Origin of the sequence: Sphingomonas sp. 7/4-4 (assembly GCF_027941955.1) — a bacterium.
GTDB lineage: Bacteria > Pseudomonadota > Alphaproteobacteria > Sphingomonadales > Sphingomonadaceae > Sphingomonas.
Window position 1 is genome coordinate 1,947,692 of record NZ_CP115960.1, and the last position, 57,281, is coordinate 2,004,972.

A 57,281-nucleotide genomic window follows, 5' to 3' on the forward strand; every position below is an offset into this window, starting at 1 on the left:
AACACGAACACGTTCGGCGGCGCGCCGCCGCCGACATTGAAGGTGTCGGTGTCGCGGAAGCTGAGCAAGGATTGGTTGTTCGCCAGCGTCAGCGTGCCCGAGATCGTGTCGAAGCTGCCGGCCCCCGCCTGCGTGTCGAGCAGGACGATGAAACTGGCCGTCGACGCGTCTGCGGCGGCGAGGCTTCCCGGATCCGACCTGCTGCCCACGCCGGTGGCGCCGGCACGGACGAAGAAGGCGCTGACCTCGAGCGGGCTGGTGTCGCCCACCAGCGTCGCGTCGCGGAAGTCGTAGGTCCCCGTGGCGCCGTTGAGCCCCGCGATGACGATCGGCGTGGCGGCGTTGATCGTCGACGCGGCCAGATCGAAGTCGATGTTCGAACCGTCGCCGTAACGGAAGGTGCCGGTGCGCGACGCGTTGGTGAGATCGACGCCGATGCCAACACCGATGATGGTGCTGCTCTCGTTGACGGTGAAATTGCCGAGCCCGGTATTGCCGGTGAGATCAATGCCGCGCGTTCCGGTGGCCGAGGCCCCGCTGATGTCGAGCGTCTCGAAGAAGACGTTGCCGCCGCCCGTCAAACGCGCATCGACACCACGCGCGCCGGTCTGCAGCGCAGTGATGTCGATATTGCCGAAGTCGAGCAACACGGTGTTGCCCGCCCCGATCAGGATACCCGCCGTGGTCGCGCCGTCGATCGTGCCGTCGCCGACAGTCAATGTACTCGTGAGACCGCTCGCTCCGATCCCGATTGCACTCGAACTGATGTCGATGGTGCCGATGGTGATGGCGCCGCTGTTCGCGGTCAGCGCGATGCCCGTGCCGAGCGCGCCCGACACCGTGACGTTGCCAAGGTTCACCGTGGCACTCGAATCGTGGAGCGCCACCGCCGACCCGGAAGCGCCCGAGACGTTGATGCTGCCGAAGCTGAGCGTGCCGAGGCCGGCCACCGAGTCGAGGTCGATACCGGCGGCCGACGTGGCCGACGCAACGGTACCGAAGCTCAGATTGGCGCCGCCGACGACGATGTCGTCGATCGCGAGCAGCGCACCCAGGCCGCTGTGCGACACGTTGATGCCCGATCCGGCGACCGTAAGCGTGCCGGCGCCGTTTCCGGCCAGCCCCAGCGCGGTGCCGCTGCCCGAGGAGGAAACGGTCAAATTGGTCAGCGTCGCCGAAGCGGCGCCGCCGCCGTCCAGAAGCAAGAGACCGTGCCCGGGGCCTGAGATCGTCGCATTGGAGATCGTGACGCCGGACCTGCCGGAGCCGAACACCGCCGCGCTGCCGTTCACGCCCTGCACGAACACGCCGTCGACGAGACTGTTGTTGGCGAGGGTGACGGTGTTGTCGGCACCGGTAGTGGTGAGGATCGGTGCACGGTCGGTCGCGGTGAGCGCCGAAGCGGCATAGGGGTTGACCACCTGCCCGGTCGTCACCCCGGTCAGGATAATGTTCGCGGGGGCACCGCCGGGTAGCGTGATCGTGTTGCCGTCGCGGAAGCTGCGCAGGATCTGGCTGACATCGAGCGCCAGCGTATCGTTGCCGTTGGTGCCGGCGGCGTCGAGCACGTCCTGCCCGCCGGTCGGGTCGTTCAGCAGGATGATGATGTCGACCGCCGCCGCCTCGGCGCCGGCAAGGCTGCCCGGATCGCCGAGCGTGCCAGCACCGCTCGCACCGGCGAGCACGTAATAGACCGTCGCAGTGGTCGCGAGCGCGCTGTTGTCGCCGACGAGATTCACGTCGGCGAAATTGTAGGTCCCCGTTCCGCCGTTGAGGCCGGTGATGACGAGCGGCGTGGTGGCGGTGATCGTCGACGCCACGTCGATCGCGCTCTCGCCGTCGCCATATTGGAAGAGGCCGGTGCGCGACGCGTTGGTCAGGTCGACGCCGACGCCGACGCCGGTGATCGTGCTGCTGTTCGTGACGACGATGTCGCCGGTGCCGGTATTGCCGGTGAGATCGATGCCCTTGCTGCCGACGGTCGAGGTGCCGGTGATGTCGAGCGTGTTGAAGGTGACGGTGCCGGTAGCGCCGGTGAGACTCACGGCGGTCTGGTTGGCGCGCAGTCCGGTAAGGTTGACGTCGCCGAAGGTGAAGCTGCCCGCCGATCCATTGACGATCGCGATGCCGGTCGCGGGCCCGGCCAGCGCGGTATCGAGCTGGACCGCGTCGAACTGATAGGTTCCGTCGGCATTGTCGAAACGCATGCCCCCGCCGCCGCTGACCAGCACCGTAGCGGTCGAGAAATTGAGCGTGCCGGCGCTGTGATTGATCACTTCGATCGCCGGCGTGAGCAGGCCCATCACGTCGATCGTGCCCGAATAGGTCACCGACGCGGTCGAGTTGGCGATGGCGAATGCCGGCGCGCCATCCGCGCGCACGAGCGTGTTCGCCCCGAAGGTGAAGCTGCCCGCAGAGCCATTGGTGATCGCGATCCCGCTATCGAGACCGTCGAGCGTCGTGAAGCCGGTGAAGCTGTAGGTGCCGTCGGCGTTGTCGAACGTGAAGCCGGGGCTGCCGGTGCCGCTGTTGAGACCGATGAAGCCGGTGAAGTTGATCGTACCGGCGCTGTGGTTGGTGACGCTGATCGCCGCCACTGCCGGGCCGACGCCATAGTTGAGGCTTCCGCCATAGGCGACGGAGGCGGTCGAATCCTGCACGTTAAACCCGATGCCGCTGGGCTTGGTGATCGACGTGCCACCGTTGAACGAGAAGGTGCCTGCCGAACCGTTGACGATGTCGATACCGGCATCGCCGCCGTTAAGTGTCGTGGTGCCGGCAAAAACATAGGTGCCGTCGGCATTGTTGAACTGCAGCCCGGTCCCGTTGGTGATGTTCAGCGTACCGGTCTGGAACAGGATCGTGCCGACGCTGTGATTGACGATGTTCACCGCTGGCTGACCGCCGGTCGCGTAGGTCAGGTTACCGCTATACGTCACCGCCGCGCTCGAATCGGCGACATTGATCCCGGCGCCGCTCGTGCTGGTGATCGACGTGCCCGTGCCGAAGCTGAAGGTGCCGGCCGAGCCATTGACGATGCTGATGCCCCCAGCGCCGCCAAGCGTGGTGGTGCCCGTGAAATTATAGGTGCCATCCGCATTTTCGAACACCAGCCCCTGGCCGCCCGTCCCGCTCAGCGTTCCGCTGAAGGTCGCGGTCGTGATGTTGCCGTTGCTGACCCGCACCAGGGGAACCCCGGCGCGGCGCCGGAAAGGTCGCCGGCATAATTGAAGCTGCCGGCACCGGTGTTGGCCAGCCAGATGCCCAAGCCCCCGGGCACCGCGATCGACGAGCCGCTGCCGAAGTCGAAATTGCCGCTGGTAGTGCCGCGGAGCCAGATGCCGTAGCTCGGGCTGCCGGTGATCGTCAGCGTGCCGATATCGAGCGCCCGCCCGCCCGCCCCGACGCCGGTCACGTTTTCGACGAATACACCGCCATAGGCACCCGCATAATCGACGCTGGCCAGTTGAATATCGGCCGAGAGATTGGACAGGTTGAGCGCGGCTTTCGTGATGGAAGCCGGACCGGTATCGACCGTGCCGCCGGTGATGGTGAGCCTGAAGCCGGGCGCGCCGCTGGCATAGATGCCGTCGCCATTGGTGTTGAAGACCGTCGTGGCGAGGCTCAGCGCGCCGCCCGCACCGTCGAGCACCAGCCCCGACGCGCCGACCCGGCTCGATGCGCCGCCGATGTCGAGCGTGCCGGTCACGGTCTGGGCCCCGGCCGTTACCAGATCGGCATCGAACGTCACGTCCTCGCTCCACAGGCCGCTGCCCATGTTGCCGCCGCGGAGGGTGATGCCGTTGAGCGCGGTGACGGTAAGCTGGCCGCCGCCGCTGCCGATCAGCGAGAGCACGTGATTGGTGCTGCTCGAAAGATCGAGGTTGCTCAGCGCGACGTCCGCGGTGCCGCCATTGTCGATGATCTGGATCGCGTTGACGCCGCCATGGATCACGCTGTTGCGGATCATGACGCCGGTGACGCCGGCGCCGAATACGCCCTTCCAGTCGAGATTGCCGATCTGGACGCCGTCGATCAACGCGCCCGAGGCGAGGTTGACCGTGGTTGCGCCGGCCTGGCTGGTGGTGAGCAGCGGCGCGCCCGATCCCGCATAGGGATTGGCGACCGATCCGCCGACGATACCGTACAGCAGCAGATTGGCCGGCGCGCCTCCGCCGATGCTGAGCGTATCGCCGTTGAGGAAGCTCAGCAGGCTCTGATTGGCAGCGAGATCGAGCTCGCCTCCGGCCGAGGCGCCGTCGATCACGTCCTGTCCGGCACCCGCCGCATCGAGCAGGATAATGACGTCGACACCCGAGGCCTCGGCAGCCGCGAGGCTGCCCGGATCGGTGCGCGTGCCGGCGCCTGTCGCGCCCGCTTGTACCCAGAAGACAGTCTTGTTGGTCTGGAGAGTGCTGGTGTCGCCGGTGAGGACGACATCGGCAAAATCATAGGTACCGCCGGGGTTGAGCCCGGCAATGACCAGTGGCGTTACCGCGTTGATCGAGGAAGCCGCGCCGTCCGCATCCGTGCTCGAGCCGTCGCCATAGCGGAAATTGCCGGTGATCGCCGCATTGGTGAGGTCGACGCCCACGTCGACGCCGCTGATCGCGCTGCTCTCGTTGATGATGATGTCGGCGGCCGTGGTCGAGCCGGTGAGATCGATGCCGGTGCCGCCGGTGCCGGTGATGTCGAGCGTCTGGAAGGTGACGTTGCCGGTCGCGCCGGTGAGATCCACCGCGGTCTGGCCGGCGCCGAGATCGGCAATGTCGATGTCGCCGAAGGTAAATCCGCCGGCCGATCCGTTGAGGATCGCGATCCCCGAGCCGCCGGCCGTCGCGAAGCTGCCGAAGCTGTAGGTGCCGTCGGCATTGTCGAAGCGGACGGTCGTGCCGCCGTTCAGATCGAGCGTCGCGCCCGAGAAATCGATCGTGCCGACGCTGTGATCGGTGATGCTGATCCCGTTGCCGCCGAGTGCATAGGCATAGCCCAGATAGTCGATCGTCGCAGTCGAGCTGGACACGGCGAGGGCGGAGCCCCCGTTGGCGATGACTGTGGTGTTGGCGCCGAAGGTGAAGTCGCCGGCCGAACCATTGGCGATCACGATACCCGCGCTGCCCGCGTCGAGCCCGGTGGTGCCAGTGAAATTATAGGTGCCGTCGGCGTTGTCGAAATTGATGCCGGTCCCGGTGGTGATGTCGATCAGCCCGGTGAAGTCGATCGTCCCGCCCGAATGATTGACGACGTTGATCGCCGCTAATCCGGCGCTCCCATAGCTGATCGTGCCCGCATAGCCGACCGATGCCGTCGAATCCTGTATGTCGACCGCGATCCCGCCTGGGCTGACGATCGTCGTGTCGGCACCGAAGCTGAAGCTGCCCGCCGATCCGTTGAAGATGCCGATGCCGGCGGCCATGTTGGCGCTGCCGGTGAAGTTGTAAGTGCCGTCGGCGTCGTCGAAGACGAGCCCGGTGCCGCTGGTCGCGTCGATCGCTCCGGTGAAGTTCACCGTTCCGCTATGGCCACCGCTGACGCTGAGGACCGCGTCGACACCGGCATAATTGACGCTGCCGGCATAATTGAATGTGCTCGCGCCCGTATTGGACAGTGAGATCGCGGCACCCGTGGTCGTGCCGATCGATGAACCCACACCGAAGCTGAAGCTGCCGGCGGCGCTCCCGGACATCGCTATGGCGCTGGCGGCGCCGTCGGCAACGGTCAGAGTCGCCACGTCGATTGCCCGGCCTAGCGGACCCGCGCCCGTTACGTTCTGGGTCGAGACCGCCGTACCGGCTCCCGCATAGGTGATCGACGCAAGCACCACGTCCGCCGAGGCATTCGCCAAATACAGTCCGTATCCGGTGGAATTCAGCGCATCGATCGTGCCGCCGGTGATGTCGAAACGGAGCGCGCCCGGCGTCCCCTGGACCAGGACGCCCGAACCGCCGTCCGTGGCCACGTCCATATCGAAGGCCGCGGCGCCCTCGGTGTCGATCAGGAAGATGCCGGTGCTGGTCACGCGTGACCCGACCGAACCGATATCGAGCGTTCCCGAAACCGTCTGGAAACCTGCGGTGGTCAGATCGGCGTCGAAGGTCACGCCGCTGCCGTAAATACCGAAGAGCTCGCCATTGCCGCCGGCGATGGTGATCTGGTCGAGCGCAGTGAGAGTCAGGGCGCCGAGACCGGTGCCGTCAAGCTCGAGCACGGCGCCGCTGCTCGCCGCGAGTTGCAGGTTGCGCAGCGAGGCGCTGGTACCGGCGGCACCATCCGCCAGCATGATGGCGTTGCTGCCGGCGCTGATATTGCTGTTGCGGATCGTGACGTTCGCCGCGTCGGAAGCGAAGATGCCCCGTCCGTTCGGCGCATTGATGAGGATGCCGTCGACAAGGGTGTTCGACGCGAGGATGAGCGTATCGGCACCGGTCGAATTGGTGAGGACCGGCGCGCCCGAAGCCGCGAACGGATTGACGATCTGTCCCGGCGTGAGCCCGAACAGCACCAGATTGGCGGGGCCGCCTCCCGGCAGCGTGAGCGTGTCGCCGTTGAGGAAGCCGAGCAGCGATTGGCCCGCGGCGAGATCGAAGCTGCCGCCTGCGCTCGCCGCGTCGAGCGTGTCCGACCCGCCGCTCGGATCGTTGAGCAGAATGATGAACTGCGCGCCGGATGCCTCGGCGCCGGCAAGGCTGCCGGGATCGGCCATGGTCCCCACGCCGGCGGCGCCGTCGGCGACGAAATAGGTCGTCGCCGAGGTGGTCAGCCGGCTGGTGTCGCCGATCAGGTTCACGTCGGCGAAGTCATAGGTTCCCGTCGCGCCGTTGAGCCCGGTGATCTCGATCGGCACCCCGGCGCTGATCGTCGAGGCGGCGCCGTCCGCGTCAGTGTTCGAGCCGTCGCCATAGCGGAAATTGCCGGTGATCGCGGCATTGGTCAGGTCGACGCCGATCCCGACCCCGGTGATGCTGCTGCTCTCGATGACGGTGATGTTCGCCGCGGTGGTCGAGCCGCTGAGATCGATGCCCTTGCTGCCGACGGTCGAGGCGCCGGCGATATCGAGCGTCAGGAAAGTGACGTTGCCGAGCGCCCCGGTCAGATCGACTGCGGTCTGGTTGGCACCAACTCCGGTGATGTCGACATTGTCGAAGCTGATCGCCCCCGAACCCGTGATCACGATGCCCGCGCCGCCGGAAAGCTGGACGTCGCCCAGCATGCTGGTGCCGTCCGCGCCGAAGAACAGCAGTCCCGTGCCCGCGCTGGCGCTGATCGTCGCCTGCGAGAAGTCGACGACGCCGCCGGTCTGGCCGAAGACCACGAAATTGTCGGTGTTCAGCCCCTGGGCGAGGCTGCCCAGATAGGTGACGTTGGCGTCCGAATTCTGCAGCACGAAATTGGCGACCGCGCCGTTGGTGACGCTGGTATCGGCGCCGAAGAAGAAACTGCCCGAGGAGCCGCTCGCGATGTTGATCCCGGCGTCGCCGCCGTGGAGCGTGGTGGTGCCAGTGAACGAATAGGTCCCGTCGGCGTCGATGAACTGGAGGCCGGCGCCGTCGGTCACGTCGATCGTGCCGTCGTGGAAGCTGGCGGTGCCGGTATGCGATTGGAACCCCAGCGTAACCGCCGCACCGGCATTGCTGGTGATGTCGCCCGAATAATCGAGATTGACCGAATCGGCCAGGAAGACCGCAACGCCGGCGCTGTCGGTGATCGACGCGTTGGTGAACACATAATTGCCGCTGCCGGTGAGGATCAGGCCGCCGTCGGTGAGATTGAGCGAAGCCACGTTGAGCACCGCTTTGGCCGGATCGGCGGCGACGGTGTCGATCATGCCGATTCCGCCGCCGGTGGCGACGATGCTCCCGAAGTTGAGCGTCAGCGCGGCGTCGGCGCCTATCAGCGCGTAGCCTCCCGACGTATCGATCGAGCCCGCGCGGACGATCGCCGTCAGGGCGAGATTTCCACTGAGCCCGACGCCGACATCATTGGCATTCACTACGTTGAGGCTGACGAAATCGAGGCTGCCGTCGCTGGCATTGACGATCAGGCCGGTGCCGTCGACCCGTGCGCCCGCCGCGCCGATGGTCATCGAACCGATCACTGCCTGCGCGCCCGCCGTGGCGAGATCGGCGTCGAATAGCACGCCGTCGGCATAGAGGCCGCCCGTCTCGCCATTGCCGCCCTGGATGGTGATGCCGCTCAACTGCGTGACGGCCAGCGTCCCCCACCGGTCCCGTCGAGCAAGGCGACCATCCCGCCGGTCGACGAGAGCGTCAGGTTGCTCAGCGCGACGCTCGCGCTCAGGCCGGCGTCGGAAAGCGCGATCGCGCCGCCGGGCCCGGAGATATGGCTGTTGCGGATCGTGACATTGGCGACGCCGTTGCCGACCACGCCGATCCCGTTGACGCCGCTGCCGATGATCAGGCCGTCGAGAAGGTTGCTGCCGCCCAGGTTTACGGTGTTCGCGCCTGCCATCGTGGTGGTCAGGACCGGGGCGCCCGATCCGGCAAAGGGATTGCCGATCTGGCCCGACGGAATGCCGAACAGCAGCAGGTTCGCCGGAGCGCCGCCCGGCAGCATCAGCGTGTCGCCGTTCAGGAAGCTGAGCAGAGAGCGCCCGGCCGCCAGATCGAACGATCCGCCCGCGCCCGCCGCGTCGAGAACGTCCTGCCCGCCCGTCGGATCGTTGAGCAGGATGATCGTATCGGCCGCAGAGGCTTCGGCGCCCGCGAGGCTGCCCGGATCGGCGATCGTACCCACGCCGGTGGCGCCCGCCTTGACGAAATAAAGCGTGGCCGAGGTCGTCAGCGTGCTGGTGTCGCCGGTGAGCGCGACGTCGAGGAAATTGTAGCTGCCCGCCCCGACATTGATCCCGGTGATCACGATCGGCGTCACCGCGTTGATCGACGAGGCCGCGCCGTCGGCGTCGGTGTTCGAACCGTCGCCATAGCGGAAGCTGCCGGTGATCGCCGCATTGGTCAGATCGACGCCAATGCCGACGCCGGTGATGCTGCCGCTCTCGGTGGTGGTGAAATTGGTGGCGAAGGTCGCGCCGGTCAGATCGATGCCGCGCGTGCCCGCGGTCGAGCTGCCGGTGATGTCGAGCGTGTTGAACTTGACCGTGCCCGATGCATTGCGCGCGTCGACGCCGGTGGTGCCCGCGCCCAGCCCGGTAATATCGACATCGCCGAAGCTGATCGTGCCGGCGCTGCCCGCGCCGATCACGATGCCCGATGTGCCGGGATTGGAGATGCTTGTCGTGCCGGTGAACGATACCGCGCCGTCGACATCGGCGAGCGTCACGCCCGTGCCGCTGCCGGTGACCGCGAGACCGGCGATCGTCACCGCGCCGCCCGTGCCCACGCCGTTGATCGATACGCCGCTTACGCCGCCGCTGATCGACGCGCTGGCGACCGTGACATTGCCCAGAATGTTCTGGAGGTTCAGCCCCGCCCCGGCCGCGCCGCTCGAGCTGAGCGCGCCGAACGCGACCGTACCGCTATTGCCGCTCAACTCGACGGAGTCGCCGCCGCTGGCCGAGGCACTGACCGCACCCACGGAGACAGCACCGCTGTTATTGGTGATTTGCACCGCGTCGCCGGCGCTGCCCGCCACGCTGACGGCGCCGATGGAAACCGCTGCGCTGTTGCCGCTGATCGCGACGCCCGCTCCGGCACCGGTGCCGCCCACCGCGACACTGCCGATCGCGACGCCGCCGCCGGTCACGCCCTGCACGGTAAGCGCAGTGCTCGCTGAAGTTCCCGTCGAGATCGTGCCGAACGCGATCCCGCCCGAGCTCAGATCGGTCAGCGATGCCGCGGCGCTCGTCCCCGTCGCCGCGATATCGACGTCCGATGCCGAGACCGTCAGCGTTCCCGCGCCCGCTCCACTCAGGCTCAGCGTCGTGCCGGACGAGGAGGAGAGGTCGAGATGCATGAGCGTCACCGAGGCGGCCGCTCCGCCATCGCTGATCGCGATCGCGCCGGCGCTTCCGCCGATATCCGAATTGGCGATCGTCACGCCGCTGACGCCGATGCCCTCGACGCCGACATCATTGCCCGCATTGCGGATGACGAGGCCGTCGATCCGCGAATTGTTCGACAGGTTGACCGTCGCCGAACCGGCGGTGGTCGTCGTCAACACCGCGCCGCCCGAGCCGGCATAGACGTTGGTGATCCCCGCGGGCCCGATCCCGCTGACGATGAGGTTGGCCGGCAAGCCGGCACCGCTGACCGCGATGAAATCGCCGTTCAGGAAGCTGACCAGCGATTGCCCGGCAGCGAGATCGAACGATCCGCCCGCGCTCGCAGCGTCGAACACGTCCTGCCCGCCAGCCGGATCGTTGAGCAGCACGATATATTGCGCGGCGGAGGCATCGGCCCCGGCAAGGCTGCCCGGGTCGCTGCGCGTGCCCGCGCCCGTCGCCCCGACACGCGCATAATAAGCCGTGAAGCCGGCGCCGGTCAGGTTGGAGGTGTCGCCCACCAGATTGACATCGGCGAAATTATAGCTTCCGTTGGAAGCGTTCATCAGCGCGATGACGATCGGAATGTTGGCGGCGATCGTGCTGTTCAGCGGCACCGGATTGCCGTCGCCGAAGCGGAACTGGCCGGTCATGTTGGCCTGCGTCAGGTCGACGCCGATGTTCACGCCCTGGATGATGCTGCCGTTGAGGACGATCACATTGCCGGCATTGGTCGATCCGGTGACGTCGATGCCCTTGCCGCCGCCCGTGCCGGTGATGTCGAGCGTCGTGAACAGCACATTGCCGTGCGCGCCGGTCACGTCGAGACCGGTGAAGTTACCGAGCCCGGTGATATCGACATTGCCGAACGTGACGCCGCCCGGCACGTTGCCGATGACGATGCCGTTGGCGCCCGGATTGGCGATCGTCACCAGCCCGGCGAAGTTGATCGATCCCGCAAGGTTACCCAGCGTGATCGCATTGCCCGCAGTGCCGGTGAGCGTGATCGCGCCGAACGTGATCGCCGATCCGGCCAGCGTGTCCTGCACCAGAATCGGCCCGCGGCCACTGATCGGGCCAGTGAAGTTGAGCGTGCCCGACGTGTTGAAGATCGCGACGATGGCAGCGGTGCCGGTTGGATCGGTGATCGATGCGCCGAATGCCAGATTGGTGCTGCCGCCGCTGCCCGCGACGCCCTGCGTGCCGATCCGGACCGAGCTGCCGCCGCTGTTGGTGATCGCGCCGCCATTGACGCGCACCAGGCCGGTCGAGTTGAGGATGACCAGCCCGTCGCCGCCGCTGTTCGAGATCGTCAGCGTGCCGATGGTGAGCGCGTTGCCGCCGGTCCCGCCGCCCTGAACGGTGTTGAGGATCACGCCCGGCCCGGCCGCGCCGACCGAGCTGATGCTGGCGAAGTTGAGGTCGATCACCAGCGGATCGAGATCCGCCGCGGTGCCGCCGACAGTGTCGATCGTGCCGTCCAGCGTCGCCAGCGTGAAGCCGTTGACCTTGGAATTGACGACGCGCAGGCCGGTGGCGCCGCTGTTGGCGATATCGAGATCGGTGAAGCTCAGGCTGCCGATGACGTCGGTGAGGAACACACCCTGCCCGTTCACGCGCGCGGCGGTGGTGCCGACTTCCATCCGGCCCGCATTGACCGTCTGGATGCCCGCCGTGGTGGTGTTGGCGTCGAAGGTCGCCGAACGCACGCTGAGGCCGCCGGTCTCGCCGGTGCCGCCGCGGATCGTGATTCCGGAAAGTCCGGTGACGGTGACGGTGCCCGCGCCCGATCCGTCGATGTCGAGCACGTTGGCGCCGGTCGCCGAGAGCGTCAGGCCCGACAACGAGACTGCGAGGTTCGCGCCGCCGTCGTTGATGTCGACTGCGCCCGCACCGCCCGAAATCGTCGAATTGGCAAGGCTGACGCTGCTGCCGCCGTTGACCAGCACGCCCGCGCCCGCGCCGCCGCGGACGGTAAGGCCGGTGAGCGCCACCGAACCCAGGGTATTGGTCAGCGAAATGCCCGCGCCGCCGGTATTCTCGACGATCACCCGGTCGATCGCGAACCCGCCGACGCCGTTCGCGGCAATGCCCGTGCCCGCGCCGCGGACGGTAACGTCGCGAACCACGGATCCCTGGCCCAGCGTCACCGTCGCGCCCGCGGCATTGCTGCCGACGATCACGCCGTTGGTGCCGCCCAGCGCGAACTGCGCGGTGCCGCCGTTGAGCAGGCGCACATCGACTGCGCCCGCGCCGCCGAGCAGATATTGGTTGGTGGCGAGCGTCACGCCTGGCGTGGTGATGTTGCCGCCACTGCCGAGCGCCACGACCACGCCATTGGCGCCCGCGCGAGTCACGGCATCGCTGATCGTCGTCGGCGTGGCCAGCGTTCCCGCCGCCCCGGCGACGCCCGTACCGCTCGCATAATAGAAGCCGCCGAACTCGTTGCCCGTGCGCGCGTCGACTGCGAAGCGGCTGCTCGTCAGGTCCCGATAGCGGCTGCCCGAACGCGCGACATAATCGCGGCGCACGCGGTCGCCCATCTGCCGATCGAGACCGGTCGGCACGGCGCCGCGATCGCCCGAGCGGCCGCCGAACGGAACCGACAGCCGCACCGTCGCCCGCGCGTCGGTGCCGAAGCGATTGTCGTGCTCGACCGTGCCGCCGAACGTGAAGCGCGCTCCGCTGTTCCGGTCCTCGATATCCATCTCGAGCCCGCCGCGGATCCCGCGGTAGTTCCGGTCGGCATCCTTGTCCCAATAATCGAAGCCGCCCACCGAGCCGCGGATGCTGGCATTGCTGCCGACCGGCAGGCGCACGCCCGCCTCGCCGTTGAAACCCTGGAGCGGAATCGCCTCGAGCCGGAAGCCGCTGTGCCGTTCGATCAGCCGGTTGTTCTCGAGCACCAGAGCGGCCGAACTCGTGGCAGCGGGATCGATATAGCCGATCGTCCGTATCTTGCTGAGCGGCAACCGGTAATTGACCCGGACGTCGAATACCGAAGTGAAGCCCTCGAGCCCCATCGACACCGCCGCCTGATCGCGCGAGCCGATGTCCGAACGGTAGAAATCGGCACCGGCATTGACGCCGATGGCGACGTCCTCGCCCACGCGGACGCGCGCGCCGATAGTGGCCGAGCCGTTGCGGTCGAAGCGCTGGTCATAGCCGATCCGGCCGTCGACATAGACGAGGCTCGAATCGTTCTGCGCGATCGGCGCGAACAACGAGGTCGAGACGCCGATGTCCTTGCCGACCTGGGCATCGACTTCCGCGCGCGGCTTCCAGGTCGGGGCATCGCTGGTCTGTCCCCAGGCGGGCGCCGCCGCCGCGAGGATAGCTCCGGTCAGGCACGTCGAAAATAGCCGTGCCTTGCTGGACTTGCGCATCGATGTTCCCCGTCCGCCCGCTGCGATCAGCAGCAGGCGCTCCCATTAAGCGTGCGCGCTCGCACGTCCGTCTTTGCGGACGTTGTCGAACCCCTAGGCGACACCTGCATGGGAGATTAGCACAGCGGTAAATCTGCAACAAGCAAGAGGTATCAATGATTACCAAGGGGTAGAGACAAGTTCGATTACACCTGCCCTCTTTCGGGACATGCTATTGTCGAGGTTCTAGCGGGCTGGGGTGTTTATAGGATGTCGACTTGTAACCGCGTTGACACATTCATTCCTATATCAAATCTTGGCTTGCGCCCGTGGATCCCTAATAGACATCGCGAAGCAATAACCTGATCCGGTCAATTGGCATTGTTGCCAAACACTTGCTCCGAATTGAGAACACACACAGTCCGTCATCCCCGCGAAAGCGGGGACCTAGAGCCAGACAGGAACGTCGCTCTTCCCCCTCCCTGCAAGGGAGGGGTTAGGTCGTATCGACGTTCGAGATCCTCCCCCGCCAGGGGAGGTGGCGCCGAAGGCGTCGGAGGGGAGGTAAGCAGCACACTCTGCCAATTGAGTGCAGTGCGTCCGCCCCTCCGTCACGCTGCGCGTGCCACCTCCCCCTGGCGGGGGAGGATTGAAAACCCTCGCTCGCCTGAATGTCGATACGTCCCAGTGTCAGGGAAGCAGCACCGTCGATCCAATCGTCTCGCCGGCCTCCAGCGCCCGGTGCGCGGCAGCGACATCCTCGAGCGCGAAACGCTGACCGATAGCGACGCGCACCGCTTTGCTCTCCAGCATCGCGAACAGCCGCCCCGCGCCCGCCGCGCGTTCCTCGGGCGTCACATAATAATCGAACGATGTCGGGCGGCTGACGAACAGCGACCCGTGGCTCGCGAGCGTGCGGAGTTGCACGCCCTCCACTGCGCCGCTGGCATTGCCATAGCTCACGATCAGCCCGCGCCGCCTGGTCGCCGCCAGCGACGCTTCCCAGGTCGCCTTGCCGACGCCGTCGAACACCACCGCCACGCCCGCACCGCCGGTGATCTCGCGCACCCGCGCGGCGATGTCGTCCGATCGCGACAGCAGCACGTGATCCGCACCCGCGCCACGCGCCGCCGCGACCTTCGCTTCGCTGCCGACGGTGCCGATCACCTCGGCGCCGATCGCCTTGAGCCATTGGACGAGGATCTGGCCGACTCCGCCGGCCGCGGCGTGGACGAGCACCGGCCAGCCCGGCTGCACCCGCGCACAACGCTCGATCAGGAATTCGGCAGTGCATCCCTTGAGCAACGCCGCCGCCGCAGTCTCGTCGTCCACCGTATCGGGCAGCTTGAACAAGGACGACGCCGGCAGGTTGCGCTCGGTTGCATAGGCGCCGATCGGCGGCCCGAAGGTTGCCACGCGGTCGCCCGGCGCGAACCCGGTGACACCCTCGCCCACCGTCTCGATCACGCCCGCCGCTTCCTGCCCGAGCCCGCTCGGCAGCGGCACGGGGTACAGCCCCGAGCGGAAATAGGTGTCGATGAAATTGAGGCCTATCACCGTGTTGCGCATCCGCACTTCGCCCGGGCCCGGCGACGGCAGTTCGACATCGGCCCAGCCGATCACTTCGGGCCCGCCCGTCGTCTCGATTCTCGCAACCCGTGCCATGCTCGCCTCCGCTCAGTGCACCGGCCACATAGGGTCGCGCCCCGCGCGCCGCCAGCACCCACAAAGGCGGATGCGACCGGCTGCCCGGGCGCGCGTTCAACCGGCGGGCGCAAGCACCGCGAAATCGGCGCTCACGCCGCCGCCGCCGCTGATGCGGGCCGTGGACGGCACCGCCGCCACTGCGTTGCTGCGCAGGAAGAAGAAGCGCGAACTCTCGCCGGGCTTGATCGGCGCTCCGAAAGCGAAGCCGTACAGCCAGGATTTGAAGTCGGACGAGAGCCCGCCCTGAACCTTGGTCGGCGCGACGCTGCCCAGCCCGTCCTTGCGCCAGTTTGCGTCATAGACCGCCTTCGGGAAGCCGGAGATATGAAGCGCACTCACCTGCCCCTTGGACGCCGCGGCGTTGTTGATCTTCCAGTAGAAGCTGAGCTTGCCATCGGCCCCGCGCACGGTTCTGACCTGAACCGTTCCGCTGACTGGCGCCGTTGCGCTCGCGACCGAGAAGGGCACGAGCGTGTCGTTGACGACCACTCCCGCCAGCCCCGGCTCGGCGGCCGCGCTGGTGCCGGGAAGCGCAATCTCGAACGGCGTGACGCTGGTCGGTATGGCAAATACGGGCGCGGCGATCGATATTCCCGCGAGCAAGAGCATTCCACGCATGATCCGTCTCCCCCGCCTTGACCTGTACGCCGAATTACACTCCCGCGCCATTGCGGGTCAGTGCACCGCACTCAAGGGGCACGGTCGCCGATCGGCCGCCTAGTGCACCGTCCCCACGGCGCGGGGGATCGACATCAGCAGCACCAGCCGCTCTATCTGGCGCCAGCGGCAGAAATGGATGTGGTTGCCCAGATCGCGGCTGCGGTCGGCGCGTGCCGCCGCTTCGGAACCGGCATCCTGTCCGAACGAACGGATCAGTTCGTCCGCGTCGGCGACTTCGCGCGCATCTCCGAGATAGGGCAGATATTCCATGGATACTCCGGCTGCACGCGTCCTGGGACTCGATGCGCTCCTTTACATCAGCGATTCTAAAGCTTTCGCGGCTCAGCAAGGTGAAGCGCCGCTAACCATTAAGTCCGGCAGTGGCGCCGCGCCGTATGACCCGCTAAGGCCCGCCCATGGCAAATCCTCCTTCCCGCACGCCGATGGCCGGCGGTTTCCTGCTCGCGGTCAGCCTGCTCGCCGGCACCATCATCGGCGCCGGCCGGGGCGAGGCATCGATCGGCTTCGTCGCGGGGCTCGGCGTCGGGCTGGTGCTGCTGCTCGTCGTGTGGCTGATCGATCGGACGCGGACCCGCTAGGCTAAGCGCCAGCCTCCCGCCATTCCCCCGGCGCGACTCCGTCGAGCGTCCAGTCGCCGATGCTCCAGCGCACCAACCGCAGGGTCGGGTGACCGATCGCGGCGGTCATCCTGCGCACCTGCCGGTTGCGCCCTTCGCGGATCGTCAGCCTGATCCAGCAATCGGGCACGGTCTTGCGGAACCGCACCGGCGGATCGCGGGGCCAGAGCGCGGGCGGAGCGATGCGCTCGGCATCGGCGGGGCGCGTCATGCCGTCCTTCAGCCGGACGCCCTGCCGTAGCGATGCGAGCGCAGCCTCGGCCACATCGCCCTCGACCTGCACGAGATAGGATTTGGGCAATTTGAACCTGGGATCGGCGATCCGCGCCTGCAGCCTGCCGTCGTCGGTGAGCAGGAGCAGCCCCTCGCTGTCGCGATCGAGCCGCCCCGCCGGATAGACTCCCGGCACCTGGATGAAATCCGCCAGAGTCGGCCGCCCCGAGCCTTCATCGGTGAACTGGCACAGCACATCATAGGGCTTGTTGAACAGGATCAGCGTCATCGCCCGTGCAGCCTTGCGAGCGCGATCCCGGCGAGGTTCTGCGAGCGTTTGATGTAGCGCACGCGTGGCGGCGGGCCTGCCGATGCCAGCACGCGAAACCGCTCTAGATGGGCAAGCGCGGCGCCGCGACATTTCACTGCCCCATTGGCCTTGGCGACGACGTCCGCGGCGTCGCCCAGCAGGACGAAACCCGGCATGGCAAGCGATTGCGCGATCGTCAGCGCATGGATCAATGCCAGCCACTCGGCATCCGCGCTGGTGCCCTCGCCAAGGTCGCGCAGGATAGTCGTCCGCCCGCCCGCGACGACCGCGACTTCGATCGCACCCGGATTGGGCCGGCATCCCCCGTCGAAGAATATCTTCATGCCGGGCGGCTGTAGCGCGCGGCGATCCCCTGCGCCAACCGTCCTCGACACCTAGACCAGCGCCCTCCCCAGCCACGCCACTCGCCCGACGATCTCCACTTCGCTCCCGGCGCAAATCCGCACCGGCCAGACCGGGTTGTCGCTGATCACTTCGATGCCGCCCACCGCCGCGCGCAGCCGCTTGACCATCAGCACCCCGTCGAGCCGGATCACGAAGATCCCGCCTTTTCCCCGCACTTCCCGGCGGTCGCGGTCGACGAGGATCTCGTCGCCGTCGGACAAAGTCGGCTCCATCGAATCGCCCTCGACCCGGATCATCGACGCCGCGGCGGGGCGCACCCCCAATTGCCGCAGCAATGCTTGCGACAGCGCGCCCGGGGCCGCGCCGCCTCGTCCTCGGCCAGCCGTCCGGGCCCCGCCGAGGCGCTCACGTCGAGCCGCGCGATCTCCGCCAGCCCCTCCGCCTCGCGCCCGCCCAGCCGCGCCTCGGGCACGCCGAAGAAGCGCGCGAGCAATGCCCGGTCGCGCTCGGCCAGTTCGCGCGGAGATCCGCGGCGCACATATTGCTGCAGATAGGCGGCGTTGCGCCCGATCACGCGCGACAGTTCGGCGAAGCTGACGCCCTGCTCCGCCATCAGCGCCTCCAGCGCCGCCCGTTGCGCACCCGGTTCCATGCTCGTTCTCATAGCCGTAGGAATTTTCCTAGACAAGTAGGATTTGAAGAACAAAACAGGATCATAGTTCAGCGACTCGCGTAGGAGAAGGGCCCGATGTCGGTGCATCGCAAAATCGAGAAATTCCTTCGGCGGACCAACATGCCCGCCACCAAATTCGGCCGGCTGGCGATCGGCGACCCGCGGCTGGTGCGCGATCTGCGCAACGGCCGCGAGCTGCGCCCGCTCACGGAAGCGCGGCTCGAAGCGTTCCTCGCCACGCAGGGAGCCGGACGATGAGCCGCGGCCCCGACGCAGCGACCCTGCTCGAGCGCGCATTGCTCACCGCCGCCGATACCGCCGGCTGCCCCGTGGCCGTCGTCGCGAGCGACTGGACCCGCTGGGCGAGCGCAACCTTCACCGGCGCCCGGCACAGCCTGACGCTCACCGCCGCGGCGAGCCCCGGCTCGATCGCTGGCTGGTGGGTCTGGGGAAGCCGAATTCGCCCTGCGCAATTACCTGCTGGCGGACCTGGTGGTCACGCGCATGTGTCGTGACGGGGATCGAGTGACGGTCGCGCTCGAAGCGCTGACCGTGGAGGAGCGTTAGGATGGATCGGCATCCAGACAAACTTCCCTCGCCCCCTGCAAGGGGAGAGGGTTGCGCAGACTTAGGTTTTGCGAAGCAAAGCCTTAGTCGGAGCTGGGTGAGGTGCGGCTGCGCAGCAGCCGCGCGGAGCTTCGCTCCGCTCTACCCCTCACCAACCTTCGCTAGGCAGCAAGCTGCCAAGCTGCGGTATCCTCTCCCCTATCAAGGGGAGAGGGAGTTTTAGGTCGAACGGCGATCCGCCCTAAGCCCGGCGGGCCATGTTGCGCAGCGTGACCAGCGCGTCTTCGAGCCCGCGTTCCCGCGCGCGGCGCTCGACGCGGGGCGAAGGCGCTGGCGCAGGGGCCAAGCTCCTGCGGAGCACCCCGCGCTCGAGCCGTTCGAGCAGCGCGTGCACCGAAGCTTCGGTCTCGGGGCGGGTGATCGCGTCCTCGCGCGATACCAGGGATATCGGCCGGGGCTCAGGGCGGACCGGAGTCGGCAATTCGAACACTTCGAAGCGCTCGGTCTCCTCGAACACCGGCGGTTTCGGGCTGCGGCTGAGCGGCGGCAGCGCGACCGGCGCGGCGAGCGGCACTTCGGGCATCGCATCGGGATCGAATGCGGCGAGCGGCTGATCGAGGTCAACCGGCAGCGGCTGCTCGATCGGCGCGGCGGGAATCGGCTCGATGACCGGCGCCGCGATTTCCTCCGCCATTTCCACTTCGACGATTTGCACCACGTCTGCCGGCGTACGGAATGCGTCGAACGGCCGTCCCAGATCGCGCGTCGCGAGCAAGGGCGGCCTCGGCGGCGCATCGGGATGCGCGTCGGCGCGGCGGAGCACCGGGGTCGGCACTGCGTCGTAATCCAGTTCCTCGGCGTCGCCGATCGTCACGGCGCGTCCGCCGATCAGCACGAACAAGGCGAACCAGCTGAACAAGGCGACCGCGCCGCCCGCGCCCAGCGCGACGATGGCGCGCGCCGTGAAGCCGAGCGGCGGTTCGGCGGCGGAGAGGATTGCGGGCAGCCCGCTGTCCATCACCAGCGCCTCGAACACCGGCATCGGCACCGCGAGCACGCCCACCGCCACGGCACCGCCGAGCAATCCTGCGATCACGGGTGCGATCGGCAGGTTCATGCGTTCACCGTAGATGCGTGCGACCGCGAGTCCTTCATGGGATTCGACTCTGCAAGATTTTGGTAAACAGATTGATACCGGGCCACGTTGACAGCCCAGTTACGCTCCTCCTCGACGAACGCCCGCCCCCGCGCCCGCCGCGCCTCCCATTGGTCGCGATCGGCGAAAAGGCGTGACAAGGCAGTCGCGATCGCCGCCGGATCGTCGGGCTTGAACAGCGTTCCGGTGTCGCCGTCGCGGATCAGCTCGCGGTGCCCGCCCACGTCCGACGCTGCCACCAGCCGACGCTGCGCCATCGCCTCGAGCGGCTTGAGCGGCGTCACCAATTCGGTCAGCCGCATGGCCTTGCGGGGATACACCAGGATATCGACCACGCTGTAATAACGCTCGACTTCGTGGTGCGGCACGCGCCCGACGAAGCGGATTCGCTCCGCCACTGGCGAAGCCGCGGCCTGCGCCCGCAGCGCTTCCTCCATGGGTCCCCCGCCCACCAGGATCAGATGCATCCCCGGCCGCTCCGCGACCAAAGCCGGCATCGCCTCGATCAGCACGTCGAGCCCTTCATAATCGTAGAAGCTGCCGATGAACCCGATCGTCTCGCCCCCCGCCACGCCCAGCTGCTCCGCCAGCGCGGCATCATAAGGCAACGGCTCGCCGAACAAATTGAGATCAACGCCATTGGGCGAGACGAGGATCTTGCCCGGATCGATTCCGCGCGCGACGAGGTCGTCCTTCAATCCCTCGCAGATCACCGCCACTGCATCGGCCTTGCGCACCGCCCGCGTCTCCAGAGCGCGAGTAGCGCGATATTTCAGGCTGCCCTCGCGCCCGGTGCCGTTGCCGACCGCGGCATCCTCCCAGAACGCGCGAATCTCATAGACCAGAGGCAGGCCGAGCCGATCGGCGACGCGCTGCGCCGCCATCGCATCGAGCACCGGCGAATGGGCATGGAGCACGTCCGGCCGCCACGCACGCGCCACTGCCTCGATCCGCCGCGCGAACGCCGCGACTTCGCGCAGCTCGCCGATCACCGGCCGGCCCGCGGCGACCGGCGGGGTACGGTGGAACCGGATCCCGTCGACCGTCTCTTCGTCGGCATCGAACTTGCCGTGCCGCGGCCCGGTGACCGCCATTACGTCCCACCCGCGCGCGATCTGCGCCTTCAGGATCGCCCGGGTACGGAAGGTATAGCCGCTCTGGAGCGGCAGCCCGTGATCGAGGATATGGAGAATCCGCATGCGCCCGCTCTGCCACGAGAGCACTTAACGGTGCGTCAACCGGGACTCATGTCCGAGCGAAGACCGAGGCCAAAAGCGGACTGGCGGCTTCCGCCCCAAAGTCGGTCATTCGGCATCGCCGCGGCACTGCCCGAAAGCGGACGTTGGTGCAGCTTCAGAAAGAACGGCAGCAAACGCCCCAATTCCGGGCGTTTGGCGTGCGTTGTGCGCTTCTCAGAACGAGACGTCCTTGAGACTGCGGCTTTGAACGAAAGTGGAAGGTTACACCAGCAAGTACGCTGACAAAGCGTTCACTGCGAACCCCACAATCCCTGCAAGAACTACACCTGCACCGAGCAGCCGAATCATCATCTTCTTACGTTTTCGCATTCGCAGAAGGTTGGCCTTGTGACATTCGTCGCCCTTGGTCAGTAGAATTGCGCTGCGCGAACCGAGAATCCGCGCACCTTCCGAAACACTATCCGATATGATTGCCCCTACGATAGCAGCACCAATCACTAGTGCAATAACAACTAGTAGGTATCTCATGGGCGTTGTGAGCGATTTCACCGGAACTTCTAAGAAAATACCAGAAACAACAGCAGTTATCATCAATAATGGTATAATGTACCAAGACTTATCCACCAACGCATCGACAATACTGTCAGAAATTGCCTCTACATCCTGCACAGAAATGCGGCCAACCCAATCATCTATGGCTACTGAATGCTTCTAGCAACAGAAATATCAGAATATTCTATGGACGATTTTAACCAAAATTGCGTCGGAAATTTATGGATCGGACCGACTACAATGAAACTGTTGCGAACAGGTACCCTATCTGTTGATATCGATACCTTAAATCTCTGCGCCGTGTCAGACGCCACGCCATCAGAAGGGAGCATAATCAGGAAATCATACTCTAGACTTACATGACTGCATCTCGCCATCTTAGATGACCAGTTTACAGAAGAGAACATTTCCACCGAGGATAATTTATGAACTTCCCCGTTGGATAACGCGACAACCACTGCAGAGCGACTCGCCTTGACCTGATACTGCGAGACCAATTGTTGAAAATGATAGTGAAAGTCTTGGATCGCAGCCACGTCGATCTGGAATTTTGTCTCGAAATTCCGGTCTAAGACCTCGGTCTTTTTTGTAAGATTATGATAGATCGCCTGGAAGGCCGCCACCGGAACGTTCTCAATCGGGATTATGAGATCTCCTTGTGGAGCACCCTCGTCCATACTGCTGCCGCTTCCAACGCGTTTCATGTTAGTCTCCCTTTTTGAGAGCTTGGGGCAGCGCATCACGTTCATCAAGGTGTCTCAAGCAATTTGTCGTGACATTCGGAATGGCAGGTGAGACGCCTTCAGTCCCCATAAGCTGCCGGTCCGCTGACCACCCATTTGCCGACATGCTTGCAATGTAGGATTTCGCCTGACAGCCTCATCTAGCTCTTTGACATCGTAACGCCCCTCTCATCCTGCTCGTGCGAAAGCAGGAGCATAATGCTGCTTGGTCCACACCATCCTGGATTGCCTGCGCAGGAACACGGCCGGCCAGAACGATGCAATCAGTGTGACCCTAGTGTGACCTTTCGCGGCTAACCACCAATAGCAGACATATTCAGCCTCTACGTCAACGGCACCTGCGCACCGCGCCTCACCGACCCCGCGCTACTGGGAATGTAGGATTTCGTGTGCCATCCTCCGCGCCCAGCTCTTTGACATCGTCGAGATCGACTTCACGACCACGAACCAATGTTGCACAACCGCGCAACGAAGTTTCACGATCTCGCGGGCAAAGTGCGAAGTTAAGCCCGCCAGATCCCACAATCCGAGTCACCGGCGAAAAGCTCGCGCACGCCGCCGGCGCCCGCCCCTAGTTTACGCCGCGTCAACCCAACCGCACTAAACCCCGCCCGGAAGGAGCGCGCGGGCGGACATGATCGACAATCTATCGCTCGGGCTCTCGCATGGGCTGATGCTGCTCGCGGCGTTCCTGCTGCTGCGCCGTCCCGACCTCGATCACGAATCGGGGCCGGGCGATCCGCCCGCCGGCCCGAAGAAAAGCCGCTGGGGCAAGCCCGGTGCGTGATCTCGCCTTCATCGCATTCCTCGCGGCATTGCTGGCAACGGGCTTTCGCCGCCCGTTCCTGTTCGTGCTCGCCTACGCCTATATCGACATCGTCTCGCCGCAGCGGCTGACCTATCTGCTGCTCAATTCGGTCCCGATCTCGATGCTCGCGGTCGCGCTCGCGGTGGCCGGCTGGCTGGCGTTCGACGACAAGAAGGACGTTCGCGTCGCTCCGCGCCAGTTCCTGATCGTGCTGCTGCTCGGCTATTGCCTTTACACCACGCTCCACGCCGACTTCCCGATCGAGGCGAAGGACAAATGGGAATGGGTGTGGAAGGCGCTGGCCTTCGCCGCCTTCCTGCCGCTGACGCTGCGCACCCGGCTGCGCATCGAGTCGCTATTGCTGTTCATGGTGCTCTCGGCCGCCTCGATCATCATCGTCGGGGGGATCAAGACGGTCGGCTCGGGCGGCGGCTATGGCGAATTGAACCTGATGGTGACCAACAATTCGGGCCTCTATGAAGGCTCGACCATCTCCACCGTGGCGATCGCGATCATCCCGCTGATCGTCTGGTTCACCCGCCACGGCACGATCTTCGCGCCCGACTGGAAAGTGAAGACCTTCTCCTACGCGCTGATCTTCGCCTGCCTGCTGATCCCGGTCGGCACGTCGACGCGCACGGGATTGCTCTGCATCGGCCTGCTCGCCTTGCTGATGATCCGCGATACCAAGCGCAAGTTCGTCTATCTCGCCGCGCTCGGCGGCCTCGGCCTCGTCGCCGTGCCGTTCCTCCCCTCCGCTTTCACCGAGCGGATGGAGACGATCAAGACCTATCAGGCCGATGCCTCGGCCTCGACCCGGATCGCGGTGTGGAAGTGGACGATGGACTATGTGAAGACGCGCCCGTTGGGCGGTGGCTTCGAAGCCTATCGCCAGAACCAGATCCGCTATGAAAAGGTCGCGGTGCAGGAGGATGGCGGCCAGGCCAAGGTCGACCGCAGCGTCGAGGTCGACAAGGCCCGCGCCTATCACAGCGCCTATTTCGAGATGCTCGGCGAACAGGGCTATCCGGGGCTCGCCATCTGGCTGCTGATCAATGTGGCCGGGCTGTTCCGCATGGAAGTGCTCCGCCAGCGTTATCGCAAGCCCGAGCCCGGGCAGGAATGGATCGGCCCGCTCGCCTCGGCGCTGCAGAGCGCGCATATCATCTATCTGCTCGGCGCGGTGTTCATCGCGATCGCCTTCCAGCCTTTCGTCTACATGCTGATCGGCGCGCAGATCGGGCTCGACACCTATTGCGGCCGCAAGCGCGCCGAGAGTGCGTGGCGCCCGCTGCGCAAGGCCCGGGTCGCCACCGCGTGAAGACCGAACTGCGGGCGCTGACTTCGATCCGCGGCGTGGCCGCGTGGTTCGTCGTGCTCTTCCACATCCGCCTGACTATCGCGGGGCTGCCTGCGCCCGCCGCGGCAGTACTCGCCAAGGGGTATCTGGCGGTCGACTTCTTCTTCCTGCTGTCGGGCTTCGTCATCTGGATGAGCTGGTCGGAACGGCTGCGGACCGGCGGGCTCGCCGCGGTTCCCGAATTCCTCAAGCGCCGGATCGCCCGCATCTGGCCGCTGCATCTGTTCATGCTCGGCTTCGGCGCGCTGCTGGCGCTGCTGCTGGTCGCGACCGGGCGTGAGGCACCACATTTCCCTTCACGGAGCTGCCGCTCCACGTGCTGCTGCTGCAGAATTGGGGCTTCACTTCCGCGCTGTCGTGGAACGACCCCGCCTGGTCGATCTCGTGCGAACTCGCCGCCTATCTGCTGTTCCCGCTGCTCGTCCTCGCGATCGACTGGCGCCGCGTGCCCACCCCCGCGATCCTCGCCGCGATCACTGCGCTGCTCGTGCTGCTGCACACCGTCTTCACGCTGCGGGGGCCGCGGCCCTCGGGCAGGAAATCCCGCGCCTCGGCCTGCTCCGCTGCGTTCTGGAGTTCGCCTGCGGCACGGCGATCGGGGCGCTATGGCTGCGCTGGCGCGAAACCTGGCGCCTGCCCGCCATCGCCTGCACCGCGGCGGCGCTGGTCCTGCTCGCCGGCTGGATCGCCGGGCCATTTCCCGAAACGCTCGCCGTCCCCGCCGCCTTCGCCGCCCTGCTCCTCGCGCTCGCCCTCACGGCAGGCAAGCCGGGCAACCCGCTCGAAGGCCGCGCGCTCCATTATCTCGGTGAGATCAGCTACGCGACCTATCTCGGCCATTTCCTGCTCTGGTTCGCCTTCAAGCTCGCTTTCATCGACGATGCGCACGCGGTCGGCGCACCGCTGATCGCGGCGTATCTCGTGCTGGTGCTGGCCAGTTCGGCGGCGCTCTACCATTGGGTCGAGCGCCCCGCGCAGCGCCGGGTGAACGGCCTTGGCTTCAGGCGGCCGCGGCGAGCTCAGCCTGCAGGCAGTGGATCGCCGCACGGTTGAACGCGGCGATACGCAGGTTCCGGAACGAAGCGATGCTCCGCGCATTCAACGCGACAAGCGAGGAGGCCCGATGACGCTCGACGCCATCGTCTATGTCGATGATCAGGAACCCGGAATTACCCGGCGCAAGGTGCGCCACGGCTGGGGCTATTGGGATCCGGACGGCAAGCGGATCACCGATCGCGACGCGATCGACCGGCTGAACCGGATCGGCCTGCCCCCGGCGTATACCGATGCCTGGTTCTGCCCCGATCCCAATGGCCATATCCAGGCGGTCGGTTGGGACGACAAAGGCCGCAAGCAATATCGTTACCACACCGGCTTCCGCGAGGCGCAGGAGGCGGCGAAATACGATCGCTGCGCCGCCTTCGGCGACCACCTTCCCAAGCTGCGCGAGCGCGTGGAGGCGGATCTAAAACTGCGCGGGCTGTGCAAGGAGAAAGCGGTCGCCGCGGTCGTCCGCCTCCTCGATCTCGGCACGATCCGCGTCGGCAACGAGGCTTATGCGCAGGAGAATAAGAGCTTCGGCGCGACGACGCTGCGCAAGCGCCACGCGAAGGTGAAGGGCCAGACCCTCAAGCTCCAGTTCCGCGCCAAATCGGGCAAGCTGCGCGTGATGACGATCACCGATCGGACGCTCTCCGCCTTCGTCAAACGCTGTCAGGACTTGCCCGGGCAAAATCTGTTCCGCTGGATCGACGATGCCGGTGAGACGCATCCGGTCACCTCGACCGACGTAAACGCCTATATCCGCGAGGCGATGGCGGACGATTTCACCGCCAAGCATTTCCGTACTTGGGGGCGAGCGTCATCGCGTTCGCGGCGCTCGCTTCCGCCGATGAGTATCTCGGCATCAAGGCGATGCTCGATCCGGTGACCGAGGCGCTGGGCAATACGCCGGCGATCGCGCGCAAATCCTATGTCCATCCGCGGCTGATCGAACTCGCCAAAGACAAGGACGCGCAGGCTGCGTTTCGCGAACGCTTGCACCTGCCGCGAGCCACCCGCTACCTCAACCGTTACGAACGCGGACTGATCGCCCTTCTCGAGGACGTCGCCGCTCCCCGAGCCAAAGCAGCCTGAGCATCGCATGACCACCAACAAAGCCCCGATTCTCCCCGAAGTCGACCTTCAGACCCAGACCGAAGCGCTGGTTCGCGATTCCTCGGTCTGGGTTCAGTCGCACTGGCTCAACATCCTGATCGCGGCCGCCATCGCCACTGCCATCATCGTCGCGCTCTATGCGGCGCGCGGCTGGGGCATGCGGCTGTGCAGGCGCGGCGAAGGCGTAGCCAATTGGTATTCGATTCTGGGGCGCGCAGTCGCCAAGACCGGAACCTTCTTCATCATCATGGTCGCGCTGCGGCTGGTGTCGAAATATGCCGGCGCGCCGCCGATGGTCGAAGCCACCATCCAGTTCCTCTTCACCATCGCCGCGGTGTTCCAGGCGGCGATCTGGGTGCGTGAGGTCATCTTCGGGCTGGTCGAGCACCGCACGCACGGCGACGATGCCGGCACCGGCCTCGCCAGCGCCCTCGGCATCATCCGCCTGCTGGTCACGATCGTGCTGTTCGCGATCGCGCTGGTGATGGTGCTCAGCAATCTCGGCGTGAACGTCACCGGCCTCGTCGCCGGCCTCGGCATCGGCGGCATCGCCATCGGCCTCGCCGCGCAGGGCATCTTCGGGGATTTGATCGCGGCGCTGTCGATCATCTTCGATCGCCCCTTCCGCCTGGGCGACAACATCAAGTTCGGATCGAGCGAAGGCGTGGTCGAGCAGATCGGCCTCAAGTCCACCCGGCTGCGCGGCGCGGCCGGCGAGTTGCGCATCGTCTCGAACCGCAAGCTGCTCGACAACGAGATCCTCAACACCAGCGATCGCATCCGCAATCGCTTCAAGTTCATCTTCAACCTCGGCTACGATACGCCGCCCGAAGTGGTGGATACGCTCCCCGAGCTGCTCCGCGACGCCGTCGAGAGTTCGGGCTACAAGATCAATCACGGCGGGATCACCGGCTTCAGCGCGACGGGGCTCGATTACGATGTCGAGTTCGAATCGCAGGGTATCGATTTCCCGCCCGAAGCCCGCGACAAGGTCGCCGCCGCGATCCTCGCGCGCTTCCGCGATCACAAGATCACCTTCGCCTATCCGACCCAGCTCAATTTGATTGCACCCGAACGCCCCTTTCCGCCGTTGCAGGGCAAGGAGGAATGACCATGCTCTCAGACTGGAACAGCTCCGCGATCGTGCCCTGCAGCGACGTGGCCACCGCCAAACGCTTCTACACCGAGACACTGGGCCTGCCGCTCGCCGAGGATCATGGCGATGTGTTCGCCGTCCACACCGGCGGCACCCGACTCAATGTCTACAAGAGTGCCTATGCCGGCACCAATCAGGCCAATGCCGTGGTCTGGGACGCCGGCGGCGAAGTCGAGGCAATCGCCGCCGATCTGCGCGCAAAGAGCATCAAACTCGACGAATATCCCGACGGATTCGACGCAGTCCGCGACGGCGTCCACGCGAAAGGCGATTTCCGCGCGATCTGGTTCCAGGACCCCGACGGCAACATCCTCCACGTCAACGGCACCGGCTGAGGTCCCCTAAATCGTGCCTTCATCCCCGTCCTTGCGGCCGAAGAACTTCCGGAAGAAGCCCAGCGCCGCCGCGCCGAACGCCGCCAGCCCGATCAGGATCACCTTGCCGAACTTGAGGATGATCGCCAGCAGCCCGACCTTCTTGGCCACGCCCAGCGCCACCCCGCCCGCGACCAGCCCGGCGAGCCCATATTCGGCAGCCTTGTCGGTCGACGCGTTGAAGTCGGTATAGGCCGCGCCGGGCTCGAAGCGCACCGAGCGGCCGAAGCTCTGCGCCGCGGTGCGGACGTCGCCCAGATCCTTCATCGACGCGAGCATGTTGAGGCTGAGCACGCCGGTCCGCCCGAGCAGCCGCACGTCATAGTTGAGCCCGTTGACCGGATCGCCTTCCAGCGCGAGTTCGCGGGCCCAGATCAGCGCATGATTGCCGGCATCATAAGCCGGCGGCTGCGCCCATCCGACGAGGTGCATCGCCGGATAGCCGGCCTGCTTGCGCTCGGCATTCTGCGATTCGGCGCCTTCCTGCATGCCCTTGAGCACGGTGCCATAATCCTGGCTCTGCGCGTCGGTATCGGCGACGTGCCCGGTGTCCTCATAGGTGATCACCGCCCCCAGACATTGTCGAAGACCGTCGTATCCTTCGCCAGCACCATGCCCAGCACGCCGTCGGCGGTTTCGGGCGGGTTGTGCCAGCCCTCGACGAGCACCCGCTTCGCGTCGGCGGCTGGCAGGAAATAATAGCGGTCGCCCAGATGCATCACCGCCTTGGCCTCGGGAATGCGCACGTCGCCGGTCTGCGGATGCAGGCTCTTTTCCAGCGCGGCCAGCGCGGGTGGAAGCGCCCGGGCCTCGGCCTTGGGCGCATCCTTCGCCCCGCCGGCGCCGCCACGCACAACATCACCGCCAGCGCCGCCGCGCTGCTCCCCCAGTTTCGCATGCCCTGTCCCCCTCTCGGCCGTGCATTCGGCCCCCGAGAGGATTGGAACTTCAGACGCCGCCCTCGTCAAGCGAAAGCAGCGTCGCGTTGCCGCCGGCGCTGGTGGTGTCGACCGACACCGAACGCTCGGCGCAGAAGCGCTGGAGATAATGCGGCCCGCCTGCCTTGGGCCCGGTGCCCGACAGGCCTTCGCCGCCGAACGGCTGCGATCCCACCACGGCGCCGATCATCGAACGGTTGATGTAGAGATTGCCGACCCGCGCCCGTGCCTCGGCCAGTTCGCCCGATCGGGCGATGCGGCTGTGCAGCCCCATGGTCAGCCCGAAGCCCTTGGCGTTGACCCGCGCGATCGTCTCTTCCAGCTCGCCCGCTTTCCACGTCGCGACATGCAGGATCGGCCCGAACCATTCGCGGTCCAGATCGTCGATAGACTCGAGCCGGATCATCGTCGGCGGCACGAACAGTCCGCTCGCCGGCACGGTCAGCGTCTTGAGCCATTTGCCCTTCACGCCTTCGCGATAGCCCATCAGCTTTTCGTATGAGGGCCGGTCGATCACCGGCCCGACATCGGTCGCCGGATCACCGGGATCGCCGATCACCAGAGTCTCCATCGCGCCGCGCAGCATTTCGATCACCGGCTCGGCGATCTCCTCCTGCAACAGCAGCAGCCGAAGCGCCGAGCAGCGCTGACCCGCCGAGCGGAATGACGAAGTGAGCACATCGGCCACCACCTGCTCGGGCAAGGCCGTCGAATCGACGATCATCGCGTTGATCCCGCCCGTCTCGGCGATCAGCGGCACGATGGGCCGGTCGTCACCCTCCAGCAGTGATCGCGCGATCTTCTTCGCGGTCGGCGTCGATCCCGTGAAGGCGACGCCTGCGATCCGCGGATCGGCGGTGATCGCTGCGCCAACCTCTGGTCCGCCTGGAAGGAGTATCAGCGCGTCCTCGGGCACGCCCGCCGCGTGCGCCAGCCGCACCGCCGCCTGCGCGATAGCGGGCGTCTGCGGCGCGGGCTTGGCGACGACGGTGTTGCCGGTCACCAAAGCCGCCACGGTCTGACCAAGGAAGATCGCCAGCGGGAAGTTCCACGGCGCGATCGTCGCCCAGACGCCACGCCCTTCCATCCGAAGCTCGTTGCGCTCACCGGTCGGCCCGGGCAGCGTCACCGTCGCCAGATCGGCGCGCGCGCGCGCGGCGTAATAGCGGCAGAAGTCCGCCGCCTCGCGCACCTCGCCCAGCGCATCGGGAATCGTCTTGAACGCCTCCTTCACCGCAAGCGCCATCAGCTCGATGCGGTTCTCCTCGAGGCTGTCGGCAAGGCGTTCGAGGATCGCAGCGCGTTCGTCGACGCTGCGCATCGACCATTCGGGAAAGGCCGAGGCGGCACGATCGATCGCCGCTTTTGCGTCCGACGCGCTCGCGGCCGCGACGGGCTCGGGCATCGGCATGATCCCTATCGCCGTCGCTGTCTCGCGCAGCGTGCCCCGCTCCTGCAGGTCGATTCCGCCCGAATTCTTCCACGCCCCGAACAGATCGACCGGCAGCGTTATGCTCGGATGCCGCGTCCCGCCCACCGCCGCGATCTTCTCGACCGGGTCTGCCAGCAGTTCCGCCTCGCTCAGATGCTCGTCGGCGAGCTGGTGGACGAAGCTCGAATTCGCCCCGTTCTCCAGCAATCGCCGCACGAGATAGGCGAGCAGGTCGCGATGCCCGCCCACCGGCGCGTAGATCCGGCAATGATAGCCTTCCTCGCGCACCAGCCGCTCGTACAGCCCCTCGCCCATGCCGTGCAGCCGCTGAAACTCGAAGTCGCGGTCCTTGCCCGCCCAATCGAGGATCGTCGCCACGGTCAGCGCATTGTGGCTGGCGAACGCGGGCACGATGTTCTTCGCATCGAGCATGTCGCGCGCGCAGGCGAGGTACGACACGTCGGTCGCCGCCTTGCGCGTGAAAAGCGGATAGTCGGAAAGCCCCTCGACCTGCGTGCGCTTGATCTCGCTGTCCCAATAAGCGCCCTTGACCAGCCGCACATGCATCGGCCGGCCGAGCCGGTCGGCCCAGCCGATAACCGCGCGGGCACGCTTGCCATAGGCCTGCACCGCCATGCCGAAGCCGTCCCAGCCCTTGAGCTCGGGACGCTTCGCCACTGCGCCGATGATGTCGAGGCTCATCTCCAGCCGCTCACTCTCCTCGGCGTCGACGGTGAGCGGGATCCGCTGGCTGCATGCCTCGGAGGCAAGCTGCGCGAGCATGTCGGTCAGTTCGGGCACGCATTTGTCGTATTGCGCGACCTCGTAACGCGGATGCAGCGCAGAGAGCTTCACCGAGATCGAATGCCCCGCCCTGGGATCGCGGCCGACCGCCCGGATAGCTTCGAAATAGGCCTCGAAGTAACGTTCGGCGTCCGCCTTGGTCCGCGCCGCCTCACCGAGCATGTCGAAGCTCGCGGTGAAGCCCTGATGTTCGGGCTTCTTCATTCGCTTGGTCGCCTCGTCGATGGTGCGGCCCATCACGAAGACCTCGCCCATCATCTTCATCGCCGCGCCCACCGCCTGGCGGACGAACGGCTCGCCGGCCCGGCTGATCAGCCGGCGCAGCGTGCCCCTTGCTCGCCTACCACCGCGCGCCCCAGCATCAATCCCCAGGTCGCCGAATTGACCAGCGCCGAATTCGACCTGCCGGAATGCGCCTTCCAGTCGGCATCGCCCAATTTGTCGGCGATCAGCAGGTCGGCGGTCTCGGGATCGGGCACCCGCAGGAATGCCTCGGCGAGACTCAGCAGCGCGACGCCTTCGGACGAGTTCAGCCGATATTCCTGGAGGAACTGGTTCACCCAGCCGCGGTTCTGCGCCGCACGCAGATCGGCGAGCAGCGCCAGCGCATGATCCATCACCCGCCCGCGCGACTCGGGAGTGAGCCGTGCGCGCTCGAGAAGCGGCTTTAGAACATCGGGTTCGGCCGCGCGGTGCAGTTTTGCCATGATTGCGCGAGGAGAAGACGCTACGTCAGTCGACATTTTCAAATTCTCGGTCGGGTGAGGCTTGCGAGAGCCCCACCGGGGTCATTAGATGGGGCTGCGCTATGTAAGAAAATTGCGCGGGAGAATAGTGTCGGTGGCAACGATCAGCGTCCAGCAGATGGCCGAAAGCGTCGGCACCGAGCGCGTCTCCGACTGGGTCAAGGTCACGCAAGGCATGATCGACCAGTTCGCCGAAGCGACCGGCGATCACCAGTTCATCCATGTGAACCCCGAAATGGCCGCTAAGACTCCCTTCGGCGGAACGATCGCGCACGGCTTCCTGTCACTCTCACTGATGCCGATGCTTGCAGCGACGACCGATACGCCGGGGGTCGAGGGTGTGAAGATGGGTGTCAACTACGGTGGCAACAAAGTCCGCTTCCTGACGCCCGTCCGCTCGGGCAAGCGTGTTCGCGGCCGCTTCAAGCTGCTCAAATTCACCGAGCGCAAGCCCGGCGTCTGGGAACAGGTTCAGGAATACACCCTCGAGATCGAGGGCGAGGAAAAACCCGCGCTGATCGCCGAATGGATCGCGCTCATTTACGTCTGAGAGGAACAAAAATGCGCTCCGCAGTCATCGTCTCCACCGCCCGCACTCCGATCGGCCGCGCCTATCGCGGCGCGTTCAACGCGCTTCCCGCCCCCACACTCGGGGCAGCCTCGATCCGCGCCGCGGTCGAGCGCGCCGGCATCGACCCCGCCGAAGTGCAGGACGTCGTCTTCGGCGCCGCGCTCCAGCAGGGCAGCCAGGCGGCCAACATCGCGCGTACAGCGTTGCTCCGCGCCGGACTCCCCGTCTCGGTCGCCGGCATGTCGGTCGACCGCCAGTGCGCTTCGGGGCTGATGGCGATCGCCACCGCCGCCAAGGAGATCATCGTCGACAATATGGATGTTGCGATCGGCGGTGGCGTCGAATCGATCAGCCTCGTCCAGACACCGGCGATGCGCGTCGAGCCCGACCGCGAGTTGCTCGCGATGCACGGCGACATCTACATGCCGATGCTCCAGACCGCCGAAGTCGTCGCCGCGCGCTACGGCATCGGACGCGATCGCTGCGACGAATATGCCCTCCAGTCGCAGCAGCGCACCGCCGCCGCGCAGGCCGCGGGCAAGTTCGACGACGAAATCGTCCCCGTCACCGCGACGATGAACGTGACCAACAAGGAAACCAAGGAAGTCTCCCAGAAGGAAGTCACGCTCTCGAAGGACGAAGGCAACCGCGCCGACACCACGCTGGAGGGGCTCAAGGGCCTCAACCCGGTGCTGCCGAACGGCACCGTCACCGCCGGCAATGCCAGCCAGCTCTCGGACGGCAGCTCGGCCAGCGTGCTGATGGAGGAATCGCTCGCCTCGAAGCGTGGCCTCACCCCACTAGGACGCTATGTCGGCATGGCGGTCGCGGGCACCAAGCCCGACGAGATGGGCATCGGCCCGGTCTATGCGATCCCCAAATTGCTCGAGCGCTTCAACCTCAAGATGGACGATATCGGCCTGTGGGAGCTCAACGAGGCATTCGCAGTGCAGGTGCTCTATTGCCAGGACAAGCTCGGCATCCCGGGCGAGCTGCTCAACGTCAATGGCGGCGCGATCTCGATCGGCCATCCTTATGGCATGTCGGGCGCACGCATGACCGGCCACGCGCTGATCGAAGGCAAGCGCCGCGGCGCGAAATACGTCGTCGTGACGATGTGCATCGGCGGCGGCATGGGCGCGGCGGGGCTGTTCGAGGTCCTGTGACGCCCGCTTGATCGGCATCGCCGCGGCGCATCTGCGGCGATGTAACAGCCGATGTAACAAGTTCCGCTTGCTTCAAGGACGACTAGCGCCATAATCCCCTGACAACGCTGCCATTCGATAATGTTGTTGTTTCTGTAACGAGTGTTAGCGATACCAGCGTCGAAGCCTCTGCAAAAAGAGGCAATTACAGGAGGGGCCACCATGGCCGGGGACGTGGCGCTGGTGGCCGATATCGGCCGCCAATCGGTTCGATTTGGCCTGACCGGCGGAGACGCAGGGCTGATGCCGCGTGACGTCCGCAAATACATGACCGTCGAGCATCCCACCTTCACCAGCGCCCTGGTCGCCTATCTGGGCGGCGTCGGGCTGCGGGAAGCGCGCCTGCCGAGCGTACTCGCGGTGGCCGGCGCAGTGCGCGGCGACCTGATCAACCTGACGGGCAGCCGCTGGTACATCTCGCTCTCAGGCGTCGAGGCGGTCCTCCGCGTTCGCCCGCGCGCGCTCAACGAATGCGCCGCCAACGCGCTCGCGCTGACCATGCTGCCGACCGCTGCCTTCACGCCGCTTCAGGGGCCGCCCCCGCGGCTGGTCGAAACGGGCGGAAGCTATGTCGTGATCGGCACCGGGACCGGCCTCGGCGTCGCAGCTCTGGTCACCGCAAACGGCAAGCTCGCCCCGATCCAGACCGAAGCTGGCCACATGTCGTTCGCCGCGGCCACCGCCGACGAACGCACCTTCGCGCAATATTGCACGTCGAAGGGCATGACCTTCGACATCGAGACTCTGCTCAGCGCCCCGGGCCTGCTGCTCGCTTATGAAGCGCTGTCGGGCGGCAAGAAGCTCGAAAAGCCCGAGGACGTCACCCGCAACATCGGCCGCGACCCGGTGAGCACTGCGGTGGTCCGCATGTTCGTCGAGCATCTCGGCAGCTTCGCCGGCGATCTGGCGCTCGCTTACGGCGCGTGGGACGGCGTTTTCCTCACCGGCGCGATCGCTCGCGCACTCCATCCGCAGCTGATGGACCCGGGCTTCCGCCGCCGCATGGAGAGCAAGGCCGCGTTCCGCCGCCAGCTCTCCGAAGTGCCCGTCTCGCTGGTCAACCGCAACGATCTGGAGCTGCTCGGCGCCGCCGCCGCCCTGGGGAACGCCTGAACCACCGCGTCGTTACTCTCCGGAACGCAATCCGGGAGCGCATCATGGCCGATATCGCCGAACTCAAGAAGGATCTCTGGTCGAAAATGTCCGACAGCCCGTTCGTGATGATCGGGCTGATGGACGGCGGGCACAGCATCCCGCTCACCGCCCAGCTGGACAAGGATCAGGTCGACACCCTGTTCTTCTTCGTCGGCAAGGACAATCGCCTCGCCAAGGGCGGCCCGGCGATGGCGCAGTTCGTGTCCAGGGGGCATGACTATTTCGCCTGCCTTGCCGGCGCCGCGCGGGTCGACAATGATTTCGCGATGATCGACAAATTATGGAGCCGCTATGTCGAGGCATGGTTCCCCGGCGGCAAGGACGATCCCAACCTCGCTTTGCTCCGCTTCGACATCGACAGCGCCGAATTGTGGGAAACGGACATGTCGGTCTCCGGCGCGCTCAAGATGCTGTTCGGCGGCAAGATCAACGGCAGCGAGGAAGGCAGCCACGTGGTTGTCGGCACTACCGCCGAAAGCTGAGGCATTGACCGCGGGAGCCGGGCGCGCGAAGTCCCGAACCATGGGCCCCTCGCTTGCGCACCGCATCCGCACCGAAGCGCACGCCGTCTGGCTCGCGGCACGCGATCCGCGGACGCCTCTATACGCCAAGCTGTTCGGCTTGCTGATCGCCGCTTATGCGCTCTCGCCGATCGACCTGATCCCCGATTTCATCCCCGTGCTCGGGCTGGTCGACGACGTGATCCTGATCCCGATCGGGGTGTGGCTGTTCGAGAAGATGATCCCGCGCGACCAGTTCGCCGAACACCGTGCCAAAGCCGAGATCGCGACCCGCCGCCCGGTGAGCTGGGGCGGCGTGCTCATCGTGCTCACGATCTGGGGACTGATCGCGCTGCTCGCATGGAGCGCTTTGGTCACAGCCTATGATTGAGTCCGGCCCTATTGCCAGCATGCGTCATCCTGTCATGCTTCGGCTCCACGAATGGCGTTCGAGGGGCTGAGAAATATGAATTCTGATCTTCGGAACCGGCTGGCCGGGCTTCTATTCTGTGCGGCCGGCGTGGCACTGGGCTGGTGGGGCATCTGGTTGCCGCTGCAGGCGGCCCGCGCACAAATGCCGGAGGTGCGCTACCATCTCGAGATATTCGCCCTCGTGCCGCTCACGCTCGTCTTCGGCCTGTTTCTGGTCATCGCCGGCGACAAATGGGCCTATCGCGATGCCGCACGGAACAGGCTCACGCCCACGGGCTGGGTGCTTTTCGCCATAATCGCGATCTGCGCCGCCGGGTCGTTCTTCTGGCTGAAGAGCACGTTCGCCGAGCTCGGCTACCAAGGCTAGATCTCGCGGCGATCAGCCGTGCGCGGCGATCCAGCTTTCAAGCACCGGCGCGATCTTCGTCCGCCACTTCGAGCCGTTGAAGATGCCGTAATGGCCGACTTCGGGCGCCATGTGGTACTTCTTCAGCTTCGCCGGAAGCTTGTCCGCGATGGTCAGCGCCGCCTTGGTCTGGCCGAGCCCGGAGATATCGTCGCGCTCGCCCTCGATCGCGAGGATCGCGACGTCGGTGATCGCCGACGGATCGACCTTGCGGCCGCGGTGCCGCATCTCGCCTTTGGGAAGGGCATGCGCCTGGAACACCACGTCGATCGTCTGGAGATAGAATTCGGCGGTCATGTCGCAGACCGAGCGATATTCCTCGTAGAACTTCATCGTCGAATCGGCGCCCTCGCCGTCGCCATCGACGAGATGCCGGAACATCTCCCAATGGCTGACCATGTGGCTGCCGAGGTTCATCGTCATGAACCCCGCGAGCTGCAGGAAGCCCGGATAGACCCGCCGCCCCGCGCCCGCATAGGTCGCCGGGATCGTCGCGATCACATTCTGCGCGAACCAGCTGTGCGGCCGCTCGGTCGCCAGCGTGTTGACTGCAGTCGGCGCCTCGCGCGTATCGATCGGGCCGCCCATCATGGTGAGCGTCTTCGGCCGGTTGGGATGCTTGTCCGCGCTCATCAGCGCCGCGGTCGCGAATGCCGGGACCGAAGGCTGGCACACCGCCAGCACGTGCGGCCGCGGATCGCCTTCGGCGCCGATATGCTCGAGGAACGCGACGAGGTAATCGATATAATCATCGAGATCGAAGCGCCCGTCGGCCATCGGCACCAGCTTCGCGTCGCGCCAGTCGGTGATGTAGACGTCCGCCGTGGGGAGCATCCGCTCGACCGTGCCGCGCAGCAACGTGGCGTAGTGGCCCGACATCGGCGCGACGATCAGCAGCTTGGGGCCGCCTTCCACGCCCTCGCGGACGAAGCGCTTCAATTGCCCGAACGGCATCCGCAGCACGATTTCCTCGTGCACTTCGATCTGCTTGCCATGGATCGTGGTGAAATCGAGCCCGAAATCGGGCTTGCCGCGCGGCGCGGAAGCGTGTGCGAATACTTCGAGCGCCGAGGCGAGCACCGGTCCGCCGCCGAAATAGGCAAAGGGATTGGCCGGATTGTTGAGCAGGCCGGCGGAGAAGTTTGCCCATGCGCTGGCACCAGCCAGGAGCGAGCGTTGAATCTCGTAAGCGTCGTAGAGCATTCAATTCCTTCCACCGTCACCCGTTGGAACGGCGGCGACTTATCAGACTAATAGATCGCGCCGTGCTGCGGTGCAACGTTGTCATACCAGATGTTCCAAATATGAGACGAGTTGCCAGTCCCTCTCCCTTTGGGAGAGGGAGGGAGCCGACGAAGTCGGCGGAAGGGTGAGGATCGAGCTGCCCTCACCCTTCCCACCGCTTCGCGGCGGGCCCCTTCCCTCTCCCGATGGGAGAGGGTGAAAAGGGACGGTTCCCCTCTCCCGCCAATCGCGCTAGGCCGCGCGCCATGTCCGATCCCGCCCCGGCGCCCGCTCCGCAATCGCGGCGCAAGCTCAGCAACCTGCTCGTCGTCTGGAGCTTCACGCGCCGCTATCCGCTCCAGCTCGCGGTGGCGACACTGGCATTGGTCGCCTCGTCGGTCGCGACCCTATGGATCCCGCGCACCTTCAAGCAGATCGTCGACAACGGCTTCGCCAAGGGCGCCGACACGAGCACGATCAGTGTCTATTTCCAGGGCCTGCTGCTCGTGGTCCTCGTACTCGCGATCGCCACCGCGGTGCGTTTCTTCTTCGTCTCCTGGGTCGGCGAGCGCACCGTTGCCGACATCCGCATGGCGGTTCACCGCAATCTGCTGCGCCTGCCCCCCAAATGGTTCGAGGAAAACCGCCCGTCGGAGATCGCCTCACGCCTCACCTCGGACACCGCGATCGTTGAAATGGTCGTCGGCAACACCGTGTCGACGGCGCTCAGGAACCTGCTCACCGGCGTCGGCGGCATCATCTATCTGTTCACGCTCGCACCCAAGATCGCTGCCTTTCTGCTGGTCGGAATTCCGGTGATCGTGCTGCCGATCGTCTGGCTCGGCGGCCGGGTTCGCGCCCTCTCGCGCTCGAGCCAGGACCGCGTCGCCGATATCGGCTCGATCGCCTCCGAGACTCTCGGCGCGATGCGCATCGTCCAGGCTTTCGGGCAGGAAAAGCGCGAGGCCGAACGCTTCGAAGGTGCCGTCACGCGCAGCTTCGCCGCCGCCAAGCGCCGGTTCGGGCTGCGCGCAGTGATGACCGCCGCAGTGATCGGCCTGCTCTTCACTGCGATCACGTTGATCATGTGGGACGCGGTGTACGGCGTCGCCGAGGGCCGCATCTCGGGCGGTTCGATCACTGCCTTCGTGATCACCGCCGGCCTCGTCACCGGCTCGTTCGGCGCGCTGACCGAAGTCTATGGCGAGCTGCTCCGGGGCTCGGGCGCCGCCAGCCGCCTCGCCGAGCTGTTGCGCGAACAGCCCGATATCGCCGCCCCGGCCGATCCGACGCCGCTTCCGCAGCCGCCGCTGGGGGCGGTCGCTTTCGAGCATGTCACCTTCCGCTATCCGACCCGCCCCGAAGTCGCGGTGCTCAGCGATTATGCGCTCGACATCCGCCCCGGCGAGACCGTCGCGGTGGTCGGCCCCTCAGGGGCGGGCAAATCGACTCTGTTCCAGTTGCTCCAGCGCTTCTACGATCCCGAAGCAGGCATGGTTCGCGTCGACGGCGTCGATATCCGCCAGGCCGATCCGGGCGAGGTCCGCGCCCGCATGGCGATGGTGCCGCAGGAGACGGTGATCTTCGCTGCCTCGGCCCGCGACAATCTCCGCTACGGCGCATGGGACGCCGGCGACGAAGCGATCTGGGCCGCCGCCGAGGCCGCCAATGCCGGTGATTTCCTGCGCGAGCTTCCCCAGGGGCTCGACACTTTCCTCGGGGAAGGCGGCGCGCGCCTGTCCGGCGGCCAGCGCCAGCGCATCGCGATCGCCCGCGCATTGCTCCGCGACGCCCCGATCCTGCTGCTCGACGAGGCCACCTCCGCGCTCGACGCCGAAAGCGAGCGGCTCGTCCAGGACGCGCTCGAGCGATTGATGGAGAACCGCACCACGCTCGTCATCGCCCACCGCCTCGCGACGGTGCGTGCCGCTGATCGGATCATCGTGATGGACGAAGGCCGCATCGTCGAGACGGGCACGCATGCCGAACTCGTCGGCGCGAGCGGCCTCTATGCGCGGCTCGCAGCGCTGCAGTTCAACGACGCCTGATCCTCGCACCGGCTGAATTGCGCGCAGGCTGGCGTTGCCGGGCTTTTCAGAATATCGGGTATGGTCGAAGCGGCGCGCGGGCCGGATGCCGGCCTCAACCAATGCGCCTATCGGTATGGAGAGAGAAATGGCCGACCGCGAATTCGAGATCATCGTCTATGGCGCCACCGGCTTCACCGGCCGCCTCGTCGCCGAATATCTCGCGGCGAACTACCGCCAAGTGAAATGGGCGATGGCCGGCCGTTCGCTGACCAAGCTCGAGGAAGTCCGCGACGAGATCGGCGCGCCCGCGAGCACGCCCCTGCTCACCGCCAATGCCGACGATCCCGCGGCGCTGAAGGCACTCACTGCCCGCGCGCAGGTCGTCATCACCACCGTCGGTCCCTATCAGCTCTATGGCGAGCCCTTGCTCGCGGCCTGCGTCGAGACCGGCACTGCCTATGTCGATCTGTGCGGCGAGCCCAATTTCATGCACGAAATGATCGGCAAATATCAGGACGCCGCCAAGGCCAGCGGCGCGCGGATCGTCTTCTCGTGCGGCTTCGATTCGATCCCGTTCGATCTTGGCGTATGGACCGTGGAACAGGCCGCGATCGCGAAGTTCGGCAAGCCCGCGCCACGCGTGAAGGGCCGCGTCCGCGCGATGAAGGGCACCTTCTCGGGCGGTACCTTCGCCAGCGGCAAGGCAACTGCCGCCGCCGCGATGAAGGATCCCGCGGTGTTCAAGGCGCTGATCGATCCCTTCGCGCTCACGCCGGGCTTCGAGGGGCCGAGCCAGCCCAAGGGCGTGCTGCCCGAATATGACGAAGCCGTGGGCGGCTGGGTCGCGCCGTTCATGATGGCGGTGATCAACACCAAGAACGTCCACCGCACCAACTTCCTCGCCGGCCATCCCTATGGCGAGGATTTTCAATATGACGAGATGATGGTCGCGCCCGGCATCGGCGATATCGGCAAGGCCGCGGCCGAGGCGATCGCCAAGATGAACCCGATGAACTCGGACAAGGGCCCCGCCCCGGCGAAGGCCCGGGCAAGGAAGAGCGCGAGACCGGCTATTACGACATCGCCTTCATCGCGGAGATGCCGTCGGGCGAGCGCATCACCGCAAGTGTGAAGGGCGATCGCGATCCCGGCTATGGATCGACCAGCAAGATGATCGCCGAAAGCGCGCTCTGCCTGATCCGTGACGTTCAGGGCGAAGGCGGTATCTGGACTCCCGGCGCGCTGATGGCCGAGCCGCTCAGGAAGCGGCTGGAGGCACATGCGGGGCTGACTTTCGCGATCGAATGACCGCGCTTGCAATGTAGGATTTCGAGTGCTGGGATCGGGCGGTCGGCTTATTGCCGCCGCTCTTTCAACCTGGTGGATAAATGGGATTGCGCGAGAATTGCGCGCAAGAATGTTACAAAATGAATCGCGTTTCCGCCAAAGGAGTCAAGTTAAGGTCCGTCGAACGCGTTTTGCCGAGTCAGCTGCGATAGCCCAGCAGGATGACGGCGGCGATGGCGACGCACAGCACGATCACGATCGGCACCAGTTTGCGCCGCCGTGCGTCGATCTCGGCCTGATAGGCGGCGGTGTCGATCCAGTAGCGCCCGCCGCTCGCTTCGCGGATCACGCCCGTGCCCCGCATCCGCTCGAACTCGCGTTGCTCGATAGCGCTCTGGGGCAGATAGGCGACGGCGTCTTCGGCATCGATCGCGTGATGGAAGAAGAAGTGCGCGGCGATCCTGCGCCGTGCACGCGACACGAGGCCTGCGACGATCGACGGAACCGGTGACGCTGCAATCATGATCGCCCTCCCCGCATCAAGCGCGGAGGCTGACACGAAAGCCGCACGGCCTCAACCGGCTATCGCTTGCGCCCCTGATGCCGGATGTTCGCCGGGCGCCCGCGATGCTTGATCACGCGCTTGGGCCCCCGGCCGCGCTCCTCGCGCCCGCCGCCGCTCGACGCCGAACCCTTGCCGTCGGGCAGCTCGAAGCGCAGCGCGCCCGAGATCGGGTTCGCCTCGGCCAGCCGCAGCTTGAGCCGCTGGCCCATCGCGAAGAATTCGCCGGTATCCTCGCCGATCAGTCGCTGGCTCGCTTCGTCGTAGCGGAAATATTCGGTGCCGAGATCGCGTACCGGCACCAGCCCGTCGCCGCCGATCCCGTCGATCGTCGCGAAGAAGCCGAAATTCTGCACCCCGGTGATCCGCGCATCCATCACCTCACCGACATGCGCCGAGAGATAGGCGGCGACATAGCGGTCCACCGTCTCGCGCTCGGCCTCCATCGCCCGGCGTTCGAGCGTCGAAATGCTCTCGCCGATCCGCTCCATCGAGCCGGCTTCCTCGGGCGTGAGCCCGCCCGGCCCGAGCTTGTACGCATCGACCAGCGAACGGTGCACGATCAGATCGGCATAGCGCCGGATCGGCGAGGTGAAGTGCGCATAGCTGCCCAGCGAAAGCCCGAAATGCCCGGCATTCTGCGGGCCGTAATAGGCCTGGGTCTGGCTGCGCAGCACCTGCTGCATCACTTCGTCGCGGAAGTCCGCTTCGCCCACCTGTTCGAGGATGCGGTTGAACGTGGCGGGCTTGATCACCTGCCCCAGCGCGAATTCCATGTCGTAGGTCTTGAGATATTCCTTGAGCGCGACGAGCTTCTCGCGCGCCGGCGGCTCGTGGATGCGATACATCACCGGCGCCTTCTTCGCCTCGAGCGCCTTGGCCGCGGCGACGTTCGCCGCGATCATGTAATCCTCGATCAATTTGTGCGCATCGAGGCGCTCGCGCGGCGCCACCGAAAGAATGCGCCCCTTCTCGTCGAGCACGATCCGCCGCTCGGGCAGATCGAGATCAAGCGGTTCGCGCTTCTCGCGGGCCTTGTTGAGCGCGCGCCAGCAGTCCCAGAGGTGGCGCAGCGCAGGCTCGATCTCGCCGCGCTTCTCCGCGCCGGGGGCGAATCGATCGTCGAGCAAGGCGCGCGCGCTCTTCGGCCCATCGATGATCGTCTGGGCGTCGTCATAGGCGATGTTGGCCGCGAGGCTCACCACAGCCCGCGTAAAGCGCCAGCTCTTGAGTTCGCCATGCTTGCCCACCTGGAGGTGGCACGCCAGCGCCGCGCGGTCCTCGCCTTCCTTGAGCGAACACACTTCGGCCGAGAGGATCTCGGGCAGCATCGGCACGACGCGATCGGGGAAATAGACCGAATTGCCGCGCTTGCGCGCCTCGCGGTCGAGCTCCGAGCCCGGACGCACATAGAAGCTGACGTCGGCGATCGCGACCACGGCCTTCCAGCCGCCTTCGTTCTTCGGATCGTCGTCGGGTTTCGCCCAGACGGCATCGTCATGGTCGCGCGCATCGGCCGGATCGATCGCGACGATCGGCAGGTCGCGCAGATCCTCGCGTTCGCCCAGCGGCTGCTTCGAGATCCGCTCGGCCTCCGCCAGCAGATCGTCGGAGAAGACATTGGGGATGCCGTGACGATGGATCGCGATCAGCGAGAAGCTGCGCGGCGCGAAAGGGTCGCCCAGCCGCTCGGTGACGTGCGCGAAGATGCGCGGCGGCTTGCCCGCCTTGTTGGCGAGGACGAGATCGCCCGGCTCGGCGCCATTGCGCTCCGAGATCGGATAGCTGTGCCGGTCCTTCTTCTCGACGCCCTGGAGGTAGAGCCGTCCGCCCTCTTCGTGGACGACGCCGAGTATCTGCTCCTCGCTGCGCGCGAGCTTCTTCATTGGGTGCGCGATCCAGCCGTTGCCGACCTCTTCGGTCCGCGCAAGGATGCGGTCGCCCGGCCCCAGCGCGCCGCGCTTGCCGCGTTCGCGGACCCGCAGCCGTGGCACCGGAATGCCCTCGGCCTCCCAGCGCTCGGGCACTGCCCAGGTCGTGTCGCCATCGGCGTCGGTGATCCGCAGCACGGTCACCTTGGGAATCCCCCATCTTGTGGAAGGCGCGGCCGGGGGCGCTGTCGATCAGCCCCTCGTCGGCCATGTCCTTGAGCAAGGATTTGAGCGCGATCTTGTCCTGCGCGTGCAGCCCGAACGCCTTGGCGATCTCGCGCTTGCCGGCAGGGGTCTGTGATGTGGAAATGAAATCGAGGATCTGCTCCCTTGTGGGCAGACCCGTTCGTGTCTTTGATTTTGTCATTGGCCCTGAAGATAGGGACTCGCGGCGACTTGTCCAACTGCGTAACTTGGTGCCGTGCCCTATGACCTCCTCATCGTCGGCGGCGGGATCAACGGCTGCGCGATCGCCCGCGAGGCATCCCTCGCCGGGCTTTCGATCCTGCTCGTCGAGAAGGACGACCTCGCCGGCCACACGAGTTCGGCCTCGACCAAGCTGATCCATGGCGGGCTGCGTTATCTCGAGACCTGGCAGTTCCGGCTGGTGCGCGAGGGGCTCCACGAGCGCGAGCGCCTGCTCGAAGCCGCGCCGCACCTGATCCGCCCGATGACCTTCGTGCTGCCGCACGCGCATGCGGTTCGCCCCTGGTGGATGGTCCGTGCCGGGCTCTACCTCTACGATATGCTCGCCGGCCAATCCTCATTGCCGCGCTCACGGAGCCTCCATCCGGCAGACACCGCCTTCACCGATCCGCTCGCCGGCGAGCATCGCGGCTTCGTCTATTCGGACGCCTGGGTCGACGATGCCCGTCTCACGCTCGCCAATGCCCGCGACGCCGCGGCGCACGGCACCGAGATCGCGACCCGCACCGCGCTGATCTCCGCAGCCCGCATCGGCGACCTCTGGCAGGCGAAGCTCTCCGACGGCCGCACCGTCGAGGCCCGCAGCCTCGTCAATGCCGCCGGCCCGTGGGTGCGAACTTTACTCGACAGCCTCTCGATCGAGACTCGTTCGCAGGTCCGCCTGGTCAAGGGCAGCCACATCGTCGTCCCGCGCCTGTTCGAGGGCGATCATGCCTATATCCTCCAGCAGCCCGATCGCCGCATCGTCTTCGCGATCCCCTATGAAGGCGGCTTCACCGAGATCGGCACCACCGACGTGTCGGTCGAGCGCCCCGAAGACGCAATCTGCTCCCCGAGGAAGTCCAGTATCTCTGCGACGCAGTGAATCGCTATTTCACGCGCAAGACCGCCCCCGCCGATGTCGTCTGGAACTGGTCCGGCGTCCGCCCGCTCCACGACGACGGCGCGGCCAAGGCGCAGGCGGTCACCCGCGATTATGTCCTCGAACTCGACGAGCAAGGCCCTGCCTTGCTCTCGGTCTTCGGCGGCAAGATCACCACCGCACGCGCGCTCGCCGAAGAAGCGATGGAGAAGATCGGCCCGCTGCTCGGCATCGAGCCGCGCTGCCACACCCGCGCCCGCGTCTTCCCCGGCGGCGCGATCGCCGGTTTCGACCGATATCTGGCGCAGGTCCGCGCGCGTTGGCCGTTTCTCGGCGAGGATCGTTCGCGGCGAATGGCGCATGCCTATGGCAGTCAGCTCGGCGAGATGCTCCACGACGTCCATGACGAAGCGGGCATGGGCACCCCTCTCGGCGCCGGTCTCACCGAAGTGGAGGCGCGCTGGATGCACGACTGCGAATGGGCGCGCACCCCCGAGGACGTGTTGTTCCGCCGCTCCAAACTCGGCCTCCACATGACCGCCGCCGAGCGCGATGCTTTCGCCAAATATTGGGCCGCAATATTCGCTTAACCAATTGTTGATAACTCCACTCTTAGCACACTGCGGGGGCAGGAGGGTTATGGCGACGCGGCTGACGCAATTCCGGACGGTGGGACCTGCGCTGGTCGAACAGCGCAGCGAACCGCGGCATCGCATCACCGTGACCCGCGCCACCGTGCGCAAGCAAGGCAATGTCTCGATCGAGGCGATATTGCGCGATCTCTCGGTCTATGGCTGCCGCCTCGCCTGCACCAGCGAACATCCCGAGGGCGACCGCGTCTGGCTGCGCCTCAAGGACAGCCTGCCGGTCTCCGCCACGGTGATCTGGAACGACGGCAACCATATCGGCTGCCGCTTCGACGCGCCGATCGACCGCGGCCTGATGCGCGCGCTGACTCTCGTTATCTGCTGAGCCGACTCAGCTATAGGCGATCAGCCGACCCAAGGCCCCGACACCCAGCCACATCAGCAACGACACAAATGCGCTGATCCGCCCGATCAGCGGCGGCACCTCGCCGCCCGCCTCCACGCGCCGCTGCCAGATCAGCCGGAACAGCAGGGCATTGGCCAGCGCCAGCGCGATCAGCACCAGCTTGCGGTGGAAGGTCCCCGAACGCGCCAGCGCCATGCCGTCCGAAGCGAACAGGACGGTGCCGCTGAGGACCAGCAGCGCCAGTCCGCTTAGCGCCACCGGCGTCAGCGCACGCGACAGCGCCGCGGCGGGCACGTCGCGCCACAGTCCCGCGAGCCGCAGATCGACTACGCCAATCCCGCCGACGAGCATCACCAGACCCAGCAGATGCACGCTGTTGACGAGCGGATAGGCCCAGGCGCCGCCGCGCGCCCATGGTCCCACGCCCGCGGCGTCGAGCCATTGGGCAAAAGCGAGCAGCGCTGCTTCCACCCCTCAGCGCAGCTCGACCGTCTTGCCGCCCGCCTGGATGCGCTCGATCCGCATCTCCGCCGTCCCGTCCTTGCGGGCATAGCCGGTCAGCGTCACCGTCTGCCCCTTGTCGATCATCGCCGAGCTGAGCCCGCGCGCCTCCATCCGGGCGACCGGCGCGAGCACGACGTGCCACTGCTTGCCCTGCCAGCGCATCGTCGCGCTGCCGTGCGGATTGGTCCAGGCGACGCTTTGCAGCTTGCCGGTAACGGTGATCGGCTTGGTCTCGTCATACGAGCTCCAGCCATGATGTGCGAATGCCGCGGCGGGGATGGATACCGCCAGCGCCGCGGCGAACAAGGTCATGCGAGACATCGCTTCCTCCAATCGCCCCCGCCACGGAAGCTAACGCAAAGCGCGCGCCTATGCACCCCCGTCTCAGTCGCCGAGCACGTTCGCGCGGGTGAATTTCGCCGCCTCGGCCGCGCTCAGCATCCGCCGCGTCGGCGAGGCCGGCCCGGCTCCGGGCCCGCGGCTGGCATGTTCGAACAGCCGGGCTTCCTGCGGCATCAGCCGGCGCTGCGCGCCGTCCGGTCCCTTATAGCCCATCCATGTCCAGCCTTCGCGCCGGATATGCGCATCCATCCAGCAATTCAGGAACACCGACTGACCGGTCAGTGCCATGTTGCCGCCCGCGCGCCACGGGCGGCCCAGCCACACCGAACGCGGCGGCACGCCCGGCTCGTGCGTCAGCCGACATTGTGAGAGCACCAGCCCGAACGGCTGATCCAGCGGCGTGCTCGGCGCAGTGAGGAAGCCGAACTCGGTCGCCCCCGGCACAAAGCGCGTGACGATCTCGCAGCCTTCGAACCACGCCGCCGCGCCGCCGAAGATGAAGTCGACTCCGCCGACGATCCGGCAATCGGCGATCCGCGAGCGGCCCTGCACGTAGAGCGTGTCCTGATAGCCTTCGAGCCAGCAATGCTCGACCAGGGTCCCGTCCGCCTCGCGCCCGATCACCAGCGCGACCGCCTGCGCGCCGTTGCCGGCATTGTCGCGCTTGGCGCCGACATAGTCGAAGCTGTTGCGGATGGTCAGGTTGCGCAGCGTCGTTCCCGGCGCGGCGACGGTCAACGTTCCGGTGCGGAACGTGCCCCAGTTGTTACCGTCGGGATGCTTGAGCCCGGCATAGGTGCCGAAGCTGAGAACCGTGCCCTGTCCGCTGCCGACGATCGTGACGTTCGGCACGCTGATCGTCAGCTTCTCGACCAGCACGCCTTCGCGCACGAGAATTCGGAACGGTCGCCCACCCGCGGCAGCGGCCTGCTCCAGCGCTTTGCCCAGCGTGCCGGTGCGCGGATCGACAATCGCGTCCCATTGCTCTTCCGCCCGGGCCGCCGCTGGAAGCAGCAGCGCACCGGCAAGCACCGTCCGTCGGTCGATCACGTCCCCTCCCCGCTACCAGCGATAGTTGAAGCTCACGCTGATTCGCTTGCCCTTGCCCGATCCCGCCGGGACCTCGTGCCGCAGCCAGCTCTCCCACAGCAGCACCATGCCTGGCTCGGGCACCACTTCGACGAAGTTGCGCAGCGCCTCGGCCACGTCGGGACGCCGCGGCGGTGCCGCCATCATCATCGGCAGCCGCGGATCCTCGAGCCGCAGCCCGCGCGACCCCGCCGGCAGCGCGATGTAGAGCGTCCCCGAAATCACGCTGTGCGGATGGACATGCCCGCTATGCCCGCCGCCGCCGTTCAGGACATTGACCCACAGGCTGTCGAGCTTGAGCTTCTTGCCGCCCAGATCGAACCCGCACGCATCGACGAACTTCGCGACATGCCTGTCGAGCAGCCGCTTGAGATCGGCGAACGCGGGATCGCGGATCGGCAGGTCGTTCAGCGACGCGTAGGACGTATAGCCCTGATAGCCATGTTCCTTCGCCCAGCCGCGCCCCGCTTTGTCGTCCTCGGCAAGCTGGAGGCACGAGGCCTCGAGCTCCTCGATCAGCGCATCGTCGCCCAATGCCTCCTGATAGAGCAAGGAGGCGAAGAGGGACCGGACCGCCACGCGCTCAGTAGGCCCGCGCGACCAGGATACGTTCCACCGCCGGCGCGCCAGTGAAGATGCAGGCGCCTTCCGCCGCCGCGGCATCGCCCGGCACGTTGCGGAAGGTGAGCTTCAGCGCCTTCAGCCGCTCGACCACCTTGTCGAGCTCGGCGCCGCCCGGCTTCGCCCAATTGACTTCGACCCAGCCCGGTTTTTCGCCTTCGAACGCCTTTTCCATCGCCGCGAAGTCGGTCACATCGCGGCGGATATTGCTATCCATCCGCTCGCGCGCCTGGGCATGCAGCGCCTGCTGGATGCTCTCCAGCATCTGCGTCGCCTCGTCGACCAGTTGCCCGCGCGCCACCACTGCGCTGTCGAGCTTGCCGTCCTCGCGGTAGAGCCGGTCGCGGCGTATCACCGAGACGTTGCCGCCCGCGACGTCGCGCCCGCCAACCTCGATCACGATCGGCGCGCCCTTCTTCACCCAGCCCCAGCGCTTGGTCGCGGCCTTGGCCGGGCGCAGGTCGAGCAATGCGCGCACCGGCTCGCCGAAAACGCTGAACACCGCCAGCTCCTGCTGCAGCGTCTTGCAATATTCGACGATGTCCACGTCCTCAGGCTGATCGCGCAGCATCGGCACGATCACGATCTGCCACGGCGCGACCCGCGGCGGCACGCGCAGCCCGTCATCGTCGCCATGCACCATGATCACGCCGCCGATCATCCGGGTCGAGACGCCCCAGCTCGTGGTCTGCGCCAGTTCCTGCTGCCCCTCGGCATTCTGGAACTTGATGTTCTGCGCGCTCGAGAAGGTGGTGCCGAGGAAATGGCTGGTGCCTGCCTGGAGCGCCTTGCCGTCCTGCATCATCGCCTCAATGCTGTACGTCGAGACCGCGCCCGGGAAGCGCTCATTCTCGGGCTTCTCGCCTGCGACCACCGGCATCGCGAGGCAATCCTCGGCGAAGCTGCGATAGACTTCGAGCATCTTGAGCGTCTCTTCGCGCGCCTCGGCTTCGCTGGCGTGGGCGGTATGGCCCTCCTGCCAGAGGAACTCGCTGGTGCGCAGGAACATCCGCGTGCGCATCTCCCAGCGCACGACATTCGCCCATTGGTTGATCAGCACCGGCAGATCGCGCCACGACTGGATCCAGCGGCTGAACGCCGCGCCGATCACCGTCTCCGAAGTCGGCCGCACGACCAGAGGCTCCTCGAGCTTCGCGTCGGGATCGACAACCAATTTGCCATGGCCGTCGCTCTTCAGCCGGTGGTGGGTGACCACCGCCATTTCCTTGGCGAAGCCTTCGACATGCTCGGCCTCCTTCTCGAAGTACGAGAGCGGGATGAACAAGGGGAAATAGCAATTCTCGTGGCCGGTCGCCTTGATGCGATCGTCGAGCAGCCGCTGGATGCGCTCCCAGATGCCATAGCCCCATGGCCGGATGACCATGCATCCGCGCACGCCGCTCTCCTCGGCCAGATCGGCCTCCGAGATGACGGCCTGGTACCATGCGGCGAAATCGACTTCGCGGGTGACGTTGAGAGCGTGCTTGATCATGCCAGCCGATTAGCGGGGAATCGCGCGCTGGGTAGCACCTATGCAGGGTTGTGTGCCGCAGCAGCGCCCCTAACCGGACCGCGTGGCATCCTCCAGAACAGATAGCGCCTTCAAGGGCTTGGCATTGCGCCTTTTCGCGATCGCCTGCCTCTCCACCATGTCGGCGTTGATCAAGCTCGCCGAGACGCGCGGCGCTACCCTGGTCGAGACGATGTTCCACCGCCAGCTCTGGGCGGTGCCGATCGTCACGGCGTGGATCATGATGGGCCCCGGCCTCGGCTCGATCCGCACCCAGCGCTTCGGCGCGCACGTCACGCGCACCGCGATCGGGCTCACCGGCATGGTCTTCACGTTCGGCGCGGTGCTGCTGCTGCCGCTCGCCGAAGCGACCACGCTCCAATTCACTGTCCCCATCTTCGCCACCATCCTCGGCGCGCTGGTGCTGCACGAGAAGACCGGCTGGCACCGCTGGGGCGCGGTAGTGATCGGCTTTGCCGGCGTATTGATCGTCGCGCAGCCGGGGAGCGGTGAATTCCCGCTGTTCGGCGCCTTTGTCGGCCTGATGGCGGCCTTGTTCGTTGCGATCGTCGCGATCACGCTCAGGCAGATCGGCAAGACGGAGAGCGCCGGCACGACCGTCTTCTGGTTCTCGGTCCTGTCGCTGCCCCCGCTCGGCCTCGCTTATCTCTTCCAGCTCCAGTCGCATGACTGGCTGACCTGGGCGAACCTGATCGCGATCGGCCTCGTCGGCGGCGTCGCCCAGCTCGCGCTGACCGCATCGGTCCGCTTCGCGCCGGTCTCGACCGTCATCCCGATGGACTATTCGAGCCTGATCTGGGGCACCTTCTACGGCTGGCTGATCTTCGGCGCCTGGCCGACGCCCTGGACGTGGCTCGGTGCGCCGATCATCATCGCCAGCGGACTCTATATCGTCTGGCGTGAGCGCGTGCTCCACTTGCGCAACACCGACGGCGCGAGCGACGCGGCTGCCTCATGATTCGCGGCGAAACACCAGACTGAGATTGTTCGCCGGCATCGCGACGATCCGTTCGAGCAATAGACCGCACGCCGCCGCAGCGGCCGAGACGTCCTCGACATGCCGCAGCCCCCAGGCCGGGTTACGGCTCCTGAGCGAAACATCAAATGCCTCGTTCGATTCGGCGGTCGGCACATCCCGCTGGCGATAGGGCCCATAGAGGATCAGCGGTGCACCCGCCCCCAGCAAGCGCCCCGCCCCTGCCATCAGCCCGAGAGTCGCTTCCCACGGGCTGATATGGACCATGTTTACGCAGAGAATCGCGTCCGCGGCACCGATCGGCCACGCTGCTTCCGCCGCATCCAGCGCCAGCGGAGGCAGCACATTGGCCAGCCCCGCGCACCAGTCGGCGATCGAGGCGAGCGAATCTTCATCGGGATCGCTCGGCTGCCACGTCAGATCAGGGAAGCGTTCGGCGAAGAAGGCGGCATGCTCGCCGCTTCCGCTCGCCACTTCGAGCACCAGCCCGTGCGCCGGAAGTGCTTCGGCGAGCACCGCCGCGATCGGCTCGCGATTGCGCGCCGTCGCCGGTGCGTGGCGCCGCATGCTCATGCGCCGCGCGCCGCGGCGAGCAGCCTGCGCGCGCGCAGCCACATCTCGAGCCGTTGCGTCGCCAGCAGCCCCAATGCAAAGGCGACCAGTACGTCGGTCAGCAGCATCACGTCGAGCGCCATTCCGGGCGCCATTTCGCGCGCGCCCATCCGGACCAGGATCAGTACGAGGATCAGCAGCATCGCCGCGGGCGATGCGCGCTGCGACACTTCATGCGTCTCCGGATCGACGGTGATCCGCATCATCCGGCCGCGCTGCCAGCCCAGCGCCACGCCCGCCGCGAGCGCGATAAGGCACCAGAGCCAGGCGAGCCCCACTGGCGGGTGTGCCCAATAAGCGACCGCAGCCACTACGACATAGAGCGCCGGCACGATCCACAATCGCTCGATCTTGAGCGGGCGTTCGCGACTCATCCGCCGCATCCGGAAGGCCATGACGGCGACGAGAATGACGATCGGGATCGCTAGGCGAAGCCAGTCGGACTGCGGATGCGCGGCGTTCATGGCGCCCTGTTTTGGCGAGCGCGCAGCACTTGGCAAGCGAGCCGTTGCTAGCGCCGCCGGAAGCGTTCATCACGTGGACCGGAGGACGCCATGGATATCGATCAGGACAGCGCCCGCGTGAAGTTTCCGCCGCCGCTGGTGTTCCTCGGGACGCTGCTGATCGGGTTGACGCTCGGCCATGTGCTCGGCGATCCGCGCGTGCCTATCCCCTCGCACAATCTCCAGAATTTGCTCGGCTGGCTGGGAGTCGTGCTCGGCGCGGCCCTCGTATTGTCGGCGAGCAGCCTGTTTCGCCAGCGCGGCACGTATGCCCGCCCATGGAAAACGTCCAGCGCGCTCGTCACTGACGGCGTCTATCGCTTGACGCGCAACCCGATGTATCTCGGCATGGCGCTGCTCTATGCCGGGATCGCGCTGATCGTCGACAATCTGGTCGCGCTGCTGCTCCTCGTTCCGCTGGTCTTCGTGATCCAGCGGGAAGTGATCGCGCGCGAGGAAGCCTATCTCGAAGGCAAGTTCGGCGAACGCTACCGCACCTATCGCGACAGCGTTCGCCGCTGGATATGAAGGCCTACTTGCCGCCCTTGCGCGCCGGATAGCGGCTGTCGCTGCCGCGCGGAGGAAGCGTCAGCGCCGCGGCCATCTTGGCCTTGGCCGCCTCGGCCGCCGCGGCCTTCTCGGCCAGCTTGGCGGCGGCCCGCTCTTCGGCTGCGCGTATTTCGGCGAGGCGCGCCGCCTCGGCATCCGCCTTGGCCTGCTCGACGGCAGCCTTCTGCGCCTCGATCGCGGCCAGCTTCGCCTCGCGCTCCGCTTCTACCGCGGCTTCACGGGCGAGGCGCGCTGCCTTGCGCTCGGCCAGCTCTTCCTCGCTCAGCTTGGGAGCGGCCTTGAGCTTTTCGAGCAGCGCCTTCTTGGCATCGGCCGAGCGTCCGGCGCGGTCACGGAAAGTATCGTTATACGTCATTCGGTATTCAAACTCCTGCGCGGCTATTCCGCCGCTTCCGCCCGTTGGGGCTCCTTGTAGACCAACACCGGCTTGCGCGCGGCGAGCGTCTCGTCGAGTCGCCGGCGCGGTGCGAAATGCGGCGCGGTCTTGATCGCGAGATCGCCGCCCTTAGCCTTTTCGGCCACAGAACGGAAGGCACCGATGAACTGGTCCAGCGTAGCCTTGCTTTCGGTCTCGGTCGGCTCGACCAGCATGGCCCCGTGGACGACCAATGGGAAATAGACCGTCATCGGGTGGAAACCCTCGTCGATCAGTCCCTTGGCCACGTCGATCGTCGAGAATCCCTCGGGCAGGCCCTTATCGCTGAAGATCGCTTCGTGCATGCACGGACCGGACTTTGCGAAGGGTGCGTCGAGCACATCCTCCATCGAGCGCAGGATATAATTGGCGTTGAGCACCGAATCCTCGGCGACCTGCCGTAGTCCGTCCGCGCCGTGAGATAGAATGTACGTCAGAGCTCGCGTAAACATGCCCATCTGGCCATGGAACGCGACCATCCGGCCGAAGCTCGACGCATGATGCTCGCCGGCGGTCTCTTCCTCGACCAAGGCGAAATGATCGCCCTGCTTCTCGACGAACGGCAAAGGCGCGTACGGCGTGAGCGCTTCGGAGAACACCACCGGCCCCGAACCCGGCCCACCGCCGCCATGCGGAGTCGAGAAGGTCTTGTGCAAGTTGATGTGCATTGCGTCGATGCCGAGATCGCCCGGCCGCACCCGGCCGACGATCGCGTTGAAGTTGGCGCCGTCGCAATAGACATAGCCGCCCGCCGCGTGGACCGCGTCGGAGATCGCGCGCATGTCCGGCTCGAACAGGCCGCACGTGTTGGGGTTGGTGATCATCACCCCGGCCACATCGGGACCCAGCCGCGCCTTGAGCGCCTCGAGGTTCACCCGGCCGGCCTCGGTCGCCGGAATATCCTCGACCGAGAAGCCCGCGAATGCCGCGGTCGCCGGGTTGGTCCCGTGCGCGCTTTCGGGCACCAGCAGCACTTTCCGCGCCTGCTCGCCCTTGGCATCGAGCGCCGCACGGATCGCCAGCACGCCGCAGAGTTCCCCGTGTGCTCCGGCCTTGGGGCTCATCGCCACCGAATGCATGCCGGTCAACGTCACCAGCCAGTGCGCGAGCTGATGGATCACTTCGAACGCGCCCTGGCAGGCGTCGACCGGAGTCAGCGGGTGCAGATCGGCAAAGCCGGGCAACCGCGCCATCCGCTCGTTGAGCCGCGGATTGTGCTTCATCGTGCACGAGCCGAGCGGAAACAGGCCGAGGTCGATCGCGTAATTCTGCCGGCTGAGGCGGGTGTAATGCCGCACCGCCTCGGGTTCGGACAGGCCGGGAAGCCCGATCGTCTTCGAGCGCTCCAGCCCTTCGAGTCGCGACTTGCCCGAAGGCGCCTCGGCGAAATCGACGCCGGTCGTCTCGGTCGAACCGATCTCGAAGATCAACGGCTCCTCGAGCATCAGCGCGCGATTGCCGGTGAAGGTCTCGCCCGAAGCCTCGCCAGCTTGCGGGGTGGTGGGGCGCCAGCCGCTCTGGTTGATCGTCATGCCAGCGCCTCCTCGAGCGCGGAGGCAAGCGTCTCGACGTCCTCCTCGGTGGTGGTTTCGGTGACTGCGACGACGAGCCCGTTCTGCAGCTCCGCCGCATCCGGATAGAGCCGGCCCAGCGAAACGCCCGCCAGAATGCCCTTGTCCGCGAGAGCGCGGACCACGGGGCGCGCTTCCTTCGAGAGCTTCAGCGTGAACTCGTTGAAGAAGCGATCGGTGACCAGTTCGACGCCGTCGACTTCGGCCAGCCGGTCGGCCGCGGCGCTTGCCGCAACATGGTTGAGCTCGGCGAGCCGGCGCAGGCCCGCTTCGCCCAGCAGGGTCATGTGCGCCGACATCGCCAGCGCGCAGAGCACCGAGCTGGTGCAGATGTTCGACGTCGCCTTCTCGCGGCGGATATGCTGCTCGCGGGTGGAGAGCGTCAGCACGAAGCCGCGCTTGCCCTCGGCATCGACGGTTTCGCCGCAGAGGCGTCCCGGCATCTGCCGCACCAGCTTCTCCGAGCAGGCGAACAGGCCGACATACGGCCCGCCGAACTGCAGCCCGACGCCGATCGACTGCCCCTCGCCGACGACGATGTCCGCGCCCATCTCGCCCGGCGACCGAATCGCCCCCAGCGCCACCGGCTCGGTCACCACCGCGACCAGCAAAGCCTTCTTCGCGTGGCATGCCTCGGCGAGCGCACTCATGTCCTCGATCCGGCCGAGAATATCGGGATATTGAACCACGACGCAGCTGGTGTCGTCGTCGATCGAATTGATCAGGTCGAGCGTGTCGGGCTCGGGCGAGAAGGTTGGCAGCGAAGTGACCAATTGGTCGCCGGTGAACTTGGCCATCGTCTGCGCGACCGAGACGTAGTGCGGGTGCAGCCCGCCCGACAGGATCGCCTTGCCGCGCTTGGTCACCCGCCGCGCCATCGTGATCGCTTCCCAGCACGCGGTCGAGCCGTCGTACATCGACGCGTTCGCCACGTCGCAGCCGAGCAGCCGCGCCACCTGCGTCTGGAACTCGAACATCACCTGCAGCGTGCCCTGCGCGATTTCGGGCTGGTACGGCGTGTAGGCGGTGAGGAACTCGCCGCGCTGGATCAGGTGATCGACCGACGCCGGGACATGGTGCCGATACGCCCCGCAACCTAGGAAGAAGGGCACGTCACCCGCGGCGAGGTTCTTCTTCGCCAGTGCCGACATGTGCCGCTCGACCGCGAGCTCGCTCGCGTGATTGGGAAGGCCGTGGATCGGGCCGTCGAGCCGGGCGATTTCGGGTACATCGACGAAGAGGTCGTCGATCGACTTGGCACCGATCGTGGCGAGCATTGCCGTGCGGTCGGCTGGCGTAAGGGGCAAATAGCGCATCTACACGTCTCTCCCCCTCCCTTCCAGGGAGGGGTTGGGGGTGGGTAGCGGCGGCGGAGGCTCGATGCCTCCGACGGCGCTTTTCGGGGATGGTGCAGGAAGGGCTCGCTTCGCTCGCACCCACCCTCGACCCCTCCCTTGCAGGGAGGGGAGTTCAGCTCAAAGCTTGCTCACGAAATCCTGGTACGCAGTCTCGTCCATCAGGCTGTCGAGTTCGCCCGCATCGGCAAGCGTCAGCTTGAAGAACCAACCCTCGCCTTCGGGGTCCTCGTTCACCAGCGCAGGATTGTCGGCGAGCGCGGCATTTCCCTCGATGACGGTCCCGGCGACCGGCGCGTAGACGTCCGACGCCGCCTTGACGCTCTCGACCACGGCAGCGTCGTCGCCCTTGGACACGGTCTTGCCCTCTTCGAGAGTCTCGACGAACACGATGTCGCCCAGCTGGCTCTGCGCGTAATCGGTGATGCCGACAGTGGCGACATCGCCGTCAACGTCGATCCACTCGTGATCTTCCGTGAAATAACGCATGAGTCAGCTTCCCTTCCTGACATAACGATGGGGAACGAAGGGCATCTGGACGACCTCCGCGTGATGGACTTTGCCGCGCTGGGCGAGCGTGATGCGCGTGCCGGGCATGGCGAGTGCGGTGGGCACATAGGCCATGGCGATCGGCTTCTGGACGGTCGGCGCGAAACCGCCGCTGGTGACCTTGCCGACTTCGGTGCCCTCGGCATCGACCACCGCAGCGCCCTCGCGCACCGGCTGGCGGCCCTCGACGATCAGCCCGACGCGCTTGACGATCGGCCCCTGCTCCCGCTCGATCATGATCCGCGCATGGCCGGGGAAGCCGCCTTCTTCGCGGCGACGCTTCTTGAGCGCGAAGCCGAGAGCAGCGGAGACCGGCGTGGTCTCGGTATCGAGATCGTGGCCGTAGAGCGGCAGATCGGCCTCGAGCCGCAGCGAATCGCGTGCGCCCAGCCCAATGGGCTTGACCTCGGCCTGCGCAGTGAGCGCATCCGCCAGCGCCACGGCGCCCTCGACCGGAACCGAAATTTCGAAGCCGTCCTCGCCGGTATAGCCCGAGCGGCTGATCCACAGGTCATGGCCCTGCCACGCAAATGCCGCGCCCTGCATGAAGACGAGATTCTCGACGCCTGGGATCACGCGCTGGAGCGCAGTCGCTGCCTCGGGTCCCTGGAGGGCGAGGAGGGCGTGGTCCTCCATATGGTTCATGCCGATCTCGTCGGGCAGGAACTCGCGGAAATGGGCGATGTCGTCCCATTTGCAGGCGCCGTTGACGACCATGTAAACGCTGCCGTCGTCCCGGCGCGTGAGCATCAAATCGTCGAGGATGCCGCCATTCTCTGCCATCAGCAGCGAATAGACCGGGTGGGAAAGCTTCGCGGCCTGGATGTCGGCAGGCATCAGCGCCTCGAGCGCGGCCTCGACGCCCTCGCCCGAAAAGGTGAGCTGGCCCATATGACTGACGTCGAACAGCCCGGCATGCTCGCGCGTCCACAGATGCTCGGCCATGATGCCTTCATACTGGACGGGCATCTCATAGCCCGCGAACGGGACCATCCGCCCGCCCCGCGCACGGTGCCAGCTGTCGAGCGGCAGCTGCAGGAGTTCCAGCGCTTCTTCGCCGTCTTCGGTGGGGTCGTGGCTCATTCCGGATACTCCGCGCGACGCTGAACGAGATACTGAACCACGCACATTGCGCGGCAAAGTCCCTCGCCCCCTCTGTCACGGAACCTGAGAGCTT

Annotated in this window: 48 protein-coding genes and 6 pseudogenes (1 of these 54 cut by a window edge); 23 read left to right on the forward strand and 31 right to left on the reverse strand. The window is 66.2% G+C overall.

Annotated elements, in window-relative coordinates; genetic code table 11:
* From PIB19_RS09735 to PIB19_RS09760, 6 genes are all read right to left on the reverse strand, one after another.
* Window positions 1–3,185, reverse strand: the 5' portion of a protein-coding gene (locus tag PIB19_RS09735) for a hypothetical protein (protein ID WP_271240647.1). It extends 2,665 nt beyond the left edge of the window; 3,185 of the gene's 5,850 nt are visible here — the first part of the coding sequence; its start codon is at window positions 3,183–3,185; its stop codon lies beyond the left edge, outside the window.
* A complete protein-coding gene (locus tag PIB19_RS09740; protein ID WP_271240648.1) occupies window positions 3,134–8,197 on the reverse strand; it encodes a beta strand repeat-containing protein in 5,064 nt (1,687 codons plus the stop codon). The genes PIB19_RS09735 and PIB19_RS09740 overlap by 52 nt, the downstream gene beginning before the upstream one ends.
* On the reverse strand, window positions 8,194–13,344 hold the full coding sequence (locus PIB19_RS09745; RefSeq protein WP_271240649.1) for a hypothetical protein: 5,151 nt from the start codon (window positions 13,342–13,344) through the stop codon (window positions 8,194–8,196). Before PIB19_RS09745 ends, PIB19_RS09740 begins: the two co-directional genes overlap by 4 nt.
* Before the next feature lie 669 nt (window positions 13,345–14,013).
* Window positions 14,014–14,988 carry a quinone oxidoreductase family protein gene (locus PIB19_RS09750; RefSeq protein WP_271240650.1) on the reverse strand — a complete coding sequence of 325 codons (975 nt, stop codon included), beginning with the start codon at window positions 14,986–14,988 and terminating at the stop codon, window positions 14,014–14,016.
* A 96-nt stretch (window positions 14,989–15,084) separates the two neighbouring features.
* Entirely contained in the window at window positions 15,085–15,648 is a 564-nt protein-coding gene (locus PIB19_RS09755; RefSeq protein ID WP_271240651.1) for a hypothetical protein, read from the reverse strand.
* 99 nt (window positions 15,649–15,747) lie between these two features.
* A complete protein-coding gene (locus PIB19_RS09760) occupies window positions 15,748–15,960 on the reverse strand; it encodes a hypothetical protein (protein WP_056618319.1) in 213 nt (70 codons plus the stop codon).
* Window positions 15,961–16,106: 146 nt separating this feature from the next.
* Here PIB19_RS09760 and PIB19_RS09765 point away from each other — a divergent pair, with 146 nt between their 5' ends.
* A complete protein-coding gene (locus PIB19_RS09765; RefSeq protein ID WP_271240652.1) occupies window positions 16,107–16,289 on the forward strand; it encodes a hypothetical protein in 183 nt (60 codons plus the stop codon).
* Window position 16,290: 1 nt separating this feature from the next.
* Here the strand turns inward: PIB19_RS09765 and PIB19_RS09770 are convergent, their stop codons facing one another.
* The 3 genes and pseudogenes from PIB19_RS09770 to PIB19_RS09780 form a co-directional block, all read right to left on the reverse strand.
* A complete protein-coding gene (locus PIB19_RS09770; RefSeq protein ID WP_271240653.1) occupies window positions 16,291–16,830 on the reverse strand; it encodes a pseudouridine synthase in 540 nt (179 codons plus the stop codon).
* Window positions 16,827–17,195 (reverse strand): reverse transcriptase-like protein, encoded by a 369-nt coding sequence (locus PIB19_RS09775; protein ID WP_271240654.1) that lies wholly within the window; start codon window positions 17,193–17,195, stop codon window positions 16,827–16,829. Before PIB19_RS09775 ends, PIB19_RS09770 begins: the two co-directional genes overlap by 4 nt.
* 51 nt (window positions 17,196–17,246) lie before the next feature.
* A pseudogene (locus tag PIB19_RS09780) lies at window positions 17,247–17,869 on the reverse strand (S24 family peptidase).
* Window positions 17,870–17,965: 96 nt separating this feature from the next.
* Here PIB19_RS09780 and PIB19_RS09785 point away from each other — a divergent pair.
* Together PIB19_RS09785 and PIB19_RS09790 are read left to right on the forward strand one after the other, a co-directional pair.
* On the forward strand, window positions 17,966–18,148 hold the full coding sequence (locus tag PIB19_RS09785; protein WP_271240655.1) for a hypothetical protein: 183 nt from the start codon (window positions 17,966–17,968) through the stop codon (window positions 18,146–18,148).
* On the forward strand, window positions 18,145–18,405 hold the full coding sequence (locus PIB19_RS09790; protein ID WP_271240656.1) for a hypothetical protein: 261 nt from the start codon (window positions 18,145–18,147) through the stop codon (window positions 18,403–18,405). The genes PIB19_RS09785 and PIB19_RS09790 overlap by 4 nt, the downstream gene beginning before the upstream one ends.
* 293 nt (window positions 18,406–18,698) lie before the next feature.
* Here PIB19_RS09790 and PIB19_RS09795 read toward each other — a convergent pair whose 3' ends face one another.
* From PIB19_RS09795 to PIB19_RS09810, 4 genes are all read right to left on the reverse strand, one after another.
* Window positions 18,699–19,574: a hypothetical protein gene (locus PIB19_RS09795; RefSeq protein ID WP_271240657.1), complete on the reverse strand. Its 876-nt coding sequence runs from the start codon at window positions 19,572–19,574 to the stop codon at window positions 18,699–18,701.
* A complete protein-coding gene (locus PIB19_RS09800; RefSeq protein ID WP_271240658.1) occupies window positions 19,571–20,812 on the reverse strand; it encodes a TIGR04063 family PEP-CTERM/XrtA system glycosyltransferase in 1,242 nt (413 codons plus the stop codon). Before PIB19_RS09800 ends, PIB19_RS09795 begins: the two co-directional genes overlap by 4 nt.
* Window positions 20,813–21,073: 261 nt before the next feature.
* Window positions 21,074–21,481: a hypothetical protein gene (locus PIB19_RS09805; RefSeq protein ID WP_271240659.1), complete on the reverse strand. Its 408-nt coding sequence runs from the start codon at window positions 21,479–21,481 to the stop codon at window positions 21,074–21,076.
* Between the two features lie 29 nt (window positions 21,482–21,510).
* Window positions 21,511–22,068: a hypothetical protein gene (locus PIB19_RS09810; RefSeq protein WP_271240660.1), complete on the reverse strand. Its 558-nt coding sequence runs from the start codon at window positions 22,066–22,068 to the stop codon at window positions 21,511–21,513.
* Between the two features lie 673 nt (window positions 22,069–22,741).
* Here PIB19_RS09810 and PIB19_RS09815 point away from each other — a divergent pair.
* The 7 genes and pseudogenes from PIB19_RS09815 (at window position 22,742) to PIB19_RS09840 (ending at window position 27,923) form a co-directional block, all read left to right on the forward strand.
* The gene (locus tag PIB19_RS09815) at window positions 22,742–22,894 is read left to right on the forward strand and encodes a hypothetical protein (RefSeq protein WP_271240661.1); all 153 of its coding nucleotides are present in this window, start codon (window positions 22,742–22,744) and stop codon (window positions 22,892–22,894) included.
* Window positions 22,887–24,236 carry a putative O-glycosylation ligase, exosortase A system-associated gene (locus PIB19_RS09820; protein WP_271240662.1) on the forward strand — a complete coding sequence of 450 codons (1,350 nt, stop codon included), beginning with the start codon at window positions 22,887–22,889 and terminating at the stop codon, window positions 24,234–24,236. The genes PIB19_RS09815 and PIB19_RS09820 overlap by 8 nt, the downstream gene beginning before the upstream one ends.
* A 53-nt stretch (window positions 24,237–24,289) precedes the next feature.
* Window positions 24,290–24,478, forward strand: a pseudogene (locus PIB19_RS23000) (acyltransferase family protein); the annotation flags it as partial.
* 154 nt (window positions 24,479–24,632) lie between these two features.
* Window positions 24,633–25,328, forward strand: a complete 696-nt coding sequence (locus tag PIB19_RS23005; protein ID WP_336297354.1) for an acyltransferase family protein — start codon at window positions 24,633–24,635, stop codon at window positions 25,326–25,328.
* A gap of 70 nt (window positions 25,329–25,398) precedes the next feature.
* A pseudogene (locus PIB19_RS09830) lies at window positions 25,399–26,411 on the forward strand (DNA topoisomerase IB).
* 7 nt (window positions 26,412–26,418) lie between these two features.
* Window positions 26,419–27,543 (forward strand): mechanosensitive ion channel family protein, encoded by a 1,125-nt coding sequence (locus PIB19_RS09835; protein WP_271240663.1) that lies wholly within the window; start codon window positions 26,419–26,421, stop codon window positions 27,541–27,543.
* Between the two features lie 2 nt (window positions 27,544–27,545).
* Entirely contained in the window at window positions 27,546–27,923 is a 378-nt protein-coding gene (locus PIB19_RS09840; protein WP_271240664.1) for a VOC family protein, read from the forward strand.
* Between the two features lie 6 nt (window positions 27,924–27,929).
* Here the strand turns inward: PIB19_RS09840 and PIB19_RS09845 are convergent, their stop codons facing one another.
* The 3 genes and pseudogenes from PIB19_RS09845 to PIB19_RS09855 all read right to left on the reverse strand — a co-directional run bounded on the left by PIB19_RS09845 (window position 27,930) and on the right by PIB19_RS09855 (window position 31,843).
* Entirely contained in the window at window positions 27,930–28,529 is a 600-nt protein-coding gene (locus PIB19_RS09845; RefSeq protein ID WP_271240665.1) for a DUF2167 domain-containing protein, read from the reverse strand.
* Window positions 28,526–28,816: a DUF2167 domain-containing protein gene (locus PIB19_RS09850; RefSeq protein ID WP_271240666.1), complete on the reverse strand. Its 291-nt coding sequence runs from the start codon at window positions 28,814–28,816 to the stop codon at window positions 28,526–28,528. The genes PIB19_RS09845 and PIB19_RS09850 overlap by 4 nt, the downstream gene beginning before the upstream one ends.
* Before the next feature lie 94 nt (window positions 28,817–28,910).
* Window positions 28,911–31,843: pseudogene (locus PIB19_RS09855) on the reverse strand (L-glutamate gamma-semialdehyde dehydrogenase).
* A 157-nt stretch (window positions 31,844–32,000) separates the two neighbouring features.
* Here PIB19_RS09855 and PIB19_RS09860 point away from each other — a divergent pair.
* The 6 genes from PIB19_RS09860 to PIB19_RS09885 all read left to right on the forward strand — a co-directional run bounded on the left by PIB19_RS09860 (window position 32,001) and on the right by PIB19_RS09885 (window position 36,112).
* Entirely contained in the window at window positions 32,001–32,432 is a 432-nt protein-coding gene (locus tag PIB19_RS09860; protein ID WP_271240953.1) for a MaoC family dehydratase, read from the forward strand.
* 11 nt (window positions 32,433–32,443) lie between these two features.
* Entirely contained in the window at window positions 32,444–33,619 is a 1,176-nt protein-coding gene (locus tag PIB19_RS09865) for an acetyl-CoA C-acyltransferase (RefSeq protein ID WP_271240667.1), read from the forward strand.
* Window positions 33,620–33,820: 201 nt separating this feature from the next.
* Window positions 33,821–34,771 carry a glucokinase gene (locus tag PIB19_RS09870; protein WP_271240668.1) on the forward strand — a complete coding sequence of 317 codons (951 nt, stop codon included), beginning with the start codon at window positions 33,821–33,823 and terminating at the stop codon, window positions 34,769–34,771.
* 44 nt (window positions 34,772–34,815) lie between these two features.
* Complete coding sequence (locus PIB19_RS09875; RefSeq protein ID WP_271240669.1) at window positions 34,816–35,295, forward strand: pyridoxamine 5'-phosphate oxidase family protein; 480 nt, start codon at window positions 34,816–34,818, stop codon at window positions 35,293–35,295.
* 40 nt (window positions 35,296–35,335) lie between these two features.
* Entirely contained in the window at window positions 35,336–35,704 is a 369-nt protein-coding gene (locus tag PIB19_RS09880) for a YkvA family protein (RefSeq protein ID WP_271240670.1), read from the forward strand.
* Window positions 35,705–35,755: 51 nt separating this feature from the next.
* Window positions 35,756–36,112 (forward strand): hypothetical protein, encoded by a 357-nt coding sequence (locus PIB19_RS09885; RefSeq protein WP_271240671.1) that lies wholly within the window; start codon window positions 35,756–35,758, stop codon window positions 36,110–36,112.
* A gap of 12 nt (window positions 36,113–36,124) precedes the next feature.
* Here the strand turns inward: PIB19_RS09885 and PIB19_RS09890 are convergent, their stop codons facing one another.
* Window positions 36,125–37,354: a polyhydroxyalkanoate depolymerase gene (locus PIB19_RS09890; protein WP_271240672.1), complete on the reverse strand. Its 1,230-nt coding sequence runs from the start codon at window positions 37,352–37,354 to the stop codon at window positions 36,125–36,127.
* 287 nt (window positions 37,355–37,641) lie between these two features.
* Here PIB19_RS09890 and PIB19_RS09895 point away from each other — a divergent pair, with 287 nt between their 5' ends.
* Together PIB19_RS09895 and PIB19_RS09900 are read left to right on the forward strand one after the other, a co-directional pair.
* The gene (locus tag PIB19_RS09895) at window positions 37,642–39,423 is read left to right on the forward strand and encodes an ABC transporter transmembrane domain-containing protein (RefSeq protein WP_271240673.1); all 1,782 of its coding nucleotides are present in this window, start codon (window positions 37,642–37,644) and stop codon (window positions 39,421–39,423) included.
* A gap of 127 nt (window positions 39,424–39,550) precedes the next feature.
* Window positions 39,551–40,713, forward strand: a pseudogene (locus PIB19_RS09900) (saccharopine dehydrogenase family protein).
* A 178-nt stretch (window positions 40,714–40,891) separates the two neighbouring features.
* Here the strand turns inward: PIB19_RS09900 and PIB19_RS09905 are convergent.
* On the reverse strand, window positions 40,892–41,215 hold the full coding sequence (locus PIB19_RS09905; RefSeq protein ID WP_271240674.1) for a hypothetical protein: 324 nt from the start codon (window positions 41,213–41,215) through the stop codon (window positions 40,892–40,894).
* Between the two features lie 59 nt (window positions 41,216–41,274).
* A pseudogene (gene rnr / locus PIB19_RS09910) lies at window positions 41,275–43,552 on the reverse strand (ribonuclease R).
* A 54-nt stretch (window positions 43,553–43,606) separates the two neighbouring features.
* Here rnr and glpD point away from each other — a divergent pair.
* Genes glpD through PIB19_RS09920 form a run of 3 tightly spaced genes read left to right on the forward strand, consistent with a single transcriptional unit; the run spans window position 43,607 to window position 45,445 of the window.
* Window positions 43,607–44,476: a glycerol-3-phosphate dehydrogenase gene (glpD, locus tag PIB19_RS23010; protein ID WP_336297303.1), complete on the forward strand. Its 870-nt coding sequence runs from the start codon at window positions 43,607–43,609 to the stop codon at window positions 44,474–44,476.
* Window positions 44,473–45,063 (forward strand): glycerol-3-phosphate dehydrogenase C-terminal domain-containing protein, encoded by a 591-nt coding sequence (locus tag PIB19_RS23015; protein ID WP_336297304.1) that lies wholly within the window; start codon window positions 44,473–44,475, stop codon window positions 45,061–45,063. Before glpD ends, PIB19_RS23015 begins: the two co-directional genes overlap by 4 nt.
* Window positions 45,064–45,112: 49 nt before the next feature.
* A complete protein-coding gene (locus tag PIB19_RS09920) occupies window positions 45,113–45,445 on the forward strand; it encodes a PilZ domain-containing protein (protein WP_271240675.1) in 333 nt (110 codons plus the stop codon).
* A 6-nt stretch (window positions 45,446–45,451) separates the two neighbouring features.
* Here PIB19_RS09920 and PIB19_RS09925 read toward each other — a convergent pair whose 3' ends face one another.
* The 5 genes from PIB19_RS09925 to proS form a co-directional block, all read right to left on the reverse strand.
* The gene (locus tag PIB19_RS09925) at window positions 45,452–45,937 is read right to left on the reverse strand and encodes a DUF6644 family protein (RefSeq protein WP_271240676.1); all 486 of its coding nucleotides are present in this window, start codon (window positions 45,935–45,937) and stop codon (window positions 45,452–45,454) included.
* Between the two features lie 3 nt (window positions 45,938–45,940).
* Window positions 45,941–46,291 (reverse strand): DUF6152 family protein, encoded by a 351-nt coding sequence (locus PIB19_RS09930; protein ID WP_271240677.1) that lies wholly within the window; start codon window positions 46,289–46,291, stop codon window positions 45,941–45,943.
* Window positions 46,292–46,354: 63 nt separating this feature from the next.
* The gene (locus PIB19_RS09935) at window positions 46,355–47,362 is read right to left on the reverse strand and encodes a pectinesterase family protein (protein ID WP_271240678.1); all 1,008 of its coding nucleotides are present in this window, start codon (window positions 47,360–47,362) and stop codon (window positions 46,355–46,357) included.
* A 12-nt stretch (window positions 47,363–47,374) separates the two neighbouring features.
* On the reverse strand, window positions 47,375–47,980 hold the full coding sequence (locus tag PIB19_RS09940) for a TIGR02466 family protein (RefSeq protein WP_271240679.1): 606 nt from the start codon (window positions 47,978–47,980) through the stop codon (window positions 47,375–47,377).
* A 4-nt stretch (window positions 47,981–47,984) separates the two neighbouring features.
* Window positions 47,985–49,514, reverse strand: a complete 1,530-nt coding sequence (gene proS, locus PIB19_RS09945) for a proline--tRNA ligase (protein WP_271240680.1) — start codon at window positions 49,512–49,514, stop codon at window positions 47,985–47,987.
* A 157-nt stretch (window positions 49,515–49,671) separates the two neighbouring features.
* Between proS and PIB19_RS09950 the strand changes: the two genes are divergently transcribed.
* Window positions 49,672–50,511 (forward strand): DMT family transporter, encoded by an 840-nt coding sequence (locus tag PIB19_RS09950; protein WP_443018743.1) that lies wholly within the window; start codon window positions 49,672–49,674, stop codon window positions 50,509–50,511.
* On the opposite strand, the gene PIB19_RS09955 is transcribed toward PIB19_RS09950, so the two are convergent.
* Both PIB19_RS09955 and PIB19_RS09960 read right to left on the reverse strand, forming a co-directional pair.
* Window positions 50,506–51,102, reverse strand: coding sequence for a DUF938 domain-containing protein (locus PIB19_RS09955; RefSeq protein WP_271240682.1), 597 nt, complete (start codon window positions 51,100–51,102; stop codon window positions 50,506–50,508). The two genes, PIB19_RS09950 and PIB19_RS09955, sit on opposite strands and share 6 nt — an antisense overlap.
* Complete coding sequence (locus PIB19_RS09960; protein ID WP_271240683.1) at window positions 51,099–51,605, reverse strand: CcdC protein domain-containing protein; 507 nt, start codon at window positions 51,603–51,605, stop codon at window positions 51,099–51,101. Before PIB19_RS09960 ends, PIB19_RS09955 begins: the two co-directional genes overlap by 4 nt.
* Before the next feature lie 90 nt (window positions 51,606–51,695).
* Between PIB19_RS09960 and PIB19_RS09965 the strand changes: the two genes are divergently transcribed.
* Window positions 51,696–52,172 carry a methyltransferase family protein gene (locus PIB19_RS09965; RefSeq protein WP_271240684.1) on the forward strand — a complete coding sequence of 159 codons (477 nt, stop codon included), beginning with the start codon at window positions 51,696–51,698 and terminating at the stop codon, window positions 52,170–52,172.
* 4 nt (window positions 52,173–52,176) lie between these two features.
* Here the strand turns inward: PIB19_RS09965 and PIB19_RS09970 are convergent, their stop codons facing one another.
* The 5 genes from PIB19_RS09970 to gcvT form a co-directional block, all read right to left on the reverse strand.
* Window positions 52,177–52,569: a DUF6481 family protein gene (locus tag PIB19_RS09970; RefSeq protein WP_056618223.1), complete on the reverse strand. Its 393-nt coding sequence runs from the start codon at window positions 52,567–52,569 to the stop codon at window positions 52,177–52,179.
* A 23-nt stretch (window positions 52,570–52,592) separates the two neighbouring features.
* Window positions 52,593–54,161, reverse strand: coding sequence for an aminomethyl-transferring glycine dehydrogenase subunit GcvPB (gene gcvPB, locus PIB19_RS09975; RefSeq protein ID WP_271240685.1), 1,569 nt, complete (start codon window positions 54,159–54,161; stop codon window positions 52,593–52,595).
* A complete protein-coding gene (gene gcvPA, locus PIB19_RS09980) occupies window positions 54,158–55,516 on the reverse strand; it encodes an aminomethyl-transferring glycine dehydrogenase subunit GcvPA (protein WP_271240686.1) in 1,359 nt (452 codons plus the stop codon). The genes gcvPB and gcvPA overlap by 4 nt, the downstream gene beginning before the upstream one ends.
* Window positions 55,517–55,675: 159 nt before the next feature.
* Window positions 55,676–56,044, reverse strand: coding sequence for a glycine cleavage system protein GcvH (gene gcvH / locus PIB19_RS09985; RefSeq protein ID WP_271240687.1), 369 nt, complete (start codon window positions 56,042–56,044; stop codon window positions 55,676–55,678).
* A gap of 3 nt (window positions 56,045–56,047) precedes the next feature.
* Window positions 56,048–57,187: a glycine cleavage system aminomethyltransferase GcvT gene (gene gcvT, locus PIB19_RS09990; protein ID WP_271240688.1), complete on the reverse strand. Its 1,140-nt coding sequence runs from the start codon at window positions 57,185–57,187 to the stop codon at window positions 56,048–56,050.
* Window positions 57,188–57,281 lie beyond the last annotated feature (94 nt).

Bases quoted from the DNA above. Each gene is read 5' to 3' on its own strand.
- PIB19_RS09745 (WP_271240649.1), bottom strand. From the start codon at position 13,344: ATGCGCAAGTCCAGCAAGGCACGGCTATTTTCGACGTGCCTGACCGGA.
- PIB19_RS09750 (WP_271240650.1), bottom strand. From the start codon at position 14,988: ATGGCACGGGTTGCGAGAATCGAGACGACGGGCGGGCCCGAAGTGATC.
- PIB19_RS09755 (WP_271240651.1), bottom strand. From the start codon at position 15,648: ATGCGTGGAATGCTCTTGCTCGCGGGAATATCGATCGCCGCGCCCGTA.
- PIB19_RS09760 (WP_056618319.1), bottom strand. From the start codon at position 15,960: ATGGAATATCTGCCCTATCTCGGAGATGCGCGCGAAGTCGCCGACGCG.
- PIB19_RS09765 (WP_271240652.1), top strand. From the start codon at position 16,107: ATGGCAAATCCTCCTTCCCGCACGCCGATGGCCGGCGGTTTCCTGCTC.
- PIB19_RS09770 (WP_271240653.1), bottom strand. From the start codon at position 16,830: ATGACGCTGATCCTGTTCAACAAGCCCTATGATGTGCTGTGCCAGTTC.
- PIB19_RS09775 (WP_271240654.1), bottom strand. From the start codon at position 17,195: ATGAAGATATTCTTCGACGGGGGATGCCGGCCCAATCCGGGTGCGATC.
- PIB19_RS09785 (WP_271240655.1), top strand. From the start codon at position 17,966: ATGTCGGTGCATCGCAAAATCGAGAAATTCCTTCGGCGGACCAACATG.
- PIB19_RS09790 (WP_271240656.1), top strand. From the start codon at position 18,145: ATGAGCCGCGGCCCCGACGCAGCGACCCTGCTCGAGCGCGCATTGCTC.
- PIB19_RS09795 (WP_271240657.1), bottom strand. From the start codon at position 19,574: ATGAACCTGCCGATCGCACCCGTGATCGCAGGATTGCTCGGCGGTGCC.
- PIB19_RS09800 (WP_271240658.1), bottom strand. From the start codon at position 20,812: ATGCGGATTCTCCATATCCTCGATCACGGGCTGCCGCTCCAGAGCGGC.
- PIB19_RS09810 (WP_271240660.1), bottom strand. From the start codon at position 22,068: ATGAAACGCGTTGGAAGCGGCAGCAGTATGGACGAGGGTGCTCCACAA.
- PIB19_RS09815 (WP_271240661.1), top strand. From the start codon at position 22,742: ATGATCGACAATCTATCGCTCGGGCTCTCGCATGGGCTGATGCTGCTC.
- PIB19_RS09835 (WP_271240663.1), top strand. From the start codon at position 26,419: ATGACCACCAACAAAGCCCCGATTCTCCCCGAAGTCGACCTTCAGACC.
- PIB19_RS09840 (WP_271240664.1), top strand. From the start codon at position 27,546: ATGCTCTCAGACTGGAACAGCTCCGCGATCGTGCCCTGCAGCGACGTG.
- PIB19_RS09860 (WP_271240953.1), top strand. From the start codon at position 32,001: ATGGCCGAAAGCGTCGGCACCGAGCGCGTCTCCGACTGGGTCAAGGTC.
- PIB19_RS09865 (WP_271240667.1), top strand. From the start codon at position 32,444: ATGCGCTCCGCAGTCATCGTCTCCACCGCCCGCACTCCGATCGGCCGC.
- PIB19_RS09870 (WP_271240668.1), top strand. From the start codon at position 33,821: ATGGCCGGGGACGTGGCGCTGGTGGCCGATATCGGCCGCCAATCGGTT.
- PIB19_RS09875 (WP_271240669.1), top strand. From the start codon at position 34,816: ATGGCCGATATCGCCGAACTCAAGAAGGATCTCTGGTCGAAAATGTCC.
- PIB19_RS09880 (WP_271240670.1), top strand. From the start codon at position 35,336: ATGGGCCCCTCGCTTGCGCACCGCATCCGCACCGAAGCGCACGCCGTC.
- PIB19_RS09885 (WP_271240671.1), top strand. From the start codon at position 35,756: ATGGCGTTCGAGGGGCTGAGAAATATGAATTCTGATCTTCGGAACCGG.
- PIB19_RS09890 (WP_271240672.1), bottom strand. From the start codon at position 37,354: ATGCTCTACGACGCTTACGAGATTCAACGCTCGCTCCTGGCTGGTGCC.
- PIB19_RS09895 (WP_271240673.1), top strand. From the start codon at position 37,642: ATGTCCGATCCCGCCCCGGCGCCCGCTCCGCAATCGCGGCGCAAGCTC.
- PIB19_RS09905 (WP_271240674.1), bottom strand. From the start codon at position 41,215: ATGATTGCAGCGTCACCGGTTCCGTCGATCGTCGCAGGCCTCGTGTCG.
- PIB19_RS09920 (WP_271240675.1), top strand. From the start codon at position 45,113: ATGGCGACGCGGCTGACGCAATTCCGGACGGTGGGACCTGCGCTGGTC.
- PIB19_RS09930 (WP_271240677.1), bottom strand. From the start codon at position 46,291: ATGTCTCGCATGACCTTGTTCGCCGCGGCGCTGGCGGTATCCATCCCC.
- proS (WP_271240680.1), bottom strand. From the start codon at position 49,514: ATGATCAAGCACGCTCTCAACGTCACCCGCGAAGTCGATTTCGCCGCA.
- PIB19_RS09950 (WP_443018743.1), top strand. From the start codon at position 49,672: ATGTCGGCGTTGATCAAGCTCGCCGAGACGCGCGGCGCTACCCTGGTC.
- PIB19_RS09955 (WP_271240682.1), bottom strand. From the start codon at position 51,102: ATGAGCATGCGGCGCCACGCACCGGCGACGGCGCGCAATCGCGAGCCG.
- PIB19_RS09960 (WP_271240683.1), bottom strand. From the start codon at position 51,605: ATGAACGCCGCGCATCCGCAGTCCGACTGGCTTCGCCTAGCGATCCCG.
- PIB19_RS09965 (WP_271240684.1), top strand. From the start codon at position 51,696: ATGGATATCGATCAGGACAGCGCCCGCGTGAAGTTTCCGCCGCCGCTG.
- PIB19_RS09970 (WP_056618223.1), bottom strand. From the start codon at position 52,569: ATGACGTATAACGATACTTTCCGTGACCGCGCCGGACGCTCGGCCGAT.
- gcvPB (WP_271240685.1), bottom strand. From the start codon at position 54,161: ATGACGATCAACCAGAGCGGCTGGCGCCCCACCACCCCGCAAGCTGGC.
- gcvPA (WP_271240686.1), bottom strand. From the start codon at position 55,516: ATGCGCTATTTGCCCCTTACGCCAGCCGACCGCACGGCAATGCTCGCC.
- gcvH (WP_271240687.1), bottom strand. From the start codon at position 56,044: ATGCGTTATTTCACGGAAGATCACGAGTGGATCGACGTTGACGGCGAT.
- gcvT (WP_271240688.1), bottom strand. From the start codon at position 57,187: ATGAGCCACGACCCCACCGAAGACGGCGAAGAAGCGCTGGAACTCCTG.